At 72.0% G+C, this 57,528-nt stretch carries 50 protein-coding genes and 1 pseudogene (2 of these 51 only partly in view); 13 read left to right on the top strand and 38 right to left on the bottom strand.

Going from position 1 to position 57,528, the window contains the following annotated elements; genetic code table 11:
- Nucleotides 1–295 carry the 5' portion of a GNAT family N-acetyltransferase gene (locus tag PVK74_RS28315; protein WP_043325869.1) on the bottom strand. 251 nt of this gene lie to the left of the window's left edge, so only the first 295 of its 546 coding nucleotides appear in the window; its start codon is at nt 293–295; its stop codon lies beyond the left edge, outside the window.
- A gap of 51 nt (nt 296–346) precedes the next feature.
- Between PVK74_RS28315 and PVK74_RS28310 the strand changes: the two genes are divergently transcribed.
- Nucleotides 347–1,189, top strand: a complete 843-nt coding sequence (locus PVK74_RS28310; protein ID WP_274477599.1) for a YhjD/YihY/BrkB family envelope integrity protein — start codon at nt 347–349, stop codon at nt 1,187–1,189.
- 10 nt (nt 1,190–1,199) lie between these two features.
- On the opposite strand, the gene PVK74_RS28305 is transcribed toward PVK74_RS28310, so the two are convergent.
- Both PVK74_RS28305 and PVK74_RS28300 read right to left on the bottom strand, forming a co-directional pair.
- On the bottom strand, nt 1,200–2,369 hold the full coding sequence (locus PVK74_RS28305; RefSeq protein ID WP_274477598.1) for an alkaline phosphatase PhoX: 1,170 nt from the start codon (nt 2,367–2,369) through the stop codon (nt 1,200–1,202).
- 104 nt (nt 2,370–2,473) lie between these two features.
- Nucleotides 2,474–2,893: a 50S ribosomal protein L7/L12 gene (locus tag PVK74_RS28300; RefSeq protein ID WP_274477597.1), complete on the bottom strand. Its 420-nt coding sequence runs from the start codon at nt 2,891–2,893 to the stop codon at nt 2,474–2,476.
- 66 nt (nt 2,894–2,959) lie between these two features.
- Between PVK74_RS28300 and PVK74_RS28295 the strand changes: the two genes are divergently transcribed.
- Nucleotides 2,960–4,570, top strand: a complete 1,611-nt coding sequence (locus PVK74_RS28295) for a phytoene desaturase family protein (RefSeq protein ID WP_274477596.1) — start codon at nt 2,960–2,962, stop codon at nt 4,568–4,570.
- A gap of 56 nt (nt 4,571–4,626) precedes the next feature.
- On the opposite strand, the gene PVK74_RS28290 is transcribed toward PVK74_RS28295, so the two are convergent.
- The gene (locus PVK74_RS28290) at nt 4,627–5,265 is read right to left on the bottom strand and encodes a TMEM175 family protein (RefSeq protein ID WP_051611534.1); all 639 of its coding nucleotides are present in this window, start codon (nt 5,263–5,265) and stop codon (nt 4,627–4,629) included.
- Between the two features lie 107 nt (nt 5,266–5,372).
- Nucleotides 5,373–6,941 carry a Rieske 2Fe-2S domain-containing protein gene (locus PVK74_RS28285; RefSeq protein ID WP_187694523.1) on the bottom strand — a complete coding sequence of 523 codons (1,569 nt, stop codon included), beginning with the start codon at nt 6,939–6,941 and terminating at the stop codon, nt 5,373–5,375.
- A 247-nt stretch (nt 6,942–7,188) separates the two neighbouring features.
- Between PVK74_RS28285 and PVK74_RS28280 the strand changes: the two genes are divergently transcribed.
- Entirely contained in the window at nt 7,189–7,413 is a 225-nt protein-coding gene (locus PVK74_RS28280; protein ID WP_082931019.1) for a hypothetical protein, read from the top strand.
- 69 nt (nt 7,414–7,482) lie between these two features.
- Here the strand turns inward: PVK74_RS28280 and PVK74_RS28275 are convergent, their stop codons facing one another.
- The 11 genes from PVK74_RS28275 to PVK74_RS28230 form a co-directional block, all read right to left on the bottom strand.
- On the bottom strand, nt 7,483–8,673 hold the full coding sequence (locus PVK74_RS28275; RefSeq protein ID WP_069089228.1) for a DivIVA domain-containing protein: 1,191 nt from the start codon (nt 8,671–8,673) through the stop codon (nt 7,483–7,485).
- A gap of 22 nt (nt 8,674–8,695) precedes the next feature.
- Entirely contained in the window at nt 8,696–9,841 is a 1,146-nt protein-coding gene (gene rlmN, locus PVK74_RS28270; RefSeq protein ID WP_104113933.1) for a dual-specificity RNA methyltransferase RlmN, read from the bottom strand.
- A 104-nt stretch (nt 9,842–9,945) separates the two neighbouring features.
- Nucleotides 9,946–11,286 (bottom strand): phosphatidate cytidylyltransferase, encoded by a 1,341-nt coding sequence (locus tag PVK74_RS28265; RefSeq protein WP_274477595.1) that lies wholly within the window; start codon nt 11,284–11,286, stop codon nt 9,946–9,948.
- Between the two features lie 251 nt (nt 11,287–11,537).
- Entirely contained in the window at nt 11,538–12,095 is a 558-nt protein-coding gene (gene frr / locus PVK74_RS28260; RefSeq protein ID WP_043325889.1) for a ribosome recycling factor, read from the bottom strand.
- Nucleotides 12,096–12,182: 87 nt separating this feature from the next.
- Nucleotides 12,183–12,917: a UMP kinase gene (pyrH, locus tag PVK74_RS28255; RefSeq protein ID WP_174533616.1), complete on the bottom strand. Its 735-nt coding sequence runs from the start codon at nt 12,915–12,917 to the stop codon at nt 12,183–12,185.
- A 191-nt stretch (nt 12,918–13,108) separates the two neighbouring features.
- Entirely contained in the window at nt 13,109–13,936 is an 828-nt protein-coding gene (gene tsf, locus PVK74_RS28250) for a translation elongation factor Ts (RefSeq protein WP_064447054.1), read from the bottom strand.
- A 130-nt stretch (nt 13,937–14,066) separates the two neighbouring features.
- Nucleotides 14,067–14,918 carry a 30S ribosomal protein S2 gene (gene rpsB / locus PVK74_RS28245; RefSeq protein WP_043325892.1) on the bottom strand — a complete coding sequence of 284 codons (852 nt, stop codon included), beginning with the start codon at nt 14,916–14,918 and terminating at the stop codon, nt 14,067–14,069.
- 340 nt (nt 14,919–15,258) lie between these two features.
- On the bottom strand, nt 15,259–16,323 hold the full coding sequence (locus tag PVK74_RS28240) for a hypothetical protein (RefSeq protein ID WP_043325893.1): 1,065 nt from the start codon (nt 16,321–16,323) through the stop codon (nt 15,259–15,261).
- A 599-nt stretch (nt 16,324–16,922) separates the two neighbouring features.
- Complete coding sequence (locus PVK74_RS31245) at nt 16,923–17,390, bottom strand: SUKH-3 domain-containing protein (protein WP_084789514.1); 468 nt, start codon at nt 17,388–17,390, stop codon at nt 16,923–16,925.
- Nucleotides 17,391–17,393: 3 nt separating this feature from the next.
- Nucleotides 17,394–24,317, bottom strand: a complete 6,924-nt coding sequence (locus PVK74_RS28235; protein ID WP_274477594.1) for an RHS repeat-associated core domain-containing protein — start codon at nt 24,315–24,317, stop codon at nt 17,394–17,396.
- A 161-nt stretch (nt 24,318–24,478) separates the two neighbouring features.
- Nucleotides 24,479–28,006, bottom strand: a complete 3,528-nt coding sequence (locus PVK74_RS28230) for a LamG domain-containing protein (protein ID WP_274477593.1) — start codon at nt 28,004–28,006, stop codon at nt 24,479–24,481.
- 491 nt (nt 28,007–28,497) lie between these two features.
- Between PVK74_RS28230 and PVK74_RS28225 the strand changes: the two genes are divergently transcribed.
- The 4 genes from PVK74_RS28225 (at nt 28,498) to PVK74_RS28210 (ending at nt 32,200) form a co-directional block, all read left to right on the top strand.
- Nucleotides 28,498–28,857, top strand: coding sequence for a YraN family protein (locus PVK74_RS28225; RefSeq protein WP_064447257.1), 360 nt, complete (start codon nt 28,498–28,500; stop codon nt 28,855–28,857).
- A 1-nt stretch (nt 28,858) separates the two neighbouring features.
- A complete protein-coding gene (locus PVK74_RS28220; protein WP_274477592.1) occupies nt 28,859–30,379 on the top strand; it encodes a YifB family Mg chelatase-like AAA ATPase in 1,521 nt (506 codons plus the stop codon).
- The gene (locus PVK74_RS28215; RefSeq protein WP_420800537.1) at nt 30,289–31,554 is read left to right on the top strand and encodes a DNA-processing protein DprA; all 1,266 of its coding nucleotides are present in this window, start codon (nt 30,289–30,291) and stop codon (nt 31,552–31,554) included. The genes PVK74_RS28220 and PVK74_RS28215 overlap by 91 nt, the downstream gene beginning before the upstream one ends.
- 259 nt (nt 31,555–31,813) lie before the next feature.
- Nucleotides 31,814–32,200, top strand: coding sequence for a hypothetical protein (locus PVK74_RS28210; RefSeq protein ID WP_064447049.1), 387 nt, complete (start codon nt 31,814–31,816; stop codon nt 32,198–32,200).
- A gap of 38 nt (nt 32,201–32,238) precedes the next feature.
- On the opposite strand, the gene PVK74_RS28205 is transcribed toward PVK74_RS28210, so the two are convergent.
- The gene (locus PVK74_RS28205) at nt 32,239–32,580 is read right to left on the bottom strand and encodes a hypothetical protein (RefSeq protein WP_043325899.1); all 342 of its coding nucleotides are present in this window, start codon (nt 32,578–32,580) and stop codon (nt 32,239–32,241) included.
- A gap of 426 nt (nt 32,581–33,006) precedes the next feature.
- Here PVK74_RS28205 and PVK74_RS28200 point away from each other — a divergent pair, with 426 nt between their 5' ends.
- Together PVK74_RS28200 and PVK74_RS28195 are read left to right on the top strand one after the other, a co-directional pair.
- Nucleotides 33,007–33,933, top strand: coding sequence for a tyrosine recombinase XerC (locus tag PVK74_RS28200; RefSeq protein WP_210883593.1), 927 nt, complete (start codon nt 33,007–33,009; stop codon nt 33,931–33,933).
- A gap of 49 nt (nt 33,934–33,982) precedes the next feature.
- Nucleotides 33,983–35,164, top strand: a complete 1,182-nt coding sequence (locus PVK74_RS28195; RefSeq protein WP_274477590.1) for an aminotransferase class V-fold PLP-dependent enzyme — start codon at nt 33,983–33,985, stop codon at nt 35,162–35,164.
- A 57-nt stretch (nt 35,165–35,221) separates the two neighbouring features.
- Here the strand turns inward: PVK74_RS28195 and PVK74_RS28190 are convergent.
- Nucleotides 35,222–35,758: pseudogene (locus PVK74_RS28190) on the bottom strand (murein hydrolase activator EnvC family protein); the annotation flags it as partial.
- A 194-nt stretch (nt 35,759–35,952) separates the two neighbouring features.
- Here PVK74_RS28190 and PVK74_RS28185 point away from each other — a divergent pair.
- The gene (locus PVK74_RS28185) at nt 35,953–36,612 is read left to right on the top strand and encodes a methyltransferase domain-containing protein (protein WP_274477589.1); all 660 of its coding nucleotides are present in this window, start codon (nt 35,953–35,955) and stop codon (nt 36,610–36,612) included.
- The gene (locus tag PVK74_RS28180; RefSeq protein WP_274477588.1) at nt 36,609–37,715 is read left to right on the top strand and encodes a sulfite oxidase; all 1,107 of its coding nucleotides are present in this window, start codon (nt 36,609–36,611) and stop codon (nt 37,713–37,715) included. The genes PVK74_RS28185 and PVK74_RS28180 overlap by 4 nt, the downstream gene beginning before the upstream one ends.
- A gap of 23 nt (nt 37,716–37,738) precedes the next feature.
- On the opposite strand, the gene PVK74_RS28175 is transcribed toward PVK74_RS28180, so the two are convergent.
- The 12 genes from PVK74_RS28175 to proS form a co-directional block, all read right to left on the bottom strand.
- Complete coding sequence (locus PVK74_RS28175; protein WP_011905215.1) at nt 37,739–38,062, bottom strand: DUF2469 domain-containing protein; 324 nt, start codon at nt 38,060–38,062, stop codon at nt 37,739–37,741.
- On the bottom strand, nt 38,059–38,934 hold the full coding sequence (locus PVK74_RS28170) for a ribonuclease HII (RefSeq protein WP_274477587.1): 876 nt from the start codon (nt 38,932–38,934) through the stop codon (nt 38,059–38,061). Before PVK74_RS28170 ends, PVK74_RS28175 begins: the two co-directional genes overlap by 4 nt.
- Nucleotides 38,928–39,395 (bottom strand): NUDIX hydrolase, encoded by a 468-nt coding sequence (locus tag PVK74_RS28165; RefSeq protein WP_043325908.1) that lies wholly within the window; start codon nt 39,393–39,395, stop codon nt 38,928–38,930. Before PVK74_RS28165 ends, PVK74_RS28170 begins: the two co-directional genes overlap by 7 nt.
- A gap of 90 nt (nt 39,396–39,485) precedes the next feature.
- On the bottom strand, nt 39,486–40,118 hold the full coding sequence (gene lepB / locus PVK74_RS28160; RefSeq protein WP_043325910.1) for a signal peptidase I: 633 nt from the start codon (nt 40,116–40,118) through the stop codon (nt 39,486–39,488).
- A complete protein-coding gene (gene lepB / locus PVK74_RS28155) occupies nt 40,115–40,999 on the bottom strand; it encodes a signal peptidase I (RefSeq protein WP_043325911.1) in 885 nt (294 codons plus the stop codon). Before lepB (PVK74_RS28155) ends, lepB (PVK74_RS28160) begins: the two co-directional genes overlap by 4 nt.
- A gap of 168 nt (nt 41,000–41,167) precedes the next feature.
- Nucleotides 41,168–41,527: a 50S ribosomal protein L19 gene (gene rplS / locus PVK74_RS28150; protein WP_013284591.1), complete on the bottom strand. Its 360-nt coding sequence runs from the start codon at nt 41,525–41,527 to the stop codon at nt 41,168–41,170.
- Between the two features lie 143 nt (nt 41,528–41,670).
- Complete coding sequence (gene trmD / locus PVK74_RS28145; RefSeq protein ID WP_043325913.1) at nt 41,671–42,459, bottom strand: tRNA (guanosine(37)-N1)-methyltransferase TrmD; 789 nt, start codon at nt 42,457–42,459, stop codon at nt 41,671–41,673.
- A gap of 27 nt (nt 42,460–42,486) precedes the next feature.
- Nucleotides 42,487–43,026, bottom strand: coding sequence for a ribosome maturation factor RimM (rimM, locus tag PVK74_RS28140; RefSeq protein ID WP_043325915.1), 540 nt, complete (start codon nt 43,024–43,026; stop codon nt 42,487–42,489).
- Nucleotides 43,026–43,286, bottom strand: a complete 261-nt coding sequence (locus PVK74_RS28135; protein WP_026268109.1) for an RNA-binding protein — start codon at nt 43,284–43,286, stop codon at nt 43,026–43,028. Before PVK74_RS28135 ends, rimM begins: the two co-directional genes overlap by 1 nt.
- On the bottom strand, nt 43,261–43,716 hold the full coding sequence (rpsP, locus tag PVK74_RS28130; RefSeq protein ID WP_013284587.1) for a 30S ribosomal protein S16: 456 nt from the start codon (nt 43,714–43,716) through the stop codon (nt 43,261–43,263). The genes PVK74_RS28135 and rpsP overlap by 26 nt, the downstream gene beginning before the upstream one ends.
- A 243-nt stretch (nt 43,717–43,959) precedes the next feature.
- Nucleotides 43,960–44,607, bottom strand: a complete 648-nt coding sequence (locus PVK74_RS28125) for a ribonuclease FAU-1 family protein (RefSeq protein WP_069088768.1) — start codon at nt 44,605–44,607, stop codon at nt 43,960–43,962.
- A gap of 76 nt (nt 44,608–44,683) precedes the next feature.
- The gene (gene proS, locus PVK74_RS28120) at nt 44,684–46,090 is read right to left on the bottom strand and encodes a proline--tRNA ligase (protein WP_274477586.1); all 1,407 of its coding nucleotides are present in this window, start codon (nt 46,088–46,090) and stop codon (nt 44,684–44,686) included.
- A gap of 92 nt (nt 46,091–46,182) precedes the next feature.
- Here proS and PVK74_RS28115 point away from each other — a divergent pair, with 92 nt between their 5' ends.
- Nucleotides 46,183–46,758: a TetR/AcrR family transcriptional regulator gene (locus PVK74_RS28115; RefSeq protein ID WP_064447041.1), complete on the top strand. Its 576-nt coding sequence runs from the start codon at nt 46,183–46,185 to the stop codon at nt 46,756–46,758.
- 16 nt (nt 46,759–46,774) lie between these two features.
- Here PVK74_RS28115 and PVK74_RS28110 read toward each other — a convergent pair whose 3' ends face one another.
- The 8 genes from PVK74_RS28110 to ftsY form a co-directional block, all read right to left on the bottom strand.
- Nucleotides 46,775–47,854: an amidohydrolase family protein gene (locus tag PVK74_RS28110; protein WP_064447040.1), complete on the bottom strand. Its 1,080-nt coding sequence runs from the start codon at nt 47,852–47,854 to the stop codon at nt 46,775–46,777.
- 18 nt (nt 47,855–47,872) lie between these two features.
- On the bottom strand, nt 47,873–48,454 hold the full coding sequence (locus PVK74_RS28105) for a Uma2 family endonuclease (protein WP_124778950.1): 582 nt from the start codon (nt 48,452–48,454) through the stop codon (nt 47,873–47,875).
- A 66-nt stretch (nt 48,455–48,520) separates the two neighbouring features.
- The gene (gene ffh, locus PVK74_RS28100) at nt 48,521–50,074 is read right to left on the bottom strand and encodes a signal recognition particle protein (protein WP_043325921.1); all 1,554 of its coding nucleotides are present in this window, start codon (nt 50,072–50,074) and stop codon (nt 48,521–48,523) included.
- Between the two features lie 186 nt (nt 50,075–50,260).
- On the bottom strand, nt 50,261–52,525 hold the full coding sequence (locus tag PVK74_RS28095; RefSeq protein WP_069088754.1) for a [protein-PII] uridylyltransferase: 2,265 nt from the start codon (nt 52,523–52,525) through the stop codon (nt 50,261–50,263).
- Between the two features lie 17 nt (nt 52,526–52,542).
- Entirely contained in the window at nt 52,543–52,881 is a 339-nt protein-coding gene (locus PVK74_RS28090; protein ID WP_174537509.1) for a P-II family nitrogen regulator, read from the bottom strand.
- Nucleotides 52,882–52,906: 25 nt separating this feature from the next.
- On the bottom strand, nt 52,907–54,202 hold the full coding sequence (locus PVK74_RS28085) for an ammonium transporter (protein ID WP_231915538.1): 1,296 nt from the start codon (nt 54,200–54,202) through the stop codon (nt 52,907–52,909).
- 227 nt (nt 54,203–54,429) lie between these two features.
- Nucleotides 54,430–55,293, bottom strand: a complete 864-nt coding sequence (locus PVK74_RS28080; protein ID WP_174537508.1) for an aminoglycoside phosphotransferase family protein — start codon at nt 55,291–55,293, stop codon at nt 54,430–54,432.
- An 8-nt stretch (nt 55,294–55,301) separates the two neighbouring features.
- Nucleotides 55,302–56,483, bottom strand: a complete 1,182-nt coding sequence (gene ftsY, locus PVK74_RS28075) for a signal recognition particle-docking protein FtsY (RefSeq protein WP_043325927.1) — start codon at nt 56,481–56,483, stop codon at nt 55,302–55,304.
- 148 nt (nt 56,484–56,631) lie between these two features.
- On the opposite strand from ftsY, the gene PVK74_RS28070 reads away from it, so the two are divergent.
- Nucleotides 56,632–57,528, top strand: the 5' portion of a protein-coding gene (locus PVK74_RS28070) for an alkaline phosphatase D family protein (protein ID WP_069088767.1). The gene runs 816 nt beyond the window's last position; only the first 897 of its 1,713 coding nucleotides appear in the window; it begins with the start codon at nt 56,632–56,634; its stop codon lies off the right edge, out of view.

The raw sequence follows: 57,528 nt of genomic DNA, 5'->3' as shown, positions 1-57,528 counted from the left end.
TCAGCGTGACGCCGTCGCGTCCCGGCAGCGGCTTGAGCAGGATGCTCCCGGCCACCGGCCCGCCGGCGCGCGGCTCGATCGCCCACAGGCCCCAGCGGCCGCCGTACGGCGCCCAGCGTTCGTGCCAGGACCGGACCCGCTCGCGCGCCTCGGACGGGTCGGTCATCCGGCCCTTGCCGCCGCCCAGCCAGCGCATCACCTCGTCCCGGGAGTAGATGTCGTAGATCCGGGCCAGGTCGTCCGGGGACTCGGTCCAGTCCCGGAGCACCAGCCGGTCGGTCGTGGCGATCGTCATGCCGCCGGATCGTAATGCGTGGCGCGGGGCCGTACGGGGAACGAGAGGGCGATGGGCGACGGGTGGGATCGGGCGAAGCGGATCACGGCTGCGGCGTTCCGGCCGGTCCGCGGCCGGGATCTCTCCCTGCACGCCGCCGCGATCACGTTCTACGGCGCGATCGCCGTGGTGCCGGTGGCGCTGCTGGCGATCTGGCTGACCGGGCTGCTCGCCGGGGCGGACCGGGTGCGGCGGCTGACCGGGTACGCGATCGAGACGCTGCCCACCGAGATCGGCGCGCACCGGGCGGCGGCCGCGCTCGTCGACGCCGGGCTGGGGCTGACTCCGCTGCTGGCGCTGGCCTCGCTGCTGCCGGCCTCGCTGTACGGCGAAGGTCTGCGCCGCGCGTTCGTCTCGGTGGCCGAGCCGCGCGCCGAGTCCGGTGCGCTGGTCGGCTGGCGGGGCCGGCTGCTGCTGCTCCCGCTGCTGGCGCCCGCCCCGGCGCTGCTGCTGTCGATCCTGCTGGGGCTGCCGCTGACCACCCGGCTGGTACGCCAGGGCGGCTGGATCGGCGCGCTCGGCGTGGTGCTGTCGTTCCTGGCGGTGTGGCTGGTGCTCACGCCGGTGCTGATCTGGGTGTTCCGGGTGGTCGGCCCGGCCTCCCCGGACTGGCTCGCCACCGTCGTCCTGGGCTCGTTCACGGCAGCGAACCTGTCCGGTTTCCTGCACGGTTTCGTGCTGTTCTGCTCGCTGCCGCTGGACCTGGGCGTGCCGTTCGGCGGCTTCGACGAAATCGGCGGCGGCGTGGCGGTGCTGCTGTGGCTGTACCTGTTCCACGTGATCGTGCTGTCCGGCTATTCCGCGACGCTGGCGGCGAGCCGGTGGCGGGCCGCCCGGGAGGCGGCCCGCGCCTGACGGCTGCGGGTCAGCGCCGGAACGGGCCGCGCACCTCGTACGTGATGCCGCCGGTGCCGGCCCGGGCGCCGCTGGTGCCGCGCTGGGAGGAGAAGTAGAGGCGGCTGCCGTCCGGCGAGAACGCCGGCCCGGTGACCTCCGACTCGGACTGCCCGAGCAGCCGCACGAACGGGGTCACCACACCGGCGGGCGTGATCACGTTGATCTCCATGTTGCCGCCGTCCTCGGCCACGTAGAGGTCGCCGCCGGCGGTGCCGGTGATGTTGTCGACGCCGGTCAGCGGCGCGGCGCCGGCCGGCACCAGCGAGTCGTCGTACGCGAGGTCGAGCCGCTGGTTCACCGCGTCGTACGCCCACACCCGGTTGTCGCCCTTGGTGGTGAACCAGCAGGTGTCGTCGGCGTACCAGCAGCCCTCGCCGCCGTCGAACGTCTGCGCGGCACCCACCTGGTGGCGGGTGGGCACCGGGAACCCGTCCCGGTCCGGCAGGTCCCGCCAGGTCACCGGCCCGGTGACCTGGCCGTCCGGGGCGCAGAGCACCTGCACCCGGCCGGTGCGCAGGTCACCCCAGCTGTCCGGCACGAACCGGTAGAAACAGCCGTCCGACTCGTCCTCGGTCAGGTAGACCACCCGCCGCCGGGGGTCGCAGGCCGCCGCCTCGTGCTTGAAGCGGCCCATCCGGGTCCGCTCCTCGCCGGCCCGGCCGCCCTCGGGCCAGGTCTCGAAGACCCGGCCCAGCGGCACTTCCTCGCAGGACAGCCACGTCCCCCACGGGGTCGGCCCACCGGCGCAGTTGACGTTCGTGCCGCCGAGGATCCGGTAAGCGGCGGCGATCGCGCCGTCGGCGGCGAACCGTACCGCCGACGCGCCGCCGACGAGCGGCACCTCCGAGTTGGAGACGTAGATCCAGCCGTCGCCGGACGGGAAGCAGGCGCCGCCGTCCGGCGACGGGTGCCAGGTGTACGAGGTGCCGGCGACCCGCTGCCCGGAACGCGCGATCACCCGGCTGGTGAAGCCGGCCGGCAACTGGAGACCGTTGACGTCGGCGGACAGCAGGTCGCCGTACGGGCCGGGGCCGGGCTGGGCGGGCTGGGCCGGTGCGGCCGCGGCGGCCCAGAGACCACCGGCGAAAGCGGCGGCGCCGCCGACGGCTGTGGCACGCAGGACGGTACGACGATCCATCGGGGGTTACCTCCCGGAGGCGGTGGGTGTCCCGTCGACGGTAGGACGGAAATGCATCGACAACTGCCACTATAGGGTGAACGCCCGGTGACGGCCGTCCGGCGTCAGAGGCTCTCGACGTACCGCTTCGCGTCGGCGAGCGACATGTGCGTGTGCTCGCGTACCACCTTGATCGCCTGGATCTTCTCGCCCCGGTGCAGCAGCCGCGCGGCCTCGGCCCGCACCGCGTCGTCGACGCCCTTTCCGGGCACCGGAGGGCCGGGCGACCAGGACCCGCCGGCCGCCAGCGCGTCCACCGCCTGCTTCGCCTCCAGCAGCGACAGGCCGGTCTGCTCACGCAGCACCTTGACCGCCTCGACCCGGCGCCCCGCGTGGATCAGGCGGAGCACCTCGGCCTGCCCGCCGCCGGCCGGGCGATCCGGGGCGACCAGGTCCCGGGGGCGGTCGCGCCGCAGCACGAGCAGGAGCAGGAACACCACCACGACGAGCGCCACCGCGAGCGCGATCTGGACAGCCGGAGACATGCCGGGAACGGTAGCGCCCCGCTGCGAACCCTCCCGCCCGTGCCCGGCCGCCGCTAGGGTCGCGGCATGAGCGAACGCACCGGGAGCGACGCGAGTGAGCTGCCGTCCCGCGCCGACGTCGTGGTGGTCGGCGCCGGGCACAACGGCCTGGTCTCGGCGATCCTGCTGGCCCGCGCCGGCCTGGACGTGCTGGTGCTGGAGGCGTCCGGGGTGATCGGCGGCGCGACCCGCACCGAGAACCCGTTCCCGAAGGTGCCGGGGCTGCGTCACTCCACCGGGTCGTACCTGCTCGGGCTGATGCCCCCGGAGCTGCTGGCCACGCTCGACGTGACCATCCCGGTACTGCGCCGCGACCCGCACTACTTCCTGCCCACGCCGGGCGGGCTCGGCTCGCCGTACCTGCTGGCGGGCAGCGACGTGGCGGCGAGCCGGCGGCAGCTCGCGGAGATGTTCTCCCCCGCCGACGTGGCAGCCGACGACGCGCTGCACGCCGAGCTGGCCCAGCTGCGGGAGGATCTCGCCCCGGCGTGGCTGGCCGAGCCGCTGCCGGTCGAGGAGACCGCCGAACGCTACGTGCGGCCCGCGCTGCGGCAGGTCTTCGTCGACCTGGTCCGCGGCTCGGTGGCCGACCACCTGGCCCGCTTCGACTTCCGCTCCGAGCTGCTGGTCAGCATGTACGCGGTCACCGACGGCCTGTCCGGGCTCAACGCCGGCCCGGACGACCCGGGCACCGGGCACAACTTCCTGGTGCACAACATGTGCCGGCTGCCGGGCGCGGACGGCACCTGGATGATCACCCGGGGCGGCATGGGCACCGTGTCGCGCACGTTCGCCGAGGCAGCCGTGCGCGCCGGGGCGCGGATCGTGGCCGACGCGCCGGTCACCGCCATCCGGCTGACCTCCGGTGCCGCCGCCGGGGTGACACTGGCCGACGGGCGGGAGGTGGACGCCCCGGTGGTGCTCGGCGGCTGTGACCCGTACCGGCTGATGGAGCTGTTGCCCGACGGCGCGCTCCCGGCGGAGCTGGGCGCGCGGATGGCGGCGGTCCGCCGCCCCGGCACCACGCTCAAGCTCAACCTGGCGCTGACCGGGCTGCCGCGCTTCTCCTGTCTGCCGGAGGACGCGCCGAGCCCGTTCGGCTCGACCATCCACCTGCTGCCCGGCTCGGCCTCGCTCGTCGGCGACGGCGGCGAGTCGCCGATGGCGGCGCTGCGCGGCATGTGGGCGGACGTGCGGGCCGGGCGGCTGCCGGACGAGCCGACGATCGAGTGGTACCTGCACACCACAGTCGACCCGTCGCTGTCCGACGAGGCGGGGCACCACTCGTCGGCGCTGTTCGTCCAGTCGGTCCCCTACGAGCTGGCCGGCACCACCTGGGACGCGGCGCTGCCCGGCTACGTGGAGCGGCTGCTCGCGATCTGCGAACGGTACGCCCCGGGCGCCGGTGACCTGGTCGCGGACGCGGTGCCGCTGCCGCCGCCCGGCATCGAGGCGCACTTCGGCATCACCGGCGGGCACATCCACCACGTCGACAACACGGTGTCGTTCACCGACCGGATGCCGTACGCGACGGGTGTGGACGGCGTGTACGCGGGCAGCGCCGGCTGCCACCCGGCGGGCAGCGTGATCGGCGCGGCCGGGCACAACGCCGCCCGCCGCATCCTCGCCGACATGTAAGGAAGGGCCCCTTATTAACGCCTCCGGTAGAGGAAGGGCCCCTTCTTAACAACCGCTCACGGCGTGTCGGGCGCCTCCTGGCCGGCGGGCGGAAGATCGCCCGGACCGCGCACCAGGTAGACGCCGACCAGCAGCAGGTACGCCAGCAGGCTCAGCAGCGGGTCGATGAACACGATGGCGAACGCGACCAGGTAGAGCAGCGGGCCGAGCCGGAACCGGCGGGCCACCGCGCTCGCCAGCCTCGGGTCCAGATCCGCGTGCAGCAGCCCGCGGCGGCGCGCCCACCACCAGCTCAGGTTGAAGAAGAGCGCCTCGCCGAGCACCACGCCCACGTACAGCGCGGCGGTCAGCCGCTGGTCGCGCACGGTGCCGCGCAGGTTGTCCGCGAGCAGGTCGGCGGTGAACGGGATCGCCGCCACGAACATCAGCAGCAGCAGGTTCAGCACCAGCAGCATCTGGTCGACCCGGCGGACGTAGCGCCACATGTTGTGGTGGGTCAGCCAGACCTGGCCGACGATGGCGAAGGTGATCACGTACGCCAGGTAGGCCCGCCACTCCTGCACGAGCACCGCGGCCAGCCCGTCGTCCTGCGGCAGGTCCGGGTCGAACGCCAGCAGCTCGACGGCCATCAGCGTGAGCACGATGGCGATCACCGCGTCGCTGAACGCCTCCACCCGCGAGGCGTCCCGCGCCATCTCGCTGCCGCGCCCGAACCGGTACACCGGTTCCCTGTCCGCACCCGTCACGCCGCCCCCTCACGACCGATGGTCGCGTGCCGGGGGCGGCGTGCGGGGCGAAACCGTCAGACGGCCGGCGTCGAGGTCTCCGCGTCCGCGCGGTGCGCCCGGATCTTGTGCCCGACGCTGGTCAGGCAGCGGCCGCTGGCCAGGTCGAACTTCCAGCCGTGCAGCTGGCAGGTCAGCTGGTCGCCGTCGACGATGCCGAACCGGCTCAGGTCCGCCTTCAGGTGCGGGCAGCGCCGCTGCACCACCCAGCCGTCGAGCGTGATGTCCTCGGCGTCGACGGCCCGCTCGTGCTCGTCGTACCAGCCCTCGGCGTACTGGAGGCGCTCCTCGGAGAGGCACTTGAAGAAGGCGTAGACGAACTCGTTGTACTGGCCGATGCGGGCCGCCGAGAAGCGGCACGACAGGAACAGCGAGTTGACCCAGTCGACCTCGCCGATGTGCAGCAGGTGCTCGATGAGCGCCCGCTCGGTACGGAAGCGGTAGCGGACCTTCTCGTCCGCGTACGGCCGGACCTCCTTGCCCGGGAAGTCCACCACGATCGACTCGACCTCGGAGCCGTCGTAGCCGACCAGGTCGAAGCGGACCGGCCCGCCGACGCCCTTGGCCAGGTAGATCGACTCGTCCAGCAGCGGCTCGATCCGGCGCTTCATCTCACCCAGCACGTCGACCTCGGGGTGCCGCCAGGACGCCTTCTCGGCCTCGATGACGCCGCGCTTGCGCTCCCGCATCTCCTCCAGGTGGGCGACCTTGTTCGCGAAGAACTCCTCCACCGGCACCGGGTGCGTGGTGGTCGCGCCCTCGGTGGTGATCTCCGAGACGCTGCCCGGCAGCAGCACGATGCCGTTGGTGCCGCCGACCTTGGCGTACTCGGACAGGAACACCGACTGGTCGGGGAAGATGTTGCCCTCGTCGCCGAAGATGTCGTTGAACTGCCACAGCTCGTCGTCGAGGAAGCACGGCGGGCCGGCGATCGGGAAGACGTGGTCGGCCTTCAGGTCGTCGATGTAGCGCCACGTGCGGTCGAACTGCCGGTCCCGCTTCTGCTTGCCGAACGCGGTCTTCGCCGCCTGCGGCAGCTCGTAGACCATCGGGTACCAGATCGCGCCGGAGAACTGCAGCATGTGCGCGTGCACGTGGCCCAGCTCGGCGAAGACGCTCAGGTCGGTCGGGCGGGCGTCGTTCTGGTTGAGCAGCCGGACGCCGTCGTACTCGACCCAGAGCGAGGAGTCGCCGATCGGGCCGTCGGTCGGGCTGGTCAGCGCCTGGATCATGATCTTCAGGCCGCCGGGCAGCTCCACGACCTGCTCGTTCGGGGCCTTGAGGAACTTGGTGAAGCCCAGCTCCCGGAACTCGTCCTCCATCTCCGAGGTGGGGAACTCGGGAAGCAGGACGGTGGCGTCCTTCGACACGAAGTCGCGCAGGTGCTTGGCGTCGAAGTGGTCCCGGTGCAGGTGCGAAACGTACAGGTAGTCGACCTGGCCGAGGCTCTCCCAGTCGAGCAGGGAGTTGTCCGGGAAGGGGAACCACGAGGCGAAGTAGGCGGGATTGACCCACGGGTCGCACAGGATGCTGCCCGCAGCCGTGTCGATCCGCATGCTGGCGTGGCCCGTACCGGTCACTCGCACCGCAGTCCCCCTCAAAAAGGCATCAGGTGTACGTCAAGACGCTACCGGAGGCAGTGTGCTCGCCGTCCCGCGACGCCGGTAGTGCCCAACCGCCCCGACCCGGACGGGACCTACGGCCCGGGTCATGCGACAACCACGCTGTCGCCCGCCCGGGTCATCAAGCGCACCGGAGGCCGGACCCTGCGCCGGGGCCGGTTGAGGGCGTGCCAGACTGATCGGAGATCCGATCGCGAGGGAAGGACCGACAGTGGCAGGAGACGAGCCGGTAACCGCGCCAGATCAGCACAAGCCCGGGCACCGCAAGTCCGGACGGATCGGCGCGTTGCTGTCGGCGCTGGTCTTGGTTCTGATGGCGCTCTGCGGGATCGAGGAGGGCCGGGTGGAGCACATCTGGCTGTTCGGGATCGCCGGGCTGCTGGTCGCCATCGTCATCGGCGACGCCGTGCTGCGCCGCAACGGCCTGCGGTCCTGACGAGCGGCGCAAACGGTACGCGGAAGGGCCCACCCCTCGCGGGGTGGGCCCTTCGTCGTCGGGTGCGGGTCAGCGGCCGAGCAGGATGTCCTGCACGTCCTTGAGCGCGGCGTCGACCTCGGCCTCGAAGTAGCCGCCGGGCACCAGCCCGAAACGCAGCGTGTCGAGGTCCTTCGGGTTCACCGGCATCGGGTTGCGGCCCTGCATGCCACCGAGCAGCGTGTCGAAGAACCGGTCGACCTGGTCCGGGTCGTACCCGCTGCCGAACCGGCGGACCTGGAAGCTGCGCCGGATCTGGTCGACCCGGTAGAGGTCGCTGCCGGGCGGGCCGGCCATCGGCGGGCCCACCATCGGCGGACCGGCGACCGGCGGGGTCACCAGCGGCGGGCCGGTCATCGAAGGGCCGGGGCCGTAACCCTGGTCCGGCGGCCCGTAACCGGGCTCCGGCGCGCCGTAGCCCTGCTGCGGCAGCGCGGGCGGGCCACCCGGGCCACGACCACGCAGCTCACGCTCGGGCATGCGGATCTCGGCGGTCATGTCGGCACGCCCACGCCGGCCGGCCTCGAAGCCGTCGAAGCGCTCCTCCTGGCCGTACCCGCCGGGGCCGCTGTCCTGGCCGTACCCGCCGCTGTCCTGGCCGTAGCCGCCCGGACCGGTGTCCTGGCCGTACCCGCCGGGGCCGCTGTCCTGGCCGTAGCCGCCGGGGCCGGGCGGCAGGCCACGCGGCGGTGGGCCGCCGTGCCCGATCGGCGCGCCCGGGCCCATCGGGCCGGGGCCGCCCGGGCCACGCGGGCCGTCGTAGCCACCGCGCGGGCCGTCGTACCCGCCGGCGAACGCGCCGGTCGGCTCGTCGTAGCGGCTGCCGTAGCGGTCGGCGGGTGGGCCGGGCTGGGCCGGCATCTGCCGGGGCGGCATCGGCGGCTGCGGCACCGGCGACATGCCCCTGTCGTCGCGCATCGGCGGGCCGAGCCGGTCGGGAATCCGGGGGTCGCCACCGCGCCCGGCGGGGGCGCCACCGCGCTCCTCCAGCTCGGCGAGCTGCCGCTCAACCCGGTCGAGGTGCAGGTCCACCTGCCACTCGTCGTAGCCGTTGAAGCGGACCCGGAAGACGACGTCGTGGACCTCCTGGGAGGCCACGGGCGCGCCGACCGGCTGACCGGCGAGTGTCGCCTCGACCCGGTCCAGGAAGGCGTCGACCTCGTCGACCTTGTATCCCCGGCGGAGCGCCTTACGCCGGAAACGCTGACCCTGACTCGCCACTATGTCTCCTGGTCTCGTACCGCTACGCCGTTGCCGCGCGTGAGTCGCCGTCCGTGTCCCCGGCGGCGGCGAGCTGGCCACACGCCCCGTCGATCTCGCGTCCCCGGGTGTCCCGCACGGTGGTCGACACCCCGGCGTCGCGCAACCGCCGGACGAACTCCCGCTCGACCGGCTTCGGGCTGGCGTCCCAGCGGCTGCCCGGAGTCGGGTTGAGCGGGATCAGGTTCACGTGGGCCAGCTTGCCGGCCAACAGCCGCCCGAGCAGATCTGCTCTCCACGGCTGGTCGTTCACGTCCTTGATCATCGCGTATTCGATGGACACGCGACGCCCCGTCGTGGCCGCGTAGTCCCACGCCGCGTCCAGCACCTCGGACACCTTCCAGCGCTGGTTGACCGGGACGAGTTCGTCGCGCAGCTCATCATCGGGGGCATGCAGCGACAACGCAAGGGTCACGGAGAGGTCTTCGCTGGCCAGTCGCCGGATCGCCGGGACCAGCCCGACCGTGGAGACGGTGATGTGCCGCTGCGACAGGCCCAGGCCCTCCGGCGCCGGAGCGACCAGCCGGCGGATCGCCGCCACCACCCGCGAGTAGTTGGCCAGCGGCTCGCCCATGCCCATGAACACCACGTGCGACAGCCGCGGCGGCGAGCCGGACACCGCGCCGGAGGCGGCCACCCCGGCCAGGTAGACCGCCTGGTCGACGATCTCGGCGGTGGACAGGTTGCGGGTCAGCCCGGCCTGGCCGGTCGCGCAGAACGGGCAGGCCATGCCGCACCCGGCCTGGCTGGAGATGCAGACGGTCACCCGGTCCGGGTAGCCCATCAGCACGCTCTCCACGAGCGAGCCGTCGTGCAGCCGCCAGAGCGCCTTACGGGTCGCGCCGTCGTCGCAGGCCAGCTCGCGTACCGGGGTGAGCAGGGTGGGCAGCAGCTCACCCGCCAGCCGCTCCCGGGTCGCCGCCGGCAGGTCGGTCATCCGCTCCGGGTCGCGCACCAGGCGGCCGAAGTAGTGGTTGGAGACCTGCTTGGCGCGGAACGCCGGCTCGCCCAGCTCGGTGACGAGCGCCTGCCGGCCGGACAGGTCCAGGTCGGCGAGGTGGCGCGGAGGCATCGAGGGTCGGCGGCCGCGGGCGTCGGGGTCTACGGAGATCAGCGGGAGACTCGTCATGGCGCGTCCAGTCTGACACGCTCCCGCCCGGACGCACCCGTCCGTACGTGTCGAATCGCCCCCGGCCGCCCGGCCCGCCGCGGGTCTCCGCCGTGACGCATACCTCAGCTCACCACCGGGACGAACACGGCGAGCAGAAGGTAGGCCACCGGCACCGCGAACAGGATCGAGTCGAGCCGGTCCATCAGACCGCCGTGCCCGGGCAGCAGGTTGCTCATGTCCTTGACGCCGAGATCCCGCTTGATCATCGACTCGGCGAGGTCGCCGAGCACCGCGGAGACCGAGATCGCCATCCCGAACAGCGCGCCCCACCAGGGCGCCACGTCGAACAACACCCACAGCAGCACCGCGCTGCCCGCCGCCGCGGCGGTCACCGAGCCGGCGAAGCCCTCCCAGGACTTCTTCGGGCTGATCGTGGGCGCCATCGGGTGCTTGCCGAACGACACGCCGGCCGCGTACCCGCCGGTGTCGGAGAGCACCACCGCGACGAGCGTCACCAGGACCCGCAGGTGCCCGTCGCCCGGCGCCGCCGCGAGCATGGCCGCGAACCCGGCGAGGAACGGCACGTACACCGCGATCAGGGTGGCCGCGGTGAGGTCGCGCTGGTAGTTGCCCGGCCCGTCGCCCAGCCGCCAGATCATCGTGCCCAGCACCGTGACCAGCAGGCCGAGGCAGAGCGCGTCCGGGCCGGCGAACCAGGCCAGGCCCACCGTGATCACGCCACCGGCGACCAGCGGCGCCAGCGGCGGGTGGGCGCCGCTGCGGCGCACCGCGCGGGCCATCTCCCAGATGCCGATCCCGACCGCGGTCGCCAGCACGGCCAGGAACGCCGGCATGAAGAAGAACAGCGGCACCACCACCGCGGCGCCGAGGGCCACCCCGACGCCGATCGCGGCCGGCAGGTTGCGCCCCGCCCGGGACGTCGTCGGCGTGTTGGTCGGCGGACGCTCGGCGCTCGCCCGCCGTCGCCCCCGACCCCGGCGACCGGGCGGCGGCTCGGGCTCGGGCTCGTCGCGTACCGCCGGGATCTGGTCGGTGGGCTCGTCGCGCACCGGCGCGATCTGCGCGGTCGGGTACTCGTCGTCGCGGGCCGGCGCACCCCACGGGCCGCGGCGCTCCGGCCCGTCGGGCCGGCCGCGGTCGCCGGCCGGCGGTCCGTCGTACCGGCCCGGTCCGTCGTGGCGCCGACCGCTGTTCGGGTACGGCCCGGCGTACGTGTCCGGGGCGGCGTACGTGTCCGGGGCGGCGTACGTGTCCGGGGCGGCGTACGTGTCCGGGGCGGCGCCGGGGCGGGCGTAGCCGCCCGGCTCGGTCGGGTGGGTGGGCGCCGCCGGAGCGGGCCGCCAGGGGCCCGGCTCCAGATCGGTGTCCGGCCAGGGCAGAGCGGGGGCCGGACGGTCCCAGCCACGCGGCTCGGTGCTGCCGTAGGGGTCGGGGTGGGACATCACGCACCGGCAGCCGGTACGAGAGCCACCACATGACGCAAGACCAAAACCATCCCCTACCGGCGTGAGACTTCTGTTGACCGACCGACGGCCGGGCGACCCCCGCCGTTCACCCCGTGGTGGCCGGGAATCGTGCCGAGCCTACTGCACCCGCCGGAGCCCCGAGGGTCTGCGCCGCCGGGCACGACGACGGCACCGGGCCGCCGCCCGTGCGGGCGACGGCGGCGGTGCCGTGCGGGGTACGCGCGCGCTCAGACCTCGAGCAGCTCGTTCTCCTTGTGCTTGACCAGCTCGTCGACGGTAGCGACGAAACGCTGGGTCAGATCGTCCAGCTCCTTCTCCGCGCGCCGGCCCTCGTCCTCGCCGACCTCGCCGTCCTTGACCAGGCGGTCCAGCTCCTCCTTGGCCTTGCGGCGGATGTTGCGGACGGCGACCTTGGCCTCCTCGCCCTTCTGCCGGGCGACCTTGATCATCTCCCGGCGCCGCTCCTCGGTCATCTGCGGCAGGACGATGCGGAGCTGGTTGCCCTCGTTGTTCGGGTTCGCCCCGAGGTCCGAGTCGCGGATCGCCTTCTCCATGGCGCCCAGCTGCGAGTTGTCGTACGGCTTGATGATCACCATGCGGGGCTCGGGCACCGCGATGGAGGCCATCTGCGGCAGCGGGGTCGGGCTGCCGTAGTAGTCGATGACGATCCGGGAGAACATGGCGGCGTTGGCGCGACCGGTACGGATCCCGCCGAACTCCTCCTTGGCGTGCTCGATGGCACGCTCCATCTTCTCCTCCGCCTCGAGGAGGGTGTCGTCGATCACCGGTCTCCTCGCCTCCTTCTGTCGCTCGTCGTGGGTAGTGCGGGTGCCGCCGTGGCAGAGGGACCGCTTGTCGATCCGGCGGGCCGGTCAGGCGGTGATCAGGGTGCCGATCTTCTCACCGGCGACGGCCCGGACGATGGTGTCGTCGCCCTGGGCGCCGAAGACCAGCATCGGCAGGCCGTTCTCCATGCAGAGGCTGAACGCGGCGGCGTCGGCCACCCGCAGGTTACGGCGCAGCACCTCGGAGAAAGTGATCGAGTCGAGCTTGCTCGCGGTCGGGTCGATCCGGGGGTCGGCGGTGTACACCGCGTCCACGCCGTTCTTGCTCATCAGCACCACGTCCGCGCGGATCTCCAGCGCCCGCTGGGCGGCCACCGTGTCGGTGGAGAAGTACGGCATGCCGGCGCCCGCGCCGAAGATGACCACGCGGCCCTTCTCCAGGTGCCGGATCGCCCGCAGCGGGATGTACGGCTCGGCGACCTGGGCCATGGTGATCGCGGTCTGCACCCGGGTCTCGATGCCCTCCTTCTCCAGGAAGTCCTGGAGGGCCAGGCAGTTCATGACCGTGCCGAGCATGCCCATGTAGTCCGCGCGGGCCCGGTCCATGCCCCGCTTCTGCAGCTCGGCGCCGCGGAAGAAGTTGCCGCCGCCGACCACCACGGAGACCTGCACACCACGGCGTACGACGGTGGCGATCTGCCGGGCGATGCCCTGCACGACGTCGGGGTCGACACCGATCGCGCCGCCGCCGAAGACCTCACCGGAGAGCTTCAGCACCACCCGGCGGGACCGACCGGGAGGAGGCGCGGTCGGATCCTCCATCGCCAGGCTCCGGTCACTCACAACCTGCGTCATCCGCCCCGCCCCTTCTCCCCGCGCATAGCGCGGGCGTCGCGTACGTGCCCTTGCCGACCCTATGTGACGAGGAGGCCGCGGTGCCTGTCGCGTACACCGGCGGCCTCCTCGTCGACGTTCTCCCCTGTGCCCGGGCCCGGAAGGCCCGGCGCGGCGGCTCAGGCCTGGCCGACCTCGAACCGCAGGAAGCGGGTCACCTCGATGCCGGCGTCGGCCAGCACCTGCTTGACGGTCTTCTTGTTGTCGGCGACCGACGCCTGCTCCAGCAGGACGAAGTCCTTGAAGAAGGCGTTCACCCGGCCCTCGACGATCTTCGGCAGCGCCGCCTCGGGCTTGTTCTCCTCGCGGGCGGTCTGCTCGGCGATGCGCCGCTCCGACTCGACGGTCTCGGCCGGCACCTCGTCGCGGGTGAGGTACTTCGGCCGCATCGCGGCGATCTGCATGGCCACGGCGCGCGCGTCGGCGTCCGCCGCCTCGTCGTTCTTGCCGGTGAACTCCACGAGCACGCCGACCGCCGGGGGCAGGTCCTGGCTCTTGCGGTGCAGGTAGACCGCGGTGGTGCCGTCGAGCTTGGCGAAGCGGTTGAGCACCAGCTTCTCGCCGATCTTGGCGGACTGCTCCTGAATCAGGTCGGCCACGCTCTTGCCGTCGATGCTGCTGGCGAGCAGCTCCTCGGCGTTGGTGGCGCCGCTGGCCACGCCGTGCTCGACGAGCTGCTGGGCCAGCGCGATGAAGGCGTCGTTCTTGGCGACGAAGTCCGTCTCGCAGTTGAGCTCGAGCAGCGCCTGGCCGGAGTGGGCGACGAGCCCGTTGGCGGCGGTGCGGCCGGCCCGCTTGCCGACGTCCTTGGCGCCCTTGACGCGCAGGATCTCGACGGCCTTGTCGAAGTCGCCCTCGGCCTCCGTCAGCGCCTTCTTGGAGTCCATCATGCCGGCGCCGGTGAGGTCGCGGAGCTTCTTGACGTCCGCGGCGGTGAAGTTGGACATGACTCTCTCTTCGGTGTCAGTGAGGTGGTCTGGGGTGCTGGTTACCCGGTTCCGGGCCGGTGCTGCCGCCCGGCGTACCCGTCGCGCCCCACCGCCGGGAATCGCCGACGGTGGGGACGCGACGGCGAGATCACTCGGCGGCGGCGGTCGCCGGCTGCTCGGCAGCGGCGGCGGCGGGCTGCTCGTCGGCCTTCTTCGGCTCCTCGAGCAGCTCACGCTCCCACTCGGCCAGCGGCTCGTCGGCGGCGACCTGGCCGGCCTCGGGCTTCTCGTCCGCGCCCCGGTTACGGCCGGAGCGGGCGATCAGACCGTCGGCGACGGCGGCGGCGACGACCTTGGTCAGCAGCTCGGCCGAGCGGATGGCGTCGTCGTTGCCCGGGATCGGGAAGTCGACCTCGTCCGGGTCGCAGTTGGTGTCGAGCACGGCGATCACCGGGATGCCCAGCTTGCGGGCCTCGTCGACGGCGATGTGCTCCTTCTTGGTGTCGACGATCCAGACCGCGGCCGGGAGCTTCTGCATGTCCCGCAGACCACCGAGGGTCTTGGTGAGCTTGATCTTCTCGCGGGAGAGCTGGAGCGTCTCCTTCTTGGTGTAACCGGCGGCGGTGCCGCTCAGGTCACCCAGGGCCTCCAGCTCCTTCATCCGCTGCAGCCGCTTGTACACGGTCTGGAAGTTGGTCAGCATGCCACCGAGCCAGCGGTGGTTGACGTACGGCTGGCCGACCCGGGTCGCCTGCTCGGCGATGGCCTCCTGGGCCTGCTTCTTGGTGCCGACGAACAGGATGCTGCCGCCACCGGCGACGGTGGTGCGGACGAACTCGTACGCCTTCTCGATGTAGTCGAGCGTCTGGCGCAGGTCGATGATGTAGATACCGTTGCGCTCGGTGAAGATGAAGCGCTTCATCTTCGGGTTCCAGCGCCGGGTCTGGTGCCCGAAGTGCACACCGCTTTCCAGCAGCTGACGCATGGTCACGACGGCCATGGTGGGTTACTCCTACTGTGTCCCTGGTTGTCCGTCCGGCCGGCGGCCGGACGCCTGGCGCCCGGTCGGCGGCCGGGGTGGGCCCGGGTGAAGAACCGGGACCAGGGAGGCCGTCGCCCCACGGAGGAGACCGTGGAAAGGGCACGCGAGGTCGACCGCACGAGGCGGTCGCCAGTCGACCAGTGTACGCGCCCTGTCCGCCGCACGGCCTGCGGGTGCGGGAGGCCGGCTCGATCGACTCTGACGCGGCCTTGATCGACTCCGGTACGGCGAAGTGGCGGTGTCAACCTGTCTGTGACACCGCCACTTCGGCGTACTGGTTCAGCGGTCGTCCACCCGCTCAGCCCGCCGCGAGGGCTGCGGCGAGGAAGAGGACCAGCCCGACCGTCAGGTACGCCGTCGGCGGGCGCAGCCAGCCCCGGCTGCCGTCGGCCAGCGCCAGCCCGCCGGTACGCAGCCCGTACAGGCCGGTGCCGAAGATCGGCAGCCCGACGGTCAGGAACATGCCCACCACCACGTGCGACGTCGACACCGGGTCGCCGAACAGGCCGTGCAGCAACACCCGTACCGCCGGCACCTCCAGCACCAGCACCATCACCGCCAGCAGCACCGCGAGCGCCGGACGCCGGGTCCGGTAGACGCCGTCACCGGGCGGCGGACCGTCCGGCCGGGGCATGAGTGCCGGCATCGGGCCGGTCGGCATCTCCAGCGGATTCGGGGTCGCCGCCGGCTCGGCCGGACCGGCCGGGCGCTCACCGATCCGCAGCGGAGTCGCCTCGCCGGGGTTGAGCCGCGCCGCGGCCGACGGGTCCGTCCCACCGGTCACCGGCGGCTCGGCCGACCGGCCGGTGTCCACGATCGGGTAGCCGCCGAGCGGGCCCGGACCGGCCTGGCCGGCAGCGCCGCCGAGGGCCAGCGCGTTACCGCCACCGCGCGGATCGGCGTTGTGAGCGGCCAGGCCGTACGGGTCGCCGCCGGTACGGGACGCGCCGTCGGAGGCCGGGGTGCCGAGCGGGCTCGCCGGCGCCGCGCTCAGCGGGTTGCCGTGCGCGGCGGTGCCGAGTGCGTCCACACCACTGCGCGACACCGCGGCGAGCGAATCGTCCGCGGACTCGCGGGCCGCCCGCCGCCCGGCACGTGACCCGGGCAGCTCACCGGAGACCTCCGGGTCGTCCGGCCGCTGCGACCGCCAACTGCTCGTGTCGTCCACCAGCGGGTCGGCGGCGGAGTACCGGCCCGGCTCGGCGTACCGGCTCTCACCGGCGCGCTGCTCCGGCGTGCGGTAGTCGTCGTCGCGGTAGCGGGGCTCACCCGCGGCGCGCCAGTCCGACTCGTATCCGCGGTCGCCCCATCGCGACCCCTGCTCATCCTCGGGATAGCTCCGTCGTCCGTCCACGACCGGCACGGTATGCGACCGGCTCCAGCCGCGCCATTCGGGTCTGGTGGGACATCGTCCCAGCTCGGACGGACTATCTCGCGTCATCGGATCGTCGCATCTCGTGAGTTGGGCGCGACGGTCGCCTAGTGAGGCTCGACGCCTGCTGGCACTCGCTACCGTCGAACCCGCCCCGCTGAGGTGCACCACTTGACCGATCCGCAGGCCGCCGACCAACGGGTGCACCAAGAGGCCACGTAGGGCCGAACGGGGCAAATCTTCGGCCACGACGGACATGCCCCCGTAACGCCGCCCCCTCAGCGACCCACCTCTTCGTGGCAGCCAGCGGAAGCCAGGGCACTACTCAGCATGTCACCCTCACCCCGATGAGACACAACCGAAGACGCGCCGGCACTCAGGGCAGCGTTGGCATGGGAAGCCGAACGCCTCCTGCCCGCGGAGTAGCTAACTGGGGCAGCCCACTCCACAACCGGAGGCATTCGTCTCCACGCCCACTCACGTTGCGCAGCAATAGCATAGCTGCGAGTTGTGGCGGTGGCGGCTTGGACGCATCCAACCACTCCGGGCATCCTGAGCGGGAAAGCTCAATAAGCCCCGCCGCCACAGGCTCACTGAGCCGCCCAGTCGCCCAAGAAGGATGGGCGGACTCCATTCTTCATCATCGAGAACATGTCGTTCCGACTATTCCCATATCGGTAGACCGAGGAATCGAATCCCGCGTAAAACCTGCCATCACTCCCTGAATATATGGTCAAATGAAAGCTGTCGACTCCAACTGGCATGAGAGCGACGCCAGCCACTGTCGCACAGCGCCGGGATATCCTCGCGTCCCGCACTGTACATACGGCCGACGGTTCAAACCGAGTCCAGCTGGCAATCCTTTCCCCAGCGATGAGGAGGGTTGGAGGATGCTCAACCGTCAGGCCGATGTATTGACCCAAGAATGCGTGACCCTCCTCGTGACACTCAAATCCTGCCCGCTTCAGATTCGCCGCGACAACTTCTATTTCAGGCAACCCGCCAGCCGCCCTCGAATTGGACGAGCCGAGGAACCCGAACAGTTCTGCTTCATGCATAGTTCACCTTGACAGGTCAGTCGCTCCACGCCGCACGAGGACGCTTTGACAGGATAGGCATGCCGCCTCCGAGACACCAGTTGCATTGCGAACAGTCAAGAACTCGATGTCACTCAAACGTAGCGAGCGTCCGGCTCGAGCCTCGAACGCCGCTCCGTGCTCTGCGATAAGAGCGTTGCAAGCCCGAATCTCCGCGCAGTTGTCGGCCCCTCGGCCCGCAATCTGCCCGCCATCCGCAAGAGCGGAATCGATCTCGGGCTCGAAATAGGCTGGACGGGACGAATGGCCAGAGTGGCCGATCGAAACCATGTCGGTCCCTCGAAACCGGGCTGCGGCAGTCATCGTGGCGTCTTCGGGCGCTGATCGCGCTGCGGCTCTAGCCTCAGATCCGCAGTTGTGCACGAGTACCGGAGTGTTGCCGGCCACCACATAGTACGTGTGGACGACGGAGACCGTCAGGTCGCGCATCACCTCGCTGCCGCTGAAGTTGCGGACCTTGACGACGTTCACCGTCGACCCGTCCGCCGCGAGCAGCCCTTCGGCGGCCTTAAGCTCACCCGCGCCGACCCACTGCTCGCGGGTGACGCTCCAGAACGGGTGGTGCTGCGTGGTGTCGATCGTCGACACAGCGCCCTTGCCGTCGCGGACGACCAGGTCGGTCAGGGCGTCGTCCCGGTTGATGTGCAGCTTTTCCACCGTCTGGGCACTGGTGGCCCCGCGCTCGGGGTCGTGGGCGAGGACCTGGTCGCCCTCACGCACCTCGGCGATCGGCTGCGTCGTCCCGTCGGCCATGAGGACCGGGGTGTCCGGCGAGAAACTGTGTGTCGGGCAGCCGCCCTTGGAGCTGGGTGCGCCTCCGCCGTTGTTTCCGCCGGTCTTGCCCTTGGCCGGCGCGACGGGCTCCTTTTTCGGAGGTTCGGGCGTCTTCGGTGCCGGTGGCCGCGGAGTCTCCCGGATCTCCTTCTTCAGCAAGGCCATCTCTTTGGCCTCGGCCGCCGGGTTGATCGACGGGGGCTTGCCCCACCTGATGCGCGCCACGACTGCGCCGGCCTTGTCGGCTCCCCAGTCGATGACCTTCTTGCACCACCTGCCGAGCTTGCAGGCCCAGTCGAGTCCGGGCACGACCGAGACGCCGGACAGCGCGGCCTCCCGCCAGTTTCCTTCGGTGGCGTAAATGACCGCGTTGACGCCGTCACATCCCGCGCCCAGACCGATGAGGAAAAGGCCACACGCCTCAAGGGACTCGTGCGTCTTCTGTCGGCCGGTCTTCTTCGTCGGCCCCCCACTGCCGTCGTTGCGGCTGGGACCATGGCCCTGGCCGGTCTTGCCCTCCGCGTAGTTCTGGCACGCATAGCCCCCGAGGCCGCTGCAAACAACAATGTTGTTGGCCGTCGGGTTGAGGTACTCGGGGATGATCAGACCGCTCGGGTCGCTGAACGTGACCGGGTTGTTCGACGCGTAGGTGTAGGCGGACAGCTGCTGCGGGTTGCCCGGGTCGTTGATCGGGTCGACCGAGATGAACCGGCCGATGGTCGGGTCGTACTCGCGGGCTCCGAGATGGGTCAGGCCGGTGGCGTCCTGATAACCACCGAGGAACCCCTGTTGGTTGGGCCAGGTAACCGCCGCACCCCGGGGCGACCCGTACGGCGTCTGACGGCGCTGGGTGATGGTCTGGTTCGTGTCGTTGGCGACGCTGACCTGCGAGGTCCCCTGGTGGTCACTGGCCAGCCAGGTGATGCCGGTGACGGTGCGCTGCGCGACCACCTCCCCGCCGAACGAGTAGTAGCGGGTGGCCGTCACCTGCCCCGTGGTGCCGTTCTTGCGGATCTCCTGATCCCCGAGGAACAGGGTGCTTCCGGTGGGATCGGTGGCGATGAGCCGGTTGCCGCCCGCGTCGTAGATGTAGGAGCTGGCGCCGGTGCTATCGGTCACCGAGGCCAGGTGCCCCTCGACGTCCCAGGTGAGGGCTTGCTGCCCGGACTTGCCGGGCCGGCTCTTCGTGTTGCCGGCCTCGTCGTAGGTGTACGAGCCGGTGGTGGTGCCGGTGTTGTCGGTCCGGCTCCACCCGTTGAGCCGGTGCGACTGCGGCGTGCCCGCCGTCGGGTAGGAGTAGGACGTCGTCACCGTCCCCGTCGGGGTCCCGCGCTCGATCTGGGTGCGACGGTTGCCGATGCGGCCCTCCGGGTCGTTCGGCGCGCCGAACGACCACTGCTGCCAGTACGGTGCCGGGCCGCCCAGTTGTGTCTCGGTCTGCGGTTTCGCCGTGCAGTCGAAGGAAGCCGGAGTCCACGCCTCGGTGAGCCGGCGCTGGTGGTCGTAGGTGAAGCACTGGGTGTCGCGGGGGCGGGCACCCGTGTTGTCATCGATCTTGGTGATGTTGCCGCTGGCGTCGTAGTCGTAGAACGTGTTCAGCACATACGAGGGGGCGACTGAGCGGGTCACCGAACTGCTGCTGACCCGGCCCGTGGTCTCGTCGTACGAGTTCTTGCTCTGGACCGACTTCGCACCCGTCAGCGCGGTGGCGCGGGTGATGGTGTTCAGTTCGTGCAGGTCGCTGTAGCCGGCGTCGACCACGTAGTAGGTGGCGTCGATGTAGTCGGTCGCCAACCGGTCCAGCATCGCGTACGTGGTGTCGTACTTGTAGTTCAGCACCTCCTGGTCGAGGCCACCCGCGGCCGGAATGGTGAGCGTGTTGGGTGAGCCATCGCCCAGGAAGGTCGCCTTGGACGTGAAGCTACAGGTGACCTTGCCGATACCGCAGAAGCCGGCCTGCGACGCCGGGAGGGTGAGCTTGGTCTGCGTCGTGTTGTACATCTTGTCGACAGTCACGACCTCGGAGCGGTACTCCTCGGACCCGATCCACCGCGACGACGACGTGGCGATGCCCTTGACCGGCGAGTCGTAGGTCAACTCCGTGCGCTTCTGCCCCGTCAGGCTGCCCTCGTGGGTGGTGCGTAGCCGTCCGACCTCGTCGTAGGCGTACCAGAGGTCAGGCGTGTCGGGGCGGGAGTCGGTAGTCCTCTCCAACTCCCCGAGGGTGTTGTACTTCCTGGTGGACGTGCCGGCGTCCGGGTCGCTCGACGAGATCAGCCGGCCCTGGATGTCGTAGGCGTAGGACCAGGTGTTGCCGGACGGGTCCTTGACGGTGGCCAACTGCCCCACCGGGTGGTAGGTGTACCTGGTCTCGTCGTAGGTCCCGGTGGCGGTCCGCCCGTGGTACTGCCAGAGCTTCTCCGTCCGGCCGTACGGGTCGGTCCATACCGTGGTGGCGGCCTGCCCGACCGGAGGCTCCACGGTGACGTGGTCACCGTGATACGTGGTCGAGGTTCTGGCCTTCTCGACCTGGACGCTCGCGACCGAGCCGAGAAGCAGGGAGTGAGTCTGTCGGCCGGCGTTGTCGTAGATCGCCTGGGTCTGGCTCGGCACGTCCTGGTCGAGCCGCGACCTGATGGTCGAGGTGTCGATCGCGCCGGAGTCGTAGTAGGCCGAGTTGGACTTGTAGATGCGACCGGCCGCGTCGTAGAACGTCTCGGTCATGATCCGGCCGCTGCGATGGGCCGGTTCCTGCGTCTGCCGCTGGCGGCCCAGCGCGTCGAAGATCATGTACGAGGTGTCGCTACCACCGAGAGCGTTCACCGCGGTGGTCACCACGTACGACGGCGCCGTCTTCGACAGCGTGTAGGCATAGCTGGTCGACGGCGTGGTGGGGTTGTTCGCCCGCTGCCGGTTGGGCAACCACACCTGGAGGGCGCGGCCCAGGGCATCGTAGGTGTACTCGGTGACGTAGTTGTTGACGTCGGTGCTCTTGAGCGCGAGGCCGGTGGCCGGGTCGAGGTCCACCGTCGTGGTCCACTGCAACGGGTTGGTGGTCGTCCGCTGGGTGACCGGCCCACCGGTGGCCGGGACGTACGCGGTCGTCGTCTTCTTCCCGGCGATGTCGGTGACCTCGGTCGTGCGGCCCCGAAGGTCGTACTTGGCTGTCCCCACCTGCTGGTAGGTGCGGTTGCCGCCGGCAAAGTCGACGATCTTCTCGCTCGCGGTGAGCAGCCCCTTGTCCGGCGCCGTGCCGTACGCCTGCCCGTCGTAGCTGAACCGGACGTCACCGAGGATCTGGTTGGTGTCGGTGGGCGTGGTGGAGCACGCCCCGACCCAGCCGTGGATTCGCTTGACCGGCGTGAGCAACCACCGGTTGGCGTTGCGGATGTACTCGGTCTTGCTGCACCGCTTGTCCCCGGTGGCGCCGCCGTCGGGGCTGTCCTCCTGGGTGGTCGGCATGCCGTAGTCGTCGAAGTCGGTGGTCGACGTGCTGCGCCGCCAACCGGAGTCCGTGGCGGTGCGGGAACTCACCGTGCGTACCCGGGTGTACCGGGATTCGGCGACTGGGCTTCCCGCCCGGGTGGCCGTCGCCTCGGAGCGCCACATCGTGTATACGGTCGCGGACAGGACGTTTCCGTCCAGCCAGGTGATCGTCTCGCGGGGCGAGCCGCTGAAGTGGTCGTAGTCGTTTACCGCCCCGCCTTCCAGACCCTGGACTTGCGTCGTGCGGGTGCTGCCGTTGGCGAGCTTGTCGCCGTACATCCCTCGGTAGTAGAGGGTTTCGGTCTTGGTCCGCGCGGGGCCCTCACCGACGTAGGTCACCACGCGGGGGAAGCCACGCCACTGCGACCAGGTACGGCGGTCGTTCGGAGTGATGCCGGTGTCGTCGTCGTGGTGCCACAACGCCTCGTTGTTGGTGTTGAGGTACTCGTACGCGGTGCGCAGCGGCCTCGACCCTCCGGTGGGGTCGATCTGCTGGACCTCCTCCACGACGTACTTGTGGAAGAAGTCGGTGACCTTGTCCCTGCCGTTGGGTGCCCACTCGACCGGATAACAGAGCAGTTTGTTCTTGTCCAGCGCGTCCTTCGAGGGCATCACGCTGCCGCGGACGCATTGCGGCTGCTTGTAGGTGACGAAGATCTGCCCGCCGGTCTCCAGGGTGATCAGGTTGACCCGGTGCCAGTTCATCGCCAGGGCCCAGTCGCTGCCGCCGGCGTCCACCCGGTTCGGCATCTGGATGCCGGAGAAGGTCACCTCCGGCGTCGTGATCGTGCCACCGTTGAGACCCTTGTGGGTGATGCCTTCGAGCCAGAGACCGGCCCTCGTGCCGTCACCGGGGTCGAGGAACGCGTGGCGGAAGGTCCACGAGTCCGCCTTCTGGTAGGCCGAGGCGGACGCCTTCCACGCCTTGGTGGTGATCTCCGTGGTGCGCTTTGCGGACCAGAACGTGGGAGAGCCGTTGGTGCACGGGTTGGTCGAGGCGGTGCAACTCTGGTCCCAGGGAGTGTCCGGCCAGTTCGTCGCATTCTTCGTGGTGCAGTTCTGCAGACACCGGTCCACGTTCGTGAACTCGATACGTCCCGGCACGTTCTCGATGTACGGCGACGTGGCGGCGTACTCGTTGTCGTCCCGGTTGTCGCTGCCGTAATCGATGCGGGTCAGGTAGCCGGCCCGGTCGTAGACGACGGGCGTCGTGCCCGTCAGGTTCTTGGCGTAGTAGTTGGTCTCCTTGGCCCACCAGTAGGACATGGTGTTGCCGTGGATGTCCTGGACGTAGTCGAGATTCCACCGCCAGGCCTGCGGCTTCCCGTTGCAGTCGGAGGCGGCGAAGGTGCCGGCGTTGCAGGGTTCGCCCGGGTTGTTGCCGTACACCGGGACGGTCAGCACGGAGTTGGTCGTCGGACGGCCGGTGGCCCAGCCGGGAAGCCGGTGACGTCCGAACCAGTACTGGGTGCCGTCGGTGCCGGTGACCTTCCAGTATTCGTTGTCGTTGTCGCCGTTGGCGTACGCCGACGCGGTGAGCAGCTCGACCTTGGTTCCGTTCTCGCTGCGGGGGTGCCAGGTGCCGTCGCTGCCCTTGAGCAGTTCGACGGTGCTGCCGTTGAGCGACATGACGGCGTTCTCCGGGCCCCAGCACAGGTCACCGGTCTTGACCGTGTTGTTCGCGTTGCCACCCATGTCGTCGGCGCACGCCTTGTAGCGCCGCTCGACGAAGCCGGGGGAGAACTCGAAGCCCTCCCCGAACAGGCTCGGCTGGTTGTTGGTCGCCGCGTGCCGACCGTCCACCGACTGCGACGAGTAGCCGAGGCCGAGGGTCGGTTCCGGTCCGCCGGGGCCCGGCGGGACACGCATCGGGTACGACCACTGGAAGCTGCCGGTGGCACCGCTGTGGCTCCACGACGACGTGGAGGCGAGGCTGGAGGCGGCGAAGTCGCCGGCTCCACCGGACGGGCCGGCGGTCAGGGCGAAGACCGCAGCGGCCTGGGCCTCGGGCACCGACACGGTGGTGGTGACCGTCCGGGTCCGCACGTCGTTACGCGAGTTCAACGGCGTGCTGCGGCAGTCCGCTGCGGCGGGGGTGCTCAGGGCACAGTCGGGCAGCTGCGCCAGCCGCAGTCTCGACGCCCAGTCACCGCCGTACGCGGTCGCGAAGGCGGCGTAGTCGATACCCACCTCGACCGGGCCGGCCGCCCGCACCCCGTCAGTGCGTCCGAGGCGTACCAGTAGGCCGTTGATGCCGGCCGCTTCGGCCTGGGCCTTCGGCAGGACCTCGACCCGGACCTTGGCGGGCGCGGCCACCGCGCTTCGGTTGGCCGAGGACGCGGTAGCCGGCCGGACCGTGACCGGCAGCGACCCGGCCCGGCTCGGTGTTGCCGCTGCGCCGGCGGTCGCCGCCAGTGACACCTCGGCGGAGCCCGCCGTTGGCCAGACCGGTGCGGGGCGCCGCACCTTGGCCGCCGCGGCGTCCTTGTCGGGAATCCGCTTGCTGGACGCGGCCTTGTGCAGCGGGGCGGAGGAGTACCGCTGCGGGTCTAGGTGGAGGGCCTGCTCCGGCCGCTCCGCGCGGGCCGGCAACTGGCCACCGAGCGTGGCGGCGAGGACCGTGGCCAACCCCGCGGCGAGGGTACGACGGGCGCCCCGTCGCACCGCGACGCTGACCCGCATCCCCCCACCGCCTGGTTGCGGCCGGCCGGATCGATCGATTCTCATTTCTGCCCTTCAAGAACGAGAGGTTGCCGCACCTGCGTTGCGGACGGGACCGGAGACCCGGGTCAGTCGGTTGCGGCGAACGCCGCCTGGACCTCTGCGGCGCTCAGCGCGCCCTGCCATACCTGGACACGGTCGATGTCACCGTTGAAGTAGTCGGTGGGCGCCCCCCACCTGCCTCGGCCGACCGCCAGCCCGCCTGTTCCGTGCCACGGGTTGAAGGTGGGGGTGAGCTGACTGAACAAATTGCCGTCCACGTAGAGGCTCATCGTCCGGCTCGTGGCATCCTGCACGGCCGTGAGGTGCGTCCACTGGTTGACGAGGCAGGTGCTGCCGGTCACGTAGAACCCAGGCGCGGAGGTCAAGTCGCCGGAGCGGAGCATGATCGACCACTTCGACCCGTTCGCGTCGGTACGACAGCTCAGGAACGAACTGGAGATGTTCACACCGTCCTGGGCGATCACCGTGCGGGCGCCCGCGCCGCCTGCGAACCGCACCCACGCCGAGACGGTGTACGACTGGTCGGTGCGCAGCACCGGACCGCTGGTCTGTGCGGCACCCGAGATTCCGTCGAAGCGCAGGGCAGTCGATCCGTTGAAGCCCTCCGTGGTCCAGTTCGCGGCCGGCGCCGGACCGAGAGTCAGTGGTGTCCGGTAGTCGGAGGAGTCGCCCGATTCCCTCGGCTCGTCCTGGTCGTCACTGTCCATGTCCCACTGGCCGACCCGGACGGGCGCCACGATCTCGGACAGGTCCGTCTCCGGGTCGATGACCCGGTCCCAGACCCGGGCCTCGCTGATGGCGCCGTTGATCCAACCGGTCGGTGCCCCGTTGCGCGCAGCACCGATCGTCAGTGGCCCGGACGCGGACCACACGGAGGCGTTGGCCATGCCCACGCCCTTGCGGACCCCGTTCACGTACAACGAGAGCTGGTTGGTCGAGCCGGCATCGTAGACACCGGCGAGGTGTACCCACACGCCCGGTTGCACCGGCTCGGTACCGCACGCGGGTGACGGGGTCGCCAGAGCGTTCACCGTGTCCGATGCGTAGCTGACCCAGCACCATCGCTGCTTCGCCGGATGGTACTGGAGTTCGAACGGGCTCTTGTTCGTGCCGACCTGCGCCATGACCACCCCACCGACCACATCGGCGCGGACCCAGGCAGCGAAGGAGAAGCTGCGGGTGGTGTCGATGACCGGGCCTGTGGTCGCGGCCTGATCGTCGCCGTCGAACTTGACCGCCCAGTCCTTGCCGCTTCGCCGGCTCGTACCCAGCACACGCGAGTCCGCCCAGGCCGGGGACGGGCTCATGGTCGCCACCGGAGCGCCCTCGACCTTGTTGTTCAGGATCAGACCGGTTCCCTCATCCATCGCCCAGTGCGCGACCGGACCGGACGGGTCGCCTGCCAGGAAGGCGTAGTCGTAGGGGGCGGACGAGTTCCCGGCCTGGTCGCGGCTGCGGACGGTCAGCACGTTCTCATGCCGCAGCGTGGGCGTCGCCACCGTGGTGGCGGTGCCGCCGAGACTGCTGGCACGGACGACCATCTCCGGACCACCGTTCATCTGGTAGACGTAGTCGTATACGTCGGCGGCGCCGTTGGCCGAGAAGGTGAAGCGCCCGGTGTAACCGACCGATCCCCGCAGGTCCTGGTTCGTGCCCCGGGGCGGCGACTCCAGGTAGAGGCCGTCGGCGGCGACAACCCCGGGGGTCGCCTCGGGTGCGGAGTAGTCGACGGAGAACTCGCACCACGGGGACGCCGTGGAGGAACCGCCGAGGGTGTCCTTGGTCTGCACCTGCCACCGGTAGATCTCGCCGTTGACCGTCTTCGCGGACAGCTGCAACTCGGCCTTGGCTCCGGGCGCGACCCCGGAATCGGTCTTGGGCCAGCCGGACACGTTCGTCCAGGTGCCACCCACCAGCTTCTGGAGGGTGAAGACGCCGGAGAGGCTGCCACCACCGCTGCCGTCCGGGTCACTGACCGTCGCCTTCAGCCACGGGAAGTCCGAGCGCACTGCCGGCCGTGACGTACCGGTCACACACGCCTGCCCCGGAGCGGTGTAGCCGGCGTGGGTCGACAGTTGTGCAGCCGTCGGGGTGTTGGGGTTGGTGTTGTACTCCACCGTCAGCTTGGTCTGCACAGGGTCGAACTTCTTCCACCAGTTGCTCGTCGACTCCGATGTGCCGTCGGACTCGCGGGTCGACAGCGCCAGCGTGTAGATCTCCTGGCCCCGGTTGGCGCTGATGTCGGCGGTGACGTTCGGGCTGGCGAACTCCATCGGCTGGTCCGGCTGGGGGTCGTCGGGGCAGCCCTCACCGGTGGATGGCTTGTGCGCGTGCCCGGACCGCTTCTCCAACCACTTGGAGAAGCTCGGCCCGGACCAGGTCTGCTTGCCCGTGGTCGCCATGTCGGCCGTCCGCCAGAGGTTCACTGGGGTGTTGCCGCAGTCCCACGAGTGCGTCATCTCCGTCAGGAACTTGGCGCTGCGGATGGTCTTGCCGGACAGCGACGTGAGCTTGAACGAGAAGTACGACCGGTAGGTGCCGGACCCCTCGGGGTCCCGGCCGACGCGGGCCACACCGTCGTTGCGGGTCGCGTTGTTGGTGCTCGAGTAACCCCAACGGGTCTTCTCGATTGTGCTCCACGGATCGATGACCACTGGGTAGACCGTGTTCTTGCCCCGCAGCAGCGCCTGGTCCGGCACGATGACCAGGTCGTCGCCCTGCACCCGGGTCGGAATCTCCGCCTTGCGCGCGTGGTCCGGCGCGACCCGCAACGACTCGCGCCGGTCCCAGGCGGCGAAGTCGGCTGCCGCCCGGCTCGTCCCCGCACGCGCCTTCGGCGCCACCCCGGTCGAATCCCACATCAGCGCACCGCCCGCGGACAGCATCGGGCTACCGGTCGGGTCGACCACCTCGAATCCGCCGCCGGCCTTGGACCGCTTGGTCAGCGACCCCGTCGTCCGCAGCGAGAAGCGCAACTCGTTCAACATCGGGTTCGCCGCGGCCTGCGCGGACTTCACCACGAGCGCCCAGGTGAACCCGTCGCGCAAAGCCCGCAGCCGCAGGTCCACGTCCGGCAGCACCGAGGCGTAGACGGCGGTGTCGCCGTCGAGCGAGGGGGCCGGGAGCTCCCCCGGCCAGGACAGCGACACCTGCCCGTCGGCCACCGGCAGCCGAATCGCCGGTGCGCTTCCGCCCTGGCTGAACGACACGTCGGCCAGCGTCGCCACGGGCCCCAGCGAACCGTCGGCTCGCCGTTCGAGCCGGGTATCGATCCGTTGCCACGAGTTGTTGTTGCGAGTCTTCGTCCACTGCGGCTCCACGTATGACTCCAGCACCAGGTTGCCCTGGGGCGTGGCGAGCACACGTGAGTTCTCGCTCTTGAGGCTGGTGACCTCGACCTGCATCTTGAGCTTCCTGGCCTGCGCCAGCGCGTCGACCTCGCCCAGCACGGGTGCGTCCGGGGACGCCGGCGGTTCGGCCACCGCTGGCGACGGCAGCAGGGTCGGGCTGCCGACCGCGATCAGGGCCAGCGTGACGACTGCGGCGGCGAAACCGCGACGACGCCACGCGAAAACCGATCCAGGTGCTCTCACCTAGACACTCCTCATTGCGTTTTGGCACGTCAGAGGGCCGTGCGGGGCACGGGACTCAAGGCGTGGAAATCAAGAACCTGTAGCGGACGGCGGTCGCTCCGGCGCCCGACGTCGGGATGTGTCAGCGCGAGCGGCTCGTCAGCGGGCGAGTTGATCGACGACTGGTCGGCGAGAGTGGCTCAGCGCGACGGTCGTTCTATAGATCAAGCTCAAGTTCATTACAGCCCCCGTTCATTGCTCCTCAGCGATGCGACAGTAAAGATCAGCTACACGCCCTGTAAAGAGACGTCACAACTGGTTAGCGCAAACCGCCCACATGCTCCCGAGGTCGTCACCGCCGTCACCGTCCGCCACTGGCGTCTCGCATGTACGGCCGGCAGCCTTACCACATCGATCCGGTGATCGTGGCTCCGTCCACAACCGTCAGCTTGTCCACAGGGCAGCCGCATCCGTCCCGCCGCCCCGGGCCGCCCCGGCGCATCCTGGCCGGCATGACGAACCGGAACCGAGCCGTCGGCGCGTACGGCGAGCGGTGCGCGCTGCGGCACCTGATCGAGACGGGCCTGCGCCCGGTCGCCCGCAACTGGCGCTGCCCCGAGGGCGAGATCGACATCATCGCCTGGGAGGGCCCGGTCCTGGCCATCTGCGAGGTCAAGACCCGCCGCACCGAGCAGTTCGGCTCCCCCGCCGAGGCCGTCGTCCCGGCCAAGGCCCGCCGGCTGCGCGGCCTGGCCGCCCGGTGGCTCGCCGAGACCGGCACCACCGCCGACGAGGTCCGCTTCGACGTGCTGTCCGTCCGGCTCCCGCTCACCGGCCCCGCCCGGGTCGAGCACCTGCGCGGTGCGTTCTGACATGGGGTACGCGAAAGTGCTGAGCGTGGGCCTGGCCGGAGTCGCCGGGCACCTCGTCGAGGTCGAGGCCGACCTCGCCCCCGGCCTGCCCGCCGTGATCATCTCCGGTCTGCCCGACACCGCGCTGCACGAGGCGCGCGACCGGGTCCGTGCCGCGATCGTCAACTCCGGCCAGAAGTGGCCCAACCGGCGGATCACCCTCAATCTGCTGCCCGCCACCCTGCCCAAGTACGGCTCGGCGTTCGACCTGGCCATCGCGGTCGCCGTGCTCGCCGGCTCGGGTGAGCTGCCGCCCGTCGCCCTGGACGCCACTGTCGTGCTCGGCGAACTCGGCCTCGACGGCGCGGTGCGCCCGGTACGCGGCACGCTGCCCATGGTCGCCGCCGCAGCCCGCGCCGGGCACACCCGGGTCGTCGTACCCGCCGGCAACGCCGCCGAGGCGGCAGTCATCCCCGGCGTACGGGTGCACGCCGTCGACACGCTGCACCGGCTCGTCGCACACGTCCGCACCGGCGCGCCACTGCTCGCCCCGCCCGCTCCGGCCCCGGCCGGGACCCCACCCGGGCCGGATCTCGCCGACGTGGCCGGCCAGCCGCTCGGGCGGCGCGCGCTGGAGATCGCCGCCGCCGGCGGTCATCACCTCGCGCTGCTCGGCCCGCCCGGCGCCGGCAAGACCATGCTCGCCGAGCGGCTGCCGTCGGTGCTGCCCGAGCTGGACGACGAGGCCGCCCTGGAGGTGACCGCGCTGCACTCGATCGCCGGCCTGCTGCCGCCCGGCGGCGGGCTGCTGCGCCGTCCTCCGTTCCAGGCGCCCCACCACACCGCCACGGTGCCCGCCCTCGTCGGTGGCGGCTCCGGGCTGGCCCGTCCCGGCGCGGTGTCGCTGGCCCACCGCGGGGTGCTGTTCCTCGACGAGGCGCCCGAGTTCGGCAAGGGCGCGCTGGAGGCGTTGCGGCAGCCGCTGGAGAGCGGCCGGGTACGTGTGGCGCGCACGCGCGGCGCGACCGAGTACCCGGCCCGCACGCAACTGGTGCTGGCCGCCAACCCCTGCCCGTGCGCGAAGCCGTCCGGCGACGTCGACTGCGAGTGCACACCGCTGGCCCGGCGGCGCTACCTGGGCCGGTTGTCGGGGCCGCTGCTCGACCGGGTGGACGTGCAGGTCCGGCTGCAGGCGGTACGCGCGGCGGAACTGTTGCGTACCGATGCCGCGCACGAGTCCTCGGCCACCGTCGCCGCCCGGGTCGCCGCCGCACGACGAGCCGCCGCCGACCGCTGGGCGGCCACCGGGCACCGGGTCAACGCCGACGTCCCCGGCCCGTACCTGCGCCGTCCGCCGTGGCACCTGCCCGCCCGGGTCACGACGGACCTGCGGCACCGGCTCGACACCGGTTCGCTGTCCGCGCGCGGCTACGACCGCGTACTGCGGCTCGCCTGGACCATCGCGGACCTGGACGGGCGGGACCGCCCCGGCCGCGAGGACGTCGCGGAGGCCATCCAACTGCGGACGGGAGAGGCCCCGTGAGCACTGAAGAAACCAAGCTGGCGCGGGTCGCGCTCACCTGGCTCGCCGAGCCCGGCACCCGATCCGTGTACGCCCTGGTGCAGCGGATCGGCCCGGTCGCCGCGCTCGACCTGCTGCTGTCCGGTGGCGCGCCGGAGCAGGCCCTGCGCTCGGCCGTGGCGGCGCGGGCCGCTGCAGGTGACGCCCGGGCGGTCGCGGCCGAGGCGCTGGCCCGTGGTGAGCGGCTGGGCGCCCGGCTGGTCACCCCGGACGACGACGAGTGGCCGGCCCAGGTCCGTGACCTCCGGCGACTGGCGCTGCCCGGCGCCACCCGCCGGGTCGATGTGGAGACCGACCCGCCGCTCTGCTTCTGGGTACGCGGGGCGTGGCCGCTCGGCGAGACGCTGGCGCACTCGGTGGCGGTGGTCGGCGCCCGGGCGGCCACCCCCTACGGCTCACACATCGCCACCGAACTGGGCTACGGCCTGGCCGACCGGGAGTGGACTGTGGTGTCGGGCGGGGCGTTCGGCATCGACTCCGCCGCCCATCGCGGCGCGTTGACAGCGGGCGGGCGCACCGTCGCCGTGCTGGCGTGCGGGGTGGACCGCCCGTACCCGATGGGCAACGCCGCGTTGTTCGACCGGATCGCCGAGACCGGCCTGCTGGTGAGCGAGTGGATGCCGGGCGCGGAGCCGCTGCGGCCCCGGTTCCTCATCCGCAACCGGGTGATAGCGGCGGCGACACGCGGCACGGTGCTGGTGGAGGCGGCGGCGCGCAGCGGCGCCACCCAGACGCTCAACCGGGCGCTCGGCCTCCGCCGCCACGCGATGGTGGTTCCCGGGCCGGTCACCTCCGCGATGTCGGTCGGCGGGCACGAGGTGCTGCGCGAGCGGCCGGACGCGCGGCTGGTCACCGGCCTCGCGCACGTGCTGGAGGAGGTGGGACGGATCGGCTACGACCTGGCCCCGCCGGCCCGAGCGCCCGAGCGCCCACGGGACCGGCTCGACGAGGAGGCCACCCAGGTGCTGGAGGCGTTGCCCCGCCGCCGGGCGCTCGACCTGGAGAGCGTCGCCGCCCGGGCCGGCGTGGACCTGCGTACCGCGATGCGCAAGCTGTCCCTGCTGGAGGAACTGACGATGGTGGTTCGTCGCGACGGCGGCTACGCGCTCGCCCCGCCAGCGGCCGGCCCGACGTGACAGGCGGCGCGTACCCCCTCGCAACCGCCCGGCGACGGGGCCGTGGGACCGGCCCCGGTCTTCTAGGATCACCATTTCGCGCGCGGCGGAAGCCGTTGCGGGAACGATCGCGCCCCGGCCGGACGCCGGGCGCCGTCACGGGGAGAAGGATGACTGGGGCAGCGAACCGTCGCACATGTCCACAATGGTCGGAGTCCGGCGCCGAGGTGCGGCTCGCCGGGCCGGCGTCGGCCATCCCGCCGACGCGCGGAGGCGGCCGATGAGCACGCAGGAGACCTCGCGCCGCAACCCGGCGGCCGGCCCACCCGGGTCGGGGCGTCGTGCGTTCGGCGGCATGCTGGTCGTGGTCAGCCTCTTCGTGGTGTTCTTCGCGATCCTGTCCCACCGCGACATCGGCGACTACGACCCGAACGGCCCGACGATGTGCGGCGAGGATGTGATGACGCCCCGGGACCGGTGCATGTTCGGCGCGGGCGACGGCTCCTACGAGGCGCAGAAGGCCGAGGCGGAGAAGCAGCACGACATCGACCTGATGATCCGGGACATCGGCTTCGTCGCCGGTCCGGCGCTGTTCGTGGCCGGAGTCCTGCTGATCGTGTGGGGCACGCGCCGGATCCGGGCCACGCGGCAGCCGGCCGAAGCCTGAGCCGGCACGGCACGGCACGGCGACGGGACGCGCGATCGTCAGTCGCCCTCGAACCGGATCTCGGTGTCTCGGCGCTCCGCGCAGCGGCGGGCCAGCCGGGCCAGCCGGCGGATGTGGTCGGCCTCCGCCGGCGCCCCGGCCACCTCGGCCAGGCACCGCAGGTCGGCGAGCAACTGCGACATCCGATCGGTGTCGACTGTCAGCTCGCCGAGCGGGTCGACGCGATCCAGCAGCGGCGTCCGGCCACCGCCGCGGACCCGCGCCAGCAGACCGAGCAGCACGTCCTGCGGATCCGCGACGACCTCGATCGAGACGTACGCGGGCCGGCGACGACTGCTGCCCGCCGAGATCTGTCGGTAGAGGACCGCGTCCACTCCCACTGTCGGCCCCTTTTCGTACCGGGCGTCACCGTCGCGGGACGCGGCTGTCCGATCGCGGCCGGATCGGCCACCCGTGGGGCGCGCCGGCTCAGCCACGCTGCCGTCCGGTTGCCGCCCTGTGCCTGGCCGCAGCATGAGTTTCCTCTGTCCAGGCCCGGTTTAGCCACCCTGCTCGGCGCGGCGCGATCGTCACGCCGGAAGGCACTGGCGCGGCGGCGCACGGCACACCGCGGCCACGGCGGCGCCGACGGCCCGGCCGGCGCGGTGAAGGCGTGCGGCGGCTCAGCGCGCGGCGGCGCTCCGGCCGTACGCTGGACCGGTGATCGCTGTCCGCCTCTGTTACGACCGCGTGCGCCAGGTCGGGGTGCCGCGGTGAGCAAGCGGCAGCGCGGCACCCGGGACGCGCACGAGGAGCTGCCCGCGTCGATGCGTGAGGCGGTGGACGACTTCGCCGACCACCTGTCGCGGGTGCGCAACCGGTCCGTCCACACCGTTCGCGCGTACGTCACGGATCTCGTGTCGCTGCTCGACCACGCGGTCCGGATGGGCTGCGCCGAGCTGCCGGAGCTGGACCTCGCCGTGCTGCGCAGCTGGCTGGCGAAGCAGCGGACCATGGGCGCGGCCCGGACGACGATGGCCCGCCGCGCCGCCGCGGCCCGGACGTTCAGCGCCTGGGCGCACCGCGCCGGCCTGCTCGCCGACGACATCGCCGCGCCGCTGGCGAGCCCTCGGGCCCGGCGGGAACTGCCCACCGTGCTGCGGGCCGACCAGGCCGCCGCCCTGATGGAGGCGGCCCGGCCCGCCGACGCCCCGCAACCCGGGGAAGCACCGGGCGCGGATACGCCCGAGGCCGTGCTGCTGCGTGACCGGCTGCTGCTCGAACTGCTCTACGGCACCGGGGTACGGATCAGCGAGGCGTGCGGCCTGGACGTGACCGACGTCGACCAGGGCCGCCGGGTGGTGCGCGTACTCGGCAAGGGCGGCCGGGAGCGGTCGGTGCCCTACGGGGTGCCGGCGCAGCGGGCGCTCGATGCGTGGCTGAGCGTCGGGCGGCCGGCTCTGGCGACGCCCGGCTCGGGCCGGGCGCTGCTGCTCGGGGCGCGGGGCGGGCGGCTCAACCCGACCACCGCGCGGCGGATCGTGGCCGACTGGACCGAAGCCGCCGGGGTGCCCCGGGTGACGCCGCACGGGCTGCGTCACTCGGCCGCCACCCACCTGCTAGAAGGCGGCGCGGACCTGCGGGCGGTGCAGGAGCTGCTCGGGCACTCGTCGCTGGCGAGCACGCAGATCTACACGCACGTGTCGGTGGAGCGGCTGCGTGCGGCGTACCGGCAGGCGCACCCCCGCGCCTGACCGGCGGAATCCGGCCGGGTGATGATCCATCTCGGGCTAGGATCGACGGATGACGGTGCCGCAGCCGCCCGAGCCGATTCCCGGTGCTCGGCTGCTCTTCTCCCTCGATCCCTCCGTCAGCCACCTCAACCACGGCTCGTTCGGCGCCGTGCCGATCGCCGTGCAGCGCGCCCAGCAGCGCCTGCGCGACGAGATGGAGGCCAACCCGCTGCGGTTCTTCACCCAGGGCCTGGTCGACCGGATCGCCCACGCCCGGCGGCACCTGGCCGCGTTCCTCGGCGCGGACCCGGACGGCACCGCGCTGGTCGGCAACGTCACCGCCGGCGCGGCGGTCGTGTTGCAGTCGCTGGCGCTGCGCCCCGGCGACGAGATCCTGACCACCGACCACGGGTACGGGGCGGTGGCTCTCTCGATCGGGCGGGAGTGCGCCCGCACGGGGGCGGTGTCGCGCACCCTGCCGGTGCCGTTGACCGCCACCGACGAGGAGGTGGTCGAGATCGTCCGCGCCGGGTTGCGCCCCGGGCGTACCCGGCTGCTCATCGTCGACCAGCTCACCTCGCCGACCGCCCGGCTGTTTCCGGCCGCCGCGCTCGTCGCGGTGGCCCGGGAGCAGGGCGTGCCGGTGCTGGTGGACGCCGCGCACGCGCCGGGCATGCTGCCGGCCACCGTCGCGTCGATCGGCGCCGACTTCTGGGTGGGCAACCTGCACAAGTGGGCGTACGCGTCGCGCGGCACCGCCGCGCTCGTGGTGGCGCCGTCGTGGCGGGAGAAGATCCAGCCGCTCGTCGTCTCGTGGGAGCAGGACAGCGGCTTCCCGACCCGGGTGGAATGGCAGGCGACGCTCGACTACACCGGCTGGCTGGCCGCCCCGGTGGGCCTGTTCACACTGCGCAGCCTCGGCGTCGACCGGGTACGGGCGCACAACGCGGCGCTGGCCGCGTACGGGCAACGGGTCGTCGGGGACGCGCTGGGGGTGGCGCCCGAGCGGCTGCCGGAGCCCGGCGGACCGGCGGTCGCCATGCGTCTGGTGCCGCTGCCGCCGGGTGTCGCGACGACACTGGACGCGGCCCGGGAGCTGCGGGCCCGGATCGCCGACCGGCTCTCCGCCGAGGTGTCGGTGGCCGGCTGGAACGGGCGCGGGTACCTGCGGCTGTGCGGCCAGGTCTACAACACCCCCGACGAGTACGACCGGCTGGCCGTCCGGCTGCCCACGCTGCTCGCCCAGCGCTGAGCGGCGCATCCGGCCGAAGCCGGCGGCGGCGCCACGACTCAGGGGACCGGCGTCGGCTCCCGGGTCGAGCGGCAGCAGCCGGACCCGGCCGAGCCCGAGCAGCGCGAGCGGATCCAGGTACTCGGCGCCGCGTCGCAGCCCCCAGTGCAGGCAGGCCGCCTCGGCGCAGCCGGGATGCCCGGCGAGCAGGTCACCGATCGGGGTGCCGGCGTCGACCCGGGTGCCGGCGGTGACCCGGGACCGGACCGGCTCGTAGGTGGTGCGCAGCCCGTCGTGGTGGCCGACGGTGAGCACCGGCCGGCCGGCGACCGAGCCGGCGAACAGGACGGTCCCGGCGCCGGCCGAGCGGACCTGCGCGCCGGGCGCGTCTGCCAGGTCCACGCCCCGGTGCCCGGGCATCCACGGCTGCGGCGGCGGGTCGAACCCGCGTGCCACGCGGGGTGGACCGGGCAGCGGCCACCGGAACCGTCCGGCGGTCGCCGGCCCCCCGGGCGCGCCCCGGTATCCCGTCGTGACGTCCGGCCCGTCAAGGACCGCCGCCGAGCCGCCCGCCGCCACCGGCCCGTCAAGGCTCGCCGCGGGGACGCCCGGCAACCAGAAGGCGAGCACGAGCACAAGCAGCAGGCCCCTGCCGGCCCGACCGATGGGGATACGCACACCGCGTACCCTGACCGTCCGCGTGCTGCCCCGCGCGCGCCACGCGGTCGCCCTGTGGACGGCGCCCCCACTGTGGACGAGCGCCGAAATCGGGGCGGATCTGCTACGGCCGGGACGCCTATGCTGGCCGGGTGACGAAGGACTGGTACGCCTGGCACCGCGACTACGACCAGCCCGAGTCCGCACTGGCCCGGCGGCTCGCCGAGGTGCGGCGGCGTGTCGCCGACGCCCTCGACGCCGCGCCGCCCGGTCCGCTGCGCGCGCTGAGTCTCTGCGCCGGTCAGGGCCGTGACCTGATCCCGGTGCTGGCCGCTCACCCCCGGGGCGCCGACGTGACCGCCCGCCTGGTCGAGCTGGACCCGCGCAACGCCGATCTGGCCCGCCGCGCCGCCGCCGACGCGGGGCTCACCGGCGTGCAGGTGGTGACCGGGGACGCCGCGCTGACCGACGGCTACGCCGATCTGGCCCCGGCCGATCTGGTGCTGGTCTGCGGCATCTTCGGCAACATCACCGACGACGACATCCGGGCGACGGTGCGGCACTGCGCCTCGCTCTGCGCCACCGGCGGCATGGTGCTGTGGACGCGGCACCGGCGCGAGCCGGATCTGGTGCCGGTGATCTGCGAGTGGTTCGCCGAGGAGGGCTTCGAGCCGGTCGCGGTGGGCAGCCCGGCCGACGGTGTGGGGGTCGGCGCGCACCGCTTCACCGGCACCCCGCGCCCGCTGGTGCCGGGTGCACGGATGTTCACGTTCGTGGGCTACGACGTGCTGGAGCGGACGGAGCAGGAATGACCACAGTGGACGACGCGAGCCGACCCGCCCGGGTCGCCGGGCCGGACGAGGCGATCAGCGCCGAGGAGCTCCAGCTCGCCGCGCGCAACCACGGCATCCCGCTGGAGGCGCTGCGCTACGACGTGACCCCGGCGGGCCTGCACTACCTGCTCATCCACTACGACATCCCGGACGTCGACCCGGCCGCGTACGCGCTGAGCGTGTCCGGCGCGGTGCAGCGTCCACTGCGGCTGGACCTGGCGGCGCTGCGCGACCGGCCCCGGGTGACCCACCGGGTCACGCTGGAGTGCGCGGGCAACGGCCGGGCGCTGCTGCGGCCCCGCCCGGTGAGCCAGCCCTGGCTGGTGGAGGCGGTGGGCAACGCCGAGTGGACCGGTACCCCGCTGGCGCCGCTGCTGCGCGAGGCCGGGCTGTCCGGCGACGCGGTGGACGTGGTGTTCACCGGGGCGGACCACGGGATCGAGCGCGGCGTCGAGCAGGACTACCAGCGGGCGCTGCCGGTGGCCGACGCGCTGCGCGAGGAGGTGCTGCTGGCGTACGAGATGAACGGCGCTCCCCTGCTGCCGCAGCACGGCGCGCCGCTGCGGCTGATCGTGCCCGGCTGGTACGGCATGGCGCACGTGAAGTGGCTGCGCGACATCACGGTGACGACCGAGCCGTTCGACGGCTACCAGAACGCGGTGGCCTACCGGTTGCGGCGCGACGCCGACGACCCGGGCGTGCCGGTGACCCGGATCGAACCGCGTGCCCTGGTGCGCCCGCCCGGGTTCCCGGACTTCATGTCCCGGACCCGGGTGGTGCGGCCGGGGCTGTGCACGGTGGACGGCCGGGCCTGGTCGGGGCACGCGCCGGTGACGTCGGTCGAGGTGACGATGGACGGTGGCGGCACGTGGGCGCCGGCGGTCCTGGACGAGCCGGCCGGCGGCGAGTGGGCGTGGCGTCGATGGTCGGTGAGCTGGACGGCGACCCCGGGGCGGTACGTGCTGGGCGCCCGGGCGACCGACGCCTCGGGGCGCACTCAGCCGGTCGAGCAGCCGTGGAACCGGGGCGGGTTCGCGAACAACCTGGTGCAGCGGGTGGAAGTGGTGGTGCCGGAGCGGTGATCCGGGCGGCGGGCCGCTCCGGCTCAGCTCCCGAATCCGGAATCTGCGGGAAGCGAGATGTCGGGCTTTTCGAGCTCTTCCACATTGACATCCTTGAACGTCATTACTCGGACGTTCTTGACGAAACGGGCAGGCCGGTACATGTCCCACACCCAGGCGTCGTGCATCTCGACCTCGAAGTAGACCTCGCCGTCCGAGTTGCGGACGTGCAGGTCGACCTGGTTCGCCAGATAGAAACGACGCTCGGTCTCCACCACGTAGGAGAACTGGCGGACAATGTCGCGGTACTCCCGGTAGAGCTGCAGCTCCATCTCGGTCTCGTACTTCTCGAGATCTTCCGCGCTCATCGCACTCCGCCTTCCATGACCACATCTTCCCCCACCGACGCCGGAGGTCGCGGCTGCTCGCCCAACGCCACGCCGACGGTACCCCCTGGCGCGCCGGAGCGCCCCATCGGCTCGTCCGGGCGCCCGGCGAACGCGCCGGCCCCGAGTCCCGGCAGCCCGGCCACGGGCTCGGGCGACACCGCGTCGGCGCCCGCCGGGCGGCGGGCGCGGGGAGGCCGGCCGTCCCGTCCGGAGACGGCGGCCACGTTCACGTACGAGAAGCGGTGCTCCCGGCAGGGCCCGAGCGCGCGCAGCGCGGCGCTGTGCTCGGCGGTGATGTAGCCCTTGTGTTCGGCGAAGCCGTAGCCGGGGAACCGCCCGTCCAGTTCCACCATGATCCGGTCCCGGGTGACCTTGGCGAGCACACTGGCCGCAGCCACGCAGGCGGCCACCCGGTCGCCCTTCCAGACCGCCAGCCCCGGCACGTCGAGCCCGTCGACGCCGAAGCCGTCGGTCAGCACGTACTCCGGGCGGGTGGTCAGCGAGGCGAGCGCCCGGCGCATCGCGGCGAGGTTGCACACGTGCAACCCGCGGGCGTCCACCTCCTCGGCCGGGATGACCACCACGGCGTACGCCAGGGCCCGCGCCACCACCTCGTCGTGGACGCGCTCCCGGGCGGCCGGGGTGAGCAGCTTGGAGTCGGCCAGCTCGTCGATCTCGCCGCGACGGCCCTCGGGCAGGATCGCGGCGGCGGCCACCAGCGGCCCGGCGCAGGCGCCCCGGCCCGCCTCGTCGGCGCCCGCGACGTAGCGGAAGCCCCGCCGTTGCAGGGCCCGCTCCAGCGCGTAGAGGCCGCCGTCGCGGCGCACCACCGTGCGCGGCGGGGTCAGCATGCGCCGCCTCCCACCAGCACGGCGCCGAGCCGGCCCGGCAGGTCCGGCGGGTAGTAGCGCTCGGCGGTGGCGGCCAGGTCGGTCACCGTCCACCAGCGGTGCCCGTGCACGCTCGCGCGCTCGACGTCGTTGAAGCCGGTGGTGTCGACCTCCCAGCCCGCTACCCGGACCAGGTAGAACTGCTGCTCCTGGCGGTACCAGACGCCGTCGAACGGGAACTCGACGGTCTCCGACCAGACCGGCGCGCCCAGCTCGGCCGGGGCCAGCCGCAGGCCGGTCTCCTCGGCCAGCTCACGGGCCGCGCCGTCGGCCGGGGCCTCCCCCGGGTCCAGCCCGCCGCCGGGGGTGAACCAGTAGCGGTGACCCGGCCGGGCCGGATCACTGCCCTCGAAGAGCAGCACCCGGTCGGACGCGTCGACCAGCAGCACCCGGGCCGCGCGACGAGGGGTGTAGACGGTCACCGCACCAGCCTGCCAGACGGCTGCGACGAACGACCACGCCCTCCCGCCGGCGGCCGGGGGTGGGCGTGGGGGCGCGCGGAAGCCGTCGGGTCAGGGATTGGGGATCCCCTCGAACTGCTTCGGCACGCTGAGCCAGGTGGCGCGGCTGACCGGCCAGAAGATGGTGAAAGCCCGCCCGACGACCTCGCCCTCCGGGATGGTGGCGACGGTGATGTCCTCGCCGGACTGCTGCCAGTGCTCCAGCGAGTCGCCGGAGGCCTCCCGGTGGTCACCCATGACCCACAGCCGGCCCTTCGGCACGGTGATGTCGAAGTCCTGGTCGGCGGGCTTGTTGCCGGGGAAGATGAACGGCTCGTCGACCGGCTTGCCGTTGATGACCAGCCGGTCCTGCCCGCCCGTACGGTCGCAGCAGACCACGTGATCGCCGCCGACGCCGATCACCCGCTTGATGAAGTCCTCACCGTCGGGGTTGCCGCTCCACTCGGTGGGCGCCTTGAAGACGATCACCTCGCCCCGGTGCGGCGAGCGGAAGTCGTAGACCAGCTTGTTGACCAGCACCCGATCGTCGATCTTGAGGGTGTTCTCCATGGACGGCGACGGGATGAAGAAGGTCTGCAGCACGAAGGCGCGAACCAGCACTGCGACCAGGATCGCCACACCCAGGAGGATGGGCAGCTCCTTCCAGAAGGAGTTGCGCGGCTTCTCGGTCTGCTCGTCGATCACGGGAGGAGCCTACGTCCCCGGGTGCGGCGCAGTCGCCCCGAACCCGCGAGAACCGTGAGCGTCGCCACGACCGGCACGATCAGGACGACTCCGCCCACCGGGTCGGGATCCACCGGGACCGGGCCGGAGGCGGCCGCGGCGTCCGCGCGCGGCACGTCCGCGAACGTCTCCGGTACGGGCAGGGTGGTCCACCGCTGCGACGGCCAGACGATCATGAAGGCGCGACCGATCACGTTCTCGATCGGCACCGGCCCCTGACATCGGGCGTCCTGCGAGACCAGCCGGTGGTCACCCATCACGAAGATCTGCCCCGGCGGCACCACCACCTCGGTGAACTGCCGGGACCGGCATTCCTTCGGATTGGGCGGAAGCTCGAGCGGGGAGTCCTCGGAGACGTACGCCTGCTCGTCCAGCGGCACCCCGTTGACCACCACGCGGCCGTCGTCGCAGCACCAGATCTTGTCGCCCGGCACGCCGATGACCCGCTTGATGAAGTCCTTCTCGCCGGGGCGGCTGACGCCCACCAGGTCACCGAGCGTGCGGCTCACCTGGCCGGCGAAGTTGGTGGGCGGCGCGGGCGCCTCCTGGGCGACCCAGCGGTCGGTGCCGCGGAACACCACCACCTCGCCGCGGACGGGGTCGCGGACGTCGTAGACGACCTTGTTGACGAGCACCCGGTCGCCGACGAGCAGCGTGTTCTCCATCGACCCGGAGGGGATGAAGAACGCCTGGAGCAGGAACGTGCGGATCAGCACCGCCAGGCAGAACGCCACGATGAGCAGCAGCGGAAGCTCCTGCCAGAGCGGCATCTGGCGACGCCCGCGCCGGGCCCGCCGGCGCCAGGGATCGACGGCGCCGTCCTCGTCAACCATCTGCACCATGCCACTCTCCGGTCCGCGGAAACGACACTACCGCCCGGGAGTCTCCTTCGAGACCCCACGGGCGGTAGTGGACCGTTTCGCACCGTCCGGCTGCGCCCGTACCGACCAGGGTAATGCGGTCTGGTCGATACGACATCCGCGCAGGCCGGGCGGCGTGGCGAACGCGAATCAGTTCGCCGGCTGCTTCTCCCGCAGCTCCTTGATCTTGGCCTTCTTGCCCCGCAGCTCGCGCAGGTAGTAGAGCTTGGCGCGACGCACGTCACCGCGGGTCACGACCTCGATCCGGTCGATGCCCGGACCGTTGAGCGGGTAGGTCCGCTCCACGCCGACACCGAAGCTGACCTTGCGGACCGAGAAGGTCTCACGCAGGCCGTCACCCTGGCGGCGGATGACGACGCCCTGGAAGATCTGGACCCGGGAGCGGTTGCCCTCGACGACCCGCGCGTGCACCTTGACGGTGTCACCGGCACGGAAGTCGGGCAGGTCGGTACGCTTCGACTGGGCGTCAAGGGCGTCCAGGATGTTCATCGCTGCGTCCTCGTGAGGCTCACGGCGCATCGTCAGTCGATGCGCGGATGGGTGATTCTGACCCCCGGGTGGTGACCGGCGAGACCGGCCCCGGTCGAGGGTCCTCGCAGCCGCCCACGGCGTGGACGGATGCGGCAACCCCTCTACTTTGCCACATGCCCCGGTGGCGGGGAAAATCCGCCCCGGTCCAGCGTCGCCCGGTCCCGCTTGTCGAGCGTCTCCGGGGCCAGCGCGCCGATCATGTCGGGGCGGCGCCCGGCCGTGCGCAGCAGCGCCTCGTCCCGTCGCCAGCGGGCGATCCGGCCGTGGTCGCCGGAGCGCAGCACCTCCGGCACGTCCAGCCCGCGCCAGGTCGCCGGCTTCGTGTAGAGCGGGGCCTCCAGCAGCCCGTGCGCGTGTGACTCCTCGTCCAGCGAGCCGGCGTTGCCCAGCACCCCGGGCAGCAGCCGGGTGACCGCCTCCAGGATCACCAGCACTGCCACCTCGCCGCCGAAGAGCACGTAGTCACCCAGGGAGACCTCGGTCACCGGCATCCGGGTCGCCGCGTGGTCCAGCACCCGCTGGTCGATGCCCTCGTACCGGCCGCAGGCGAACAGCAGGTGCGACTCGGCGGCCAGCTCGTGCGCCAGGGCCTGGGTGAACGGGACGCCGGCCGGGGACGGCACGATCAGCCGGGGCAGCGTGTGCCCGTCCGGACTCAGCTCGCCCGGCGCCAGCGCGTCCAGCGCCTCACCCCACGGCTCCGGCCGCATCACCATGCCGGGACCGCCGCCGTAGGGCGTGTCGTCGACGGTGCGGTGCACGTCGTGGGTCCAGGTCCGCAGATCGTGTACGGCCAGCCGCAGCGTGCCGTTCGCGCGGGCCTTGCCGATCAGCGACAGGTCCAGCGGGGCGAAGTACTCAGGGAAGATCGACACGATGTCGACGCGCATGCGGTGGCTCCAGCCGGAGGTCGAGAGCTAGAGATCGAGCAGGCCGTCGGGCAGGTCGACGACGACGCGACCGCCGGCCAGATCCACCTCGGGCACTATCGCCTTGACGAACGGGACCAGCGCGGTACGCCCCTCGGGCCGCCGCAGCACCAGCATGTCGGACGCGGGCGCGTGGTCGATGCGGGCCACCTCGCCCACGTGCTCGCCGTCGCGGGTGACCACGGCGAGGCCGACCAGCTGGTGGTCGTGGAACTCCTCCGGGTCCTCGGGCGGGGCGACGTCGGCGCTGTCCACGCCGAGCAGCGTGTTGCGCAGCGCCTCGGCGACGTTGCGCTCCAGCACGCCCTCGAACGCGACGAGCAGCCGCCCCTGGTGCCAGCGGGCCGACTCGACGGTGAGCGTCGGCGGCACCCGCCAGGCGCCGGGCTCCGACGGGGTGACCCCCGGCTCGGTGGTCAACACCGAACCGGGGGCGAACCGTGCTTCGGGCTCGTCGGTACGCACCTCCACGGTGACCTCACCGCGGATGCCGTGCGGCTTACCGATCCGGCCGACGACGAGAAGCATCAGTACGAGTCGACGATGTCGACGCGTACCCCACGCCCGCCGATGGACCCGATCACCTGGCGCAGCGCCTTGGCGGTCCGGCCGGACCGCCCGATCACCGTGCCGAGGTCCTCGGGGTGCACGCGGACTTCGAGGCGCTTGCCCCGACGGGAGTCGACCATCCGCACCCGGACGTCGTCCGGGTGGTCGACGATGCCCTTGACCAGGTGCTCCAGAGCGGGACGCAGCGGCATGTCAGGCCTGCTCGCCGGACTCGGCACCGGTCTGCTCCTCGGCCTTGGCCTCGGCCTTCGGCTCCTCCGCCTTGGCGGCGGCCTTCTTGGCCGGCTTGGCCGGGGTGTCCGCCACGCCGGCGGCGGCCTTCGCCTCGGCCTCGTACGCCGCCTTGCGGTCGGCCCGCTCGGGGGCGACCTTCAGCGGCGGCGGGGCCGGCAGGCCCTTGAACTTCTGCCAGTCACCGGTCAGCTCCAGCAGGCGCTGCACGGCCTCGCTCGGCTGAGCGCCGACCGACAGCCAGTACTGGACCCGCTCCGACTTGACCTCGATCACCGAAGGGTCTTCCTTCGGCTGGTACACACCGACGAACTCGATCGCGCGACCGTCACGCTTGGTACGCGAGTCGGCGATGACGATGCGGTACTGCGGGTTGCGGATCTTGCCCATCCGCAGGAGCCGGATCTTTACGGCCACAGTTGTTTCGCTCCTGTTGCGATCTCACCGGCCCGTACGGGGCGGTGTGGCGGGTGAGCGCCGACCGGCACAGTGGGGTTTGGGCCGGAGACTGCTCGGTGAACTGGCGACGCGCCCGGGTTAGAGGGCGCCGGACGCGCGCCGGATACCAGCGAACCATTCTGCCAGATCCGCCCCGGAACTCTCACACCGGACCCGGACACCACGCCCGCGGCGGGTCGGGCCGTGACGGACGACACCCGCTCAGCGCACCGGCGGGCGGTCCCACCCCGGCGGAAGTTCGTCCGGTACATCCCATTCCGTGGGCGGGGTGAAGTCGCACCAGGTGCCGTCGAACGGGAACGCGCCCGCCTCGGCGATCCGGATCACCCGCTCACCCTCGGCGCGTACCGCCTTCTCGTCTGTCACCCAGTAGTGCTCCGGGAACGCCAGCCGCTCGGCGAACTCGTCCTCGTCCTTCCACTCCCAGCTCAGGTCCGGGTACACCACCACGTCGAGGTCCTGGTCGACCATGTCGACACCGGCCACCGCGCCGTCGTCCCAGCGGACGCCGGGCTCCTCCAGGTTGACGTACCAGTTCTGGAAGCGCCCGTGCGCGTCGCGGAACCACCAGACCGAGTGGGCCGCGCCGGTGGGCAGGAACTTCAGCACCGGCGGACCGTTCCACCGGCCCTGCGCGAGCCGGTAGGACGACGTCACCCACTCGGCGAACGGCACGGCCCGCATGCCCAGGCCGGCGGCGTTCACCTCGTGCGCGACGGGCGCCGTCCGCGCCACCCAGAGCAGCAGGCCGCGCTCGTCGTCGGAGACCACGCGGGCCGACCGGACCCACCCGATCCGGCCATGCCGCACGTTCCGGTGCATGATCAGCCGCCCCGGCTCGAACCGCACGCTCACCCCCGCCGTCGTGTTAACAAGGGCCCCCGCCTATGCAGAATGCGTTAAGAAGGGGCCCTTCCTTACACCCTCAGTAGGCGCGGGCGAGGATCGCCACCAGGTCGGGCTCGTCCTCCGAGTCCGGCACCGAGCCGTCGGCGCGCACCAGGCAGCGAACCGTCACGCCCTGCCCGTTCGCCTCGGCCTCGCCCTCGACGCCGACCGCCGACCACGGCACCCGCGCCCAGCCGGTGGCGGACGCCTCGATCGCCTCGGCCAGCGTCGACACCTCGACGGTGCGGGCCCGGCGGAACTCCAACGCCTGGTCGTGCAGCGCCCGCTGGTCGGCCTCCAGCGCGGCGAGGACCGCGCCGACCACGTCGGCCACCGGGGTCGGGGCCTTCGAACCGTCCGTACGCCGGACCACCACCGCGTTGCCGGCGGCCAGGTCACGCGGGCCGACCTCGACGCGTACCGGGTAGCCGCGCAGCTCGGCGTCGACGGCCCGGCGGCCGAACGCGGTGTCGGTCCGGTCGTCGAGCGCCACCCGCACCCCGGCGTCGCGCAGCGCGTCGCACAGCTTGGCCGCCGCCTGGCTCACGCCGTCGCCGTCCTTGACGATCATCACGTACGCCTGGACCGGCGCCAGCTTCGGCGGTACCCGCAGCCCGTTGTCGTCGCCGTGGCACATGATCAGGCCGCCGAGCATCCGGGTGGACGTGCCCCAGGAGGTGGTCCACGCGTGCTCCCGGCCGCCCTCGGCCGAGGAGTAGCTAATGTCGAACGCCTTGGCGAAGTTCTGGCCCAGCTCGTGGCTGGTGCCCAGCTGCAGCGCCTTGCCGTCGCCCATCATGCCCTCGCACGTGTACGTGGCGGTGGCGCCGGCGAAGCGCTCCCGGGCGGTCTTCAGGCCGACCACGACCGGGATGCCGAGCACGTTGACCATCAGGTCCTCGTACGCCTCGTGCAGGATCCGCCGCGCGTAGGCGCGCGCGTCCTCACGGGTCGCGTGCGCGGTGTGCCCCTCCTGCCAGAGGAACTCGCTGGTGCGGAGGAAGATCCGCGGGCGCAGCTCCCACCGGACCACGTTCGCCCACTGGTTGAGCAGCAGCGGCAGGTCGCGGTACGAGTCGATCCACTTGGCCATGAACTCGCCGATGACCGTCTCGCTGGTGGGGCGCACCACCACCGGCTCGGCGAGCTGCTTGCCGCCGCCGTGCGTGACCACCGCCAGCTCCGGCGAGAAGCCCTCGACGTGCTCGGCCTCGCGCTTGAGGTAGCTCTCCGGGATGAACAGCGGGAAGTATGCGTTCTCCGCACCGGCCGCCTTGATCCGGGCGTCCATCTCGGCCTGCATCCGCTCCCAGATGGCGTAGCCGGCCGGTCGGATCACCATGGTCCCCCGGACCGGGCCGTTGTCGGCCAGCTTCGCCTTGGCGATCAGGTCCTGGTACCAGCGGGGAAAGTCCTCCGCACGGGGAGTGAGCACGCGTGCCATGACCGCACATCCTATGCGCCGTGCGGGGCGGGGGTTCGCCGGGGAGCCGGGCCGCGCCGTGTCGCCCGGCGCGGCCGTAGACTTCGACGGCGATGGGTGAGACACGGGACGCGATCGTGGAGGCCGCCCGGGCGCAGACCGTGGCCCTCGGGTGGGACCGTGTCCGGATGGGCGCGGTGGCCGCCGCCGCCGGGGTGAGCCGGCAGACGGTCTACAACGAGTTCGGCACCAAGGCGGGCCTGGGCGAGGCGCTGGCCCGGCACGAGGTGGACCGGTTCGTCGGCCAGGTCCGGTCCGCGCTCGGCGAGCACGACTCCGACGTGCGGGCGGCGGCGTACGCGGCGATCCACCGCACGCTCGCCTCAGCCGCCGAGAACCCGCTGGTCCGGGCGGTGCTGACCAGCACGCGGGGCGGCTCGGAGGAGTTGCTGCCGTACCTGACCACCCGGTCCGAGCTGGTGCTCGCCGAGGCCGCGGCGGCGCTGCTGGAGTGGACGGGTGACCGCCTGCCCGACGCCGATCCGGCGGCCCTGGCGTTCGCGGCGGACAGCGTCGTACGCCTGGTGGTGAGCCACATCGTGCTGCCCGGCGGCCCGGTCGACGAGACCGCCGACCGGCTGGCCGACCTGGCGGTGCGCCTGTTCCTGATGGCGGCGACGGCGCGCTAGCGACGACGGCGGCCGGTCAGCGGACGACCCGGCCGCGCAGGACGATCCGGCTGGGCGTCCGGACCACGCGCAGGTCACGGCGCGGATCTTCGGGGTAGACCACCAGGTCGGCGAGACCGCCCTCGACCAGCCCGGGGAAGCCGAGCCACTCCCGGGCCCGCCAGGAGGCGGCGGCCAGCACGTCCGGCGCGGACATGCCGGCCTGCTCGTGCAGCAGGAGCATCTCCTCGGCCGCGAGCCCGTGGTCGATGCCGCCGCCCGCGTCGGTGCCGACGTAGATCGGCACACCGGCCTCGTGCGCGGCGCGCACCACCTCGGGGAAGCGGTCGCGCAGGGCGAGCATGTGGTCGGCGTACCCGGGGAACTTGGGCCGGGCCTGCTCCGCGATGTGGCCGAAGGTCCGGATGTTGATCATCGTGGGGACCAGCGCGGTGCCCTGCCGGGCCATCAGGTCGATCAGGTCGAGACTCAGCCCGGTCCCGTGCTCCACCGAGTCCACCCCGGCCCGCACCATGATCTCCACCGCCGACTCGGAGAACGTGTGCACCGCCGCGCGTACCCCGGCGGCGTGCGCGGCGGCGACCGCCGCGGTCATGGTGTCGGCGTCCCAGGCCGGCGCCAGGTCGCCCACTCCCCGCTCGATCCAGTCGCCGACCAGCTTGACCCAGCCGTTGCCGGCCGCGGCCTGCGCGGCCACCGTCTCGGCGACCTCCGCCGCGCCGACCTCCACGCCGATGTCGCGCAGGTAGCGCTTGGGCGGCGCGACGTGCCGGCCCGCGCGGGCCAGTCGCGGCAGGTCCGGCTCGTCCTCCAGTTCGGGGTACGGGTACGGCGACCCGGCGTCGCGGATCGCCAGCACGCCCGCGTCCCGGTCGATCCGGGCCAGTTCCCGCGCCTGGTCGAGCGAGGTGATCGGGCTGCCGCCGCGGGCGATGCCGATGTGGCAGTGCGCGTCGGTCAGGCCGGGCAGCACGAAGCCGCCGTCGGCCACCGTCTCGGCGCCGGGCACCGGTTCGAAGGTGACCCGGTCGCCGACCAGCCAGACGTCCCGGACCTCGTCGTCGGGAAGGAACACACCGCGCACGTGCAGAGCCATGTGCACAGTCCTACCCGATCAGTCCTCCTCGACGGCGAGCAGGTCGTTGCGCCGCGCGGTCAGCGCCGGCAGATCGACCGAGACCTTCCAGGGCCGCTCGGTGACGAACAGGTCCTCGGTGTGTGCCAGTTGCTCGTACTCGCGGGCGGCGCCGTCGAGCGTGTACTCGGTCAGCGCGATCCGCTCGTGCTGCGGATCCACCACCCAGTAGGAGCGGACCCCGGAGCGGGCGTAGACCTTCGCCTTGTCGTACAGGTCGCGGAAGTGCGACGTCGGCGAGACGACCTCGACGGCGAGCAGCGCGTCCTCGACCGGGACCGGCGACCGGCCGGCGTGCTTGCGCCGGATCACCACCACATCCGGGCGCGGCTCGTTGCGGCGGTCCACCCGCATGGACAGGTCGATGCTCACCAGGAACTCAGGCGGGCAGTTGACCTCAAGCGCGAGTAGGAGACGGACACACAGATCCTGGTGCAGGGCGGTGGGCGACGGCACGATCAACCTTCCGTTGATCAGTTCGTACGGAAGGTCCTTGGGCAGGTCGCCCAGGTCGTCGACCGTCCACTCGTGCCGCTCGGGCAGGATCGGCGCCGCGGTCATGACATCTCCTTCCAGGGGGCGAACCGACCCTAGGTGATGATCACATCGCCCACCGTCACCGACACGCTAGCGGGGGCCCTTGTCGCCGCCCTTGCCCAGCTTGTTGAAGTCGATCTTCGGAAGCTTGAAGCCCGGCGGCAGACCCTGCCCACCCGCCAGATCACCCGGGTCCAGGCCCGGCGGGAGCTGCGGCATCCCGCCCGGGAAGCCACCCGGCATGCCGGCGCCGGTACGCGGCCGCCCGCCGCCCTTCGTGCCCTTGCGCTTGTTCTTCGGCGACTTGGTCGCCTTGCGCCGGCCACCGCCGGGCAGGCCCATCATGCCGCCCATCTGCTTCATCATCTTCTGCGCGTCGGTGAAGCGGTTGAGCAGCTGGTTGACGTCCATGACGGTGACGCCGGAACCGTTGGCGATCCGGGCCCGGCGGGAGCCGTTGATGATCTTCGGATTGGTGCGCTCGGCCGGGGTCATCGACCTGATGATCGCGGTCACCCGGTCGAAGTGCTTGTCGTCCAGCTCGGCGAGCTGGTCCTTCATCTGCCCCATGCCCGGCATCATGGCCAGCACGTTGGCGATCGGGCCCATCCGCCGGACCGCGATGAGCTGATCGAGGAAGTCCTCCAGCGTGAAGGTCTCCCCGCCCATCAGCTTGGCGGTCATCTTGTCCTTCTGATCGGAGTCGAAGGCCGCCTCGGCCTGCTCGATCAGAGTGAGGACGTCGCCCATGCCGAGGATCCGGCTGGCCATCCGGTCGGGGTGGAAGACGTCGAAGTCCTCCAGCTTCTCGCCGGTGGAGGCGAACAGGATGGGCTGGCCGGTGACCTCGCGGACGGAGAGCGCGGCGCCGCCGCGGGCGTCGCCGTCGAGCTTGGACAGCACCACGCCGGTGATGCCCACGCCGTCGCGGAACGCCTCTGCGGTACGGACCGCGTCCTGGCCGACCATCGCGTCGATGACGAAGATGACCTCGTCGGGCTGGACCGCGTCGCGGATGTTCGCGGCCTGCTGCATCATCTCGGCGTCGATGCCGAGCCGGCCGGCGGTGTCGACGATGACGATGTCGCGGGCGGCGCGGCGGGCGTGCTCGATCGAGTCGCGGGCCACCTGCACCGGGTCGCCGACGCCGTTGCCGGGCGCCGGGGCGTACACCTCGACGCCGGCCCGGCCACCGAGCACCTGGAGCTGCCCGACGGCGTTGGGGCGCTGGAGGTCGGCGGCGACGAGCAGCGGCTGGTGGCCCTGGCTCTTGAGCCAGCGGGCCAGCTTGCCGGCGAGGGTCGTCTTACCGGAGCCCTGGAGGCCGGCCAGCATGATCACGGTCGGCGGGTGCTTGGCGAACTGGAGCCGCCGCCCCTCGCCGCCGAGGACGTTGATCAGCTCCTCGTTGACGATCTTGATGATCTGCTGGGCCGGGTTCAGCGCCTGGGAGACCTCGGCGCTGCGCGCCCGCTCCTTGACGTTCGCGATGAAGCCCTTGACCACCGGCAGGGCGACGTCGGCCTCCAGCAACGCCATCCGGATCTCGCGCGCGGTGGCGTCGATGTCGGCGTCGGTGAGCCGGCCCTTGCCGCGGAGCTTGGTGAAGATCCCGGACAGGCGGTCACTCAAGGTGTCAAACACGCGAACATCCCGTTTGTCGTTTTCGGCGGGCACATGCTGGCGGGCCGATGGTCCAGCCCACCGTTAGGGTAGCCCGCCGCCCGCACCCTCGCTCCGGCCCGGCCGTCCACGGGCCCGCGCCGCTCGTCGGCCGGGTGTTAACAGGGGTCCCTTCCTCTACCGGAGGCGTTAACAAGGGGCCCTTCCTTACACGGCGGCGAGCACGGCGGCCTCGATGCGCGCTCGTTCCTCGTCCGAGGGCCAGCCGCCGACCAGGTAGAAGGCGTCCACCACGTCGCCGCCCAGCGTGGAGATCCGGGCCGCCCGCACCTGGGCGCCGGCCTCGTCGAGCGCGCAGGTGACCCGGTAGAGCAGCCCGGCCGCGTCCGCGGCGCGCAGTTCCAGCAGCACCGCGTCGGTGGCCGCCTCCCGGTGCCAGACCACCCGGGGCGCGGCGCCCTGGCTGCGGGCGGCGAGCGCCCGGCCACGCAGCCGCTGGATCACCGAGACGTCGCCGCCGACCGCGCGGCGCAGGTCGGCGCTGAGCGCGATGGGGTTCGGCGCCAGCCCGTAGCGCGGCTGCACCCGGCACTGCACCAGGGCGCGGCCGTCCACGGTGGCGGCGTCCGCGGAGATCACCTCGAGGCGGTGCAGGGCCAGGCAACCGGCGACCGTGGCGAGCAGTCCGCGCCGGTCCGCCGCGGCCACCGACACCCGGTCCTCCCCCAGGTGTACGACAGGCAGCGGCCCGGCCACGAGCGCCGGGTCGGGGGCCGGCGGGGCGGGCACCACGCCGGTGTCCAGGGTGGTGCGCACCCGGGCCACCAGCTCGGCGATCAGCCGGCCCTTCCAGGCGGACCAGGCGGCCGGGCCGGTGGCGGCGGCGTCGGCGCGCACCAGGGCGTGCAGCAGTTCCAGCGTGGCGGTGTCGCCGACCCGCTCGGCCACACCGGCGACTGTCTTCGGGTCGGACAGGTCGCGGCGGGTGGCCACGTCGGGCAGCAGCAGATGCAGCCGGACCAGCGTGCCGATCAGCTCCGCCTCGGCTGGTGGCAGCCCGACCCGGGTGGCCACCGCCTCGGCCAGCGGCGCGCCGACGGTCGAGTGGTCTCCTTCCAGCCCTTTGCCGATGTCGTGCAGGAACGCGCCGAGCAGCAGCAGGTCGGGGCGTTCCACGTCGCGGGTGTGCCGGCTCGCCTCGTACGCGGTCTGCACCAGGTGCCGGTCGAGCGTGAACCGGTGCACCGGGTTGTGCTGGGGCAGGCTGCGCATCCGGGTCCACTCGGGCAGCCAGCGGTCGATCAGCCCGTACCGGTCGCAGGTCTCCCAGGCGGGCACCAGGCCGGGACCGGCGCCGAGCAGCGTGATCAGCGCGGCCCGTGCCGCCGGCGGCCAGGGCGCGGGCAGCGGCGGGCAGTACGCGGCCAGCCACTCGCAGGTGGCCCGCGCGATGGGCAACCGGGTGGTGGCGGCCGCGGCGGCCACCCGCAGCGACAGGCTCGGGTCGGGGCGGGCCCCGATGGCGGTACGGGCGAGCACCAGTTCCCCGTCCTGCTCGACCACGTCCCGCGCGACCGGGCGGCGCAGCGGCCGGCCGGGGGCGGCCCGGTGGCGGCCGGAGCGGAGCCGGTCGGCGGCCCGCCAGGCGTCGTCCAGGGCGTGGCTGACGGTGCGGGCGTCGCCGGCCACGAGCCGCAGCAGCGCGTCGCCGTCCTCGGCGCCGAGCAGCCGCGCCACGCCGTCGCGTTCCTGGGCGACCAGGCGGTCGACCCGGCGGCCCACCTGCTGGTGCAGCGCGTCGCGGGTGTCCAGCAGCCGCCGGTGCGCCGCGTACACGGCCGGGCGGAGCGCGTCGGTGACCCCGGCGGTGGCGATGGCCCGCAGGATGCCCACGTCGCGCAGCCCGCCGGCCGCCTCTTTGAGGTCGCCTTCGAGCAGGAACGCCAGTTCGCCGTGCGCCTCCCAGCGCGCGGCGGTGATCTCGCGCAGGCCGGGGAGCTGGCGGATCGCGGTCCGCCGCCAGTGGTCGGTGGCGGTACGCGCGAGCTGGTCGGTGAGCGCCGGGTCGCCGGCCACGTGCCGGGCGTCGAGCAGGCCGAGGGCGACCTTGACGTCGTCCTGGGCCACCGACAGCGCCTCGGCGACGGTGCGTACCGAGTGGTCCAGCCGCAGTCCGGCGTCCCAGATCGGGTACCAGAGCGACGCGGCCAGCTCGTCGATGCCGGGGACCCCGGCGTGCAGCAGCACCAGGTCGAGGTCGCCGTAGGGGGCGCACTGGCGGCGGCCCAGTCCGCCCACCGCGACGAGCGCCACCCCGTCCCGGTCCGGGAAGGCCCGGCGCAGCCAGGCGTCGAGCGCCTCGGCCCGCGCGTTCCGGGCCGGCTCACCGATGCCCCCGGGTACGCCGACGACCTCGTTGACCACGGGCACGCCGTCCCCGGTGGGGGTGGCAGCCGTGGTCAACGAGGTCACGTCGGCAGGTCCGGCCGTCAGAGGGCGTCGAGCCCGCGCTCGCCGGTACGCACCCGGACGACCTCTTCGACGCCGGTCACCCAGACCTTGCCGTCGCCGATCTTGCCGGTCCGGGCGGCGCCGACGATCGCGTCCACGATCTTGTCGACGTCGATCTCGTCGGTGAGCACCTCGACCCGGATCTTGGGCAGGAACTCGACCGTGTACTCGGCACCCCGGTAGACCTCGGTGTGCCCCTTCTGCCGGCCGTAGCCCTGGACCTCGCTGACCGTCAGCCCGGCCACGCCGAGGGCGTGCAGAGCCTCCTTCACCGCGTCCAGCTGGTACGGCTTGATGACCGCGGTCACCAGCTTCATGTCCAACCCCTCCATCCCAGGAACGTTAACCGGCGACCTTCTCGCTGACCGGCGCGGACTCGTCCGACTCGGCGGCGGGCTCCGCGCCGGGCTTGCCGGCTCCGATCCCGGCCATCGCGAACGCGCCACCGCCGCTGCCCGTGGTGGGCGACAGGTCGTAGCCGCTCTCCGCGTGCTCGGCGATGTCGATGCCGTCGACCTCGGCCTCGGCGGAGACCCGGAGGCCGATCGTCTTGTCGATCACGAAGCCGAGAGCGTAGGCGACGACGAAGGAGTAGACGCTGACGATCAGCGCGCTGATCGCCTGCTTGCCGAGCAGGCTGGCGTCGCCGCCGACGAACAGGCCGTCGGTCTCCACCAGCGAGCTCACCGAGGCGGTGCCGAACAGGCCGATCCAGAGGCAGCCGATCCAGCCGCCGACGAAGTGCACGCCGACCACGTCGAGGGAGTCGTCGTAGCCGAGCCGGTACTTCAGACCGACCGCGAGGGCGCAGACCGCGCCGGCCACCACGCCCAGCAGCACCGCTGCGGCCGGGGTGATGAAGGCACAGGCCGGGGTGATGGCGACCAGACCGGCGATGGCGCCGGACGAGGCGCCGACCAGGGTCGGCTTGCCGTCACGCACCCACTCCACCACGATCCAGCCGAGCAGCGCCGCGGCGGTGGCGACCTGGGTGTTGATGAACGCCAGCGCGGTGACCCCGTCGGCGGTCAGCTCGGAGCCGGCGTTGAAGCCGAACCAGCCGAACCACAGCAGCGCGGCGCCGAGGGCGACCATCGGGACGTTGTGCGGCTTCATGCTCTCGCGCGGCCAGCCGACCCGCTTGCCGAGCACGAGCACCAGCGCGAGCGCCGCGGCGCCGGCGTTGATGTGCACGGCGGTACCACCGGCGAAGTCCAGCGCGCCGATGTCGCCGCCGATCAGCCCGCCGCCCCAGACCATGTGGGCGACCGGGAAGTAGACCAGGGTCGCCCAGCCGAACGCGAACAGCAGCCAGCCGGCGAACTTCACCCGGTCGGAGAGCGCGCCGCTGATCAGCGCCACGGTGATGACCGCGAACATCATCTGGAAGGCGATGAAGACGTAGATCGGGATTCCGGTCTCGCCCCACAGGTCGTTCTCGCCGACGAACGTCTTGGTGCCCAGGTACTGACCGAGGTCACCCCAGAACTTGCCGCCCTCGCCGAAGGCGACGGTGAAGCCGTAGAAAAGCCACAGGATGCTGACGAGCCCGATGGACGAGAAGCTCATCATCATCATGTTCAGAACGCCCTTGGACCGGTTCAGGCCGCCGTAGAACAGCGCGAGACCGGGGGTCATGAGCAGCACGAGGGCAGTCGAGACAAGCAACCAGGCAGTGTTCCCGGTGTCGATCTCCACGCTGCCTCCTCTCGTTATCGTATTCCTCCCTCCGACTGAAGACCTGGCAGCATCGCCCGTCAGCCGGTTGCGCGGAAGCTTTGTCGCCGGCTGTTTCCTTCAGCGACACCCCGCGATTTCCGACACGTGACGGGTTGTTTCCGGCGTGTGAAGAACGCCGATCTTGCTCAGCGGAGCGCGTACTCCAACTGGTGCCGCTCGTAGTCGAGCAGCCGCAGGTCGCGCATGGGGCGACGCAGGTGGCCCTTGTGGACGATCCGGACGAAGGCCGGCTCACCGGCGGCGGCCATCCGCCGGATGCCCTCGACGTGGTCGACGATGCGCTTGCGGATGGTGCGGATGAGCCGGTGCCGGTCGCGCGGGATCAGCCCGTACGCGTCGGCGAACAGGCGCAGCCGGCGCGGCCGGTCGGGGCGCTTCCAGCCCAGCGTCACCGAGTCGCGGTCGGAGAAGATCGGCACCCAGGTCCAGGCCGCGTACGCCACGTCGTAGATGCGGGCGCCGGGCGAGGCGAGGTCGAAGTCGATCAGCCCGAGCGTGCCGTCCGGGCGCCAGATCACGTTGTGCGGCGCGGCGTCGTGGTGACAGATCACCTCGGTGTCCGGCGGGGGCGGCCCGAACGAGCGCCAGACCGCGCCGGGCGGCGGGGTGAAGCCGTACTGCGCGTCGTGGAACATCCGCAGCATGGTGGCCACCGTGACCAGGGCCTCGTCGGTGACCCAGTGCGGGGCCAGCGGGTACTCCCCGCACTCCCCCTCCAGGTACGACAGGACCTCGCGGTTGCGCTCGTCCATGCCGAGCGCGCGGGGCGCGCCGGTGAAGCCGACGTATTCCAGGTGGCGCAACAGCGCGTGCACGGAGGGCGTCCACGGGCCGGCGTTGCGCCGGACCGTGTCTCCGACACGGACCACTGTGCTCACGTTCCCGCCGTGCAGCGGGATCTCCTGCGAAGTCACGTACGGTCTCCCGAGGCGTGGCGACGGGTGGCTGGGGTCGCGCCACCCCGCGTAGGCGCGATCGTCAGTCGTCACGGGAGAGGTTACGCGTCCCGGGCGAGCGGCTCGGTGCCGAGCAGCGCGTCGACGAACTGGGCCGGGTCGAACGGGGCCAGGTCGTCCTTGCCCTCGCCGAGGCCGACCAGCTTGACCGGGATGCCGAGCTTGCGCTGCACGGAGATCACGATGCCCCCCTTGGCCGTCCCGTCGAGCTTGGTCAGCACCACGCCCGTCACGTTGACCACCTCGGTGAAGACCCGCGCCTGCTCCAGCCCGTTCTGGCCGGTGGTGGCGTCGAGGATCAGCAGCGTCTCGTCGATCGGGCCGTGCTTCTCCACGACGCGCTTGACCTTGCCCAGCTCGTCCATCAGGCCGATCTTGTTCTGCAGCCGGCCGGCGGTGTCGATGAGCACGGTGTCCACGCCGGTGTCGATGCCGCGCTTGACGGCGTCGAACGCGACGCTGGCCGGGTCGGCGGCCTCGGGCCCGCGGACCGTCTCGGCGCCCACCCGGCCGCCCCAGGTCTCCAGCTGGTCGGCGGCGGCGGCCCGGAACGTGTCGGCCGCGCCGAGCAGCACGCTGCGGCCGTCCGCGACCAGCACCCGGGCGATCTTGCCGCAGGTGGTGGTCTTGCCGGCGCCGTTCACGCCGACCACCAGCACGACCGCCGGGACGCCCTCCTTCGGGGCGGTCCGCAGCGAGCGGTCCAGGCTCGGGTCGAGCGCGTTCACCAGCTCGGCGGCGAGCAGCGCGCGCAGTTCCTCCCCGGTGCGGGTGCCGAGCACCCGGGTCCGCTCGCGCAGCCGGTCGACGATCTCCCGGGTGGAGTCGATGCCGACGTCCGCGGTGATCAGGCTGTCCTCGATCTCCTCCCAGGTGTCCTCGTCCAGCCGGTCGCGGCTGAGCAGGCCGAGCAGGCCCTTGCCGAAGACGTTCTGGGAGCGGGACAGCCGGGAGCGCAGCCGGACCAGCCGGCCGGCGGTCGGCTCCGGCACCTCGACCGGGGGCGCCTCCACCGGGGGCGCCTCGACCACCACGCCGGTGGTGAGGTCCGCCTCCGGGGCCTCGACCGGCGGGCCGGCCAGATCCTCCTCGGCCCGGGTGTCGACCTCCGTGCGCGGCAGCGGAGGCTCCGGCCGCCGGCGCAGCCGGGGCACCACGAGGCTCAGGCCGCCGATGATCAGCACGCCGAGCAGGGCGAGAGCGACGAGGAGGTATTCCGTCATGCCCGAAATCCTGTCAGATGCCGGCGACGGCGTCCCACTCACCGCCTCGGCACGCGAACAACCTGCGGGTACGCTCACACCGGAAGGCGTACCGCAACCGCCGGCCGGGTAGGGAACAGCCGAAACGATCTTGTCGGAGGTGGATGTCGTGCCCGGTTCCCGCCTGCTCATCGGCCCGTTGCTGCGCCGGGTCGTCGACACGCGGGCGACCGTCTGGGTGGAGACCAGCTCGCCCGCCGTGGTCACCGTCCGCACGGCCGACGGCGCCACCGGCAGCGCGCCCACCTTCTCCGCGTACGACCACCACTACGCGATCGTGGTGGTGACCGGGCTCACCCCGGACAGCGCCACCACCTACGAGGTGCTCATCGACGACGAGGTGGCGTGGCCGCTGCCGGACTCGTCGTTCCCGCCCAGCGTGATCCGGACCCGCGCGCTCGACGACGCCGACCAGCCGGTGCGGCTGCTGTTCGGCTCCTGCCGGGAGACCACCCAGCACTCCACCGCGCGCAAGCTGCCGCCGGACGCGCTCGACGCGTACGCCCGGCGGGTGATGGCCGCGCCCGAGCAGGCCGTGCTGCCCGACCTGCTGGTGCTGCTCGGCGACCAGGTGTACGCGGACGAGACCTCGCCGACCGTGCGGCGGCTGCTCAAGCGCCGCCGCAAGCGGCCGAAGGACGCCCCGGCGACGCAGGTGGTGAGCTTCGACGAGTACACGAAGCTCTATCTGGAGTCGTGGCGTGACCCGGAGATCCGCTGGCTGCTCTCCACCGTGCCGAGTGTGATGATCTTCGACGACCACGAGGTGATCGACGACTGGAACACCTCGCAGTCGTGGCGCGCGGACATGCGCGAGCAGCCGTGGTGGGCCGAGCGGATCCGCAGTGGCCTCGCCTCCTACTGGGTCTACCAGCACCTGGGCAACCTGAGCCCGGACGAGATCGCCGCCGACCCGGTGTACGCGAAGGTCATCGCCGCCGAGGACGCCACCGGCGTGCTGCACGAGTTCGGCGAGCGGGTCGACAAGGAGGCCGACCTGGCGCAC

It is taken from the genome of Micromonospora chalcea (genome assembly GCF_028768405.1).
Lineage (GTDB): Bacteria > Actinomycetota > Actinomycetes > Mycobacteriales > Micromonosporaceae > Micromonospora > Micromonospora chalcea.
This window is presented reverse-complemented; position numbering and strand designations above follow the sequence as displayed.

Excerpts from the sequence above, each read along its gene's own strand:
- PVK74_RS28310 (WP_274477599.1), top strand. The coding sequence starts at position 347 with ATGGGCGACGGGTGGGATCGGGCGAAGCGGATCACGGCTGCGGCGTTC.
- PVK74_RS28305 (WP_274477598.1), bottom strand. The coding sequence starts at position 2,369 with ATGGATCGTCGTACCGTCCTGCGTGCCACAGCCGTCGGCGGCGCCGCC.
- PVK74_RS28300 (WP_274477597.1), bottom strand. The coding sequence starts at position 2,893 with ATGTCTCCGGCTGTCCAGATCGCGCTCGCGGTGGCGCTCGTCGTGGTG.
- PVK74_RS28295 (WP_274477596.1), top strand. The coding sequence starts at position 2,960 with ATGAGCGAACGCACCGGGAGCGACGCGAGTGAGCTGCCGTCCCGCGCC.
- PVK74_RS28290 (WP_051611534.1), bottom strand. The coding sequence starts at position 5,265 with ATGGCGCGGGACGCCTCGCGGGTGGAGGCGTTCAGCGACGCGGTGATC.
- rlmN (WP_104113933.1), bottom strand. The coding sequence starts at position 9,841 with ATGACGAGTCTCCCGCTGATCTCCGTAGACCCCGACGCCCGCGGCCGC.
- PVK74_RS28265 (WP_274477595.1), bottom strand. The coding sequence starts at position 11,286 with ATGTCCCACCCCGACCCCTACGGCAGCACCGAGCCGCGTGGCTGGGAC.
- pyrH (WP_174533616.1), bottom strand. The coding sequence starts at position 12,917 with ATGGAGGATCCGACCGCGCCTCCTCCCGGTCGGTCCCGCCGGGTGGTG.
- tsf (WP_064447054.1), bottom strand. The coding sequence starts at position 13,936 with ATGTCCAACTTCACCGCCGCGGACGTCAAGAAGCTCCGCGACCTCACC.
- rpsB (WP_043325892.1), bottom strand. The coding sequence starts at position 14,918 with ATGGCCGTCGTGACCATGCGTCAGCTGCTGGAAAGCGGTGTGCACTTC.
- PVK74_RS31245 (WP_084789514.1), bottom strand. The coding sequence starts at position 17,390 with ATGCATGAAGCAGAACTGTTCGGGTTCCTCGGCTCGTCCAATTCGAGG.
- PVK74_RS28225 (WP_064447257.1), top strand. The coding sequence starts at position 28,498 with ATGACGAACCGGAACCGAGCCGTCGGCGCGTACGGCGAGCGGTGCGCG.
- PVK74_RS28220 (WP_274477592.1), top strand. The coding sequence starts at position 28,859 with ATGGGGTACGCGAAAGTGCTGAGCGTGGGCCTGGCCGGAGTCGCCGGG.
- PVK74_RS28210 (WP_064447049.1), top strand. The coding sequence starts at position 31,814 with ATGAGCACGCAGGAGACCTCGCGCCGCAACCCGGCGGCCGGCCCACCC.
- PVK74_RS28200 (WP_210883593.1), top strand. The coding sequence starts at position 33,007 with ATGCGTGAGGCGGTGGACGACTTCGCCGACCACCTGTCGCGGGTGCGC.
- PVK74_RS28195 (WP_274477590.1), top strand. The coding sequence starts at position 33,983 with ATGACGGTGCCGCAGCCGCCCGAGCCGATTCCCGGTGCTCGGCTGCTC.
- PVK74_RS28180 (WP_274477588.1), top strand. The coding sequence starts at position 36,609 with ATGACCACAGTGGACGACGCGAGCCGACCCGCCCGGGTCGCCGGGCCG.
- PVK74_RS28175 (WP_011905215.1), bottom strand. The coding sequence starts at position 38,062 with ATGAGCGCGGAAGATCTCGAGAAGTACGAGACCGAGATGGAGCTGCAG.
- PVK74_RS28170 (WP_274477587.1), bottom strand. The coding sequence starts at position 38,934 with ATGCTGACCCCGCCGCGCACGGTGGTGCGCCGCGACGGCGGCCTCTAC.
- lepB (WP_043325911.1), bottom strand. The coding sequence starts at position 40,999 with ATGGTGCAGATGGTTGACGAGGACGGCGCCGTCGATCCCTGGCGCCGG.
- rplS (WP_013284591.1), bottom strand. The coding sequence starts at position 41,527 with ATGAACATCCTGGACGCCCTTGACGCCCAGTCGAAGCGTACCGACCTG.
- trmD (WP_043325913.1), bottom strand. The coding sequence starts at position 42,459 with ATGCGCGTCGACATCGTGTCGATCTTCCCTGAGTACTTCGCCCCGCTG.
- rimM (WP_043325915.1), bottom strand. The coding sequence starts at position 43,026 with ATGCTTCTCGTCGTCGGCCGGATCGGTAAGCCGCACGGCATCCGCGGT.
- proS (WP_274477586.1), bottom strand. The coding sequence starts at position 46,090 with ATGGCACGCGTGCTCACTCCCCGTGCGGAGGACTTTCCCCGCTGGTAC.
- PVK74_RS28115 (WP_064447041.1), top strand. The coding sequence starts at position 46,183 with ATGGGTGAGACACGGGACGCGATCGTGGAGGCCGCCCGGGCGCAGACC.
- PVK74_RS28110 (WP_064447040.1), bottom strand. The coding sequence starts at position 47,854 with ATGGCTCTGCACGTGCGCGGTGTGTTCCTTCCCGACGACGAGGTCCGG.
- PVK74_RS28105 (WP_124778950.1), bottom strand. The coding sequence starts at position 48,454 with ATGACCGCGGCGCCGATCCTGCCCGAGCGGCACGAGTGGACGGTCGAC.
- PVK74_RS28090 (WP_174537509.1), bottom strand. The coding sequence starts at position 52,881 with ATGAAGCTGGTGACCGCGGTCATCAAGCCGTACCAGCTGGACGCGGTG.
- PVK74_RS28085 (WP_231915538.1), bottom strand. The coding sequence starts at position 54,202 with ATGACCCCCGGTCTCGCGCTGTTCTACGGCGGCCTGAACCGGTCCAAG.
- ftsY (WP_043325927.1), bottom strand. The coding sequence starts at position 56,483 with ATGACGGAATACCTCCTCGTCGCTCTCGCCCTGCTCGGCGTGCTGATC.